58 protein-coding genes (2 of these 58 cut by a window edge) are annotated in these 56269 nt (G+C 70.9%); 33 read left to right on the forward strand and 25 right to left on the reverse strand.

What is annotated here, in order from left to right; genetic code table 11:
- The 4 genes in view from ABZ434_RS08290 to ABZ434_RS08305 are tightly spaced (at most 43 nt apart) and all read right to left on the reverse strand, a layout consistent with a single transcriptional unit that may run on beyond the window.
- Positions 1-1484, reverse strand: the 5' portion of a protein-coding gene (locus ABZ434_RS08290) for a beta-N-acetylhexosaminidase (protein ID WP_359133043.1). The gene continues 109 nt to the left of window position 1, outside the view; only the first 1484 of its 1593 coding nucleotides appear in the window; it begins with the start codon at positions 1482-1484; the stop codon falls past the left edge of the window.
- A gap of 30 nt (positions 1485-1514) precedes the next feature.
- Positions 1515-2354 carry a carbohydrate ABC transporter permease gene (locus tag ABZ434_RS08295; protein ID WP_359133045.1) on the reverse strand — a complete coding sequence of 280 codons (840 nt, stop codon included), beginning with the start codon at positions 2352-2354 and terminating at the stop codon, positions 1515-1517.
- The gene (locus ABZ434_RS08300) at positions 2351-3337 is read right to left on the reverse strand and encodes a sugar ABC transporter permease (protein ID WP_359133047.1); all 987 of its coding nucleotides are present in this window, start codon (positions 3335-3337) and stop codon (positions 2351-2353) included. Before ABZ434_RS08300 ends, ABZ434_RS08295 begins: the two co-directional genes overlap by 4 nt.
- Positions 3338-3380: 43 nt before the next feature.
- Positions 3381-4649: an extracellular solute-binding protein gene (locus tag ABZ434_RS08305; protein ID WP_359133049.1), complete on the reverse strand. Its 1269-nt coding sequence runs from the start codon at positions 4647-4649 to the stop codon at positions 3381-3383.
- Positions 4650-4907: 258 nt separating this feature from the next.
- On the opposite strand from ABZ434_RS08305, the gene ABZ434_RS08310 reads away from it, so the two are divergent.
- From ABZ434_RS08310 to ABZ434_RS08355, 10 genes are all read left to right on the forward strand, one after another.
- Positions 4908-5744, forward strand: a complete 837-nt coding sequence (locus tag ABZ434_RS08310) for a GntR family transcriptional regulator (protein ID WP_359133051.1) — start codon at positions 4908-4910, stop codon at positions 5742-5744.
- A 147-nt stretch (positions 5745-5891) separates the two neighbouring features.
- Positions 5892-7061, forward strand: a complete 1170-nt coding sequence (locus tag ABZ434_RS08315; protein ID WP_359133053.1) for a lactonase family protein — start codon at positions 5892-5894, stop codon at positions 7059-7061.
- A gap of 85 nt (positions 7062-7146) precedes the next feature.
- A complete protein-coding gene (locus ABZ434_RS08320) occupies positions 7147-7386 on the forward strand; it encodes a hypothetical protein (protein WP_148022282.1) in 240 nt (79 codons plus the stop codon).
- A complete protein-coding gene (locus tag ABZ434_RS08325) occupies positions 7383-7760 on the forward strand; it encodes a helix-turn-helix domain-containing protein (RefSeq protein WP_359133055.1) in 378 nt (125 codons plus the stop codon). The genes ABZ434_RS08320 and ABZ434_RS08325 overlap by 4 nt, the downstream gene beginning before the upstream one ends.
- 176 nt (positions 7761-7936) lie before the next feature.
- Positions 7937-8446, forward strand: coding sequence for a 2-oxo-4-hydroxy-4-carboxy-5-ureidoimidazoline decarboxylase (gene uraD / locus ABZ434_RS08330; protein WP_359133057.1), 510 nt, complete (start codon positions 7937-7939; stop codon positions 8444-8446).
- Positions 8447-8475: 29 nt separating this feature from the next.
- Positions 8476-8868 (forward strand): hydroxyisourate hydrolase, encoded by a 393-nt coding sequence (gene uraH, locus ABZ434_RS08335; RefSeq protein ID WP_306083632.1) that lies wholly within the window; start codon positions 8476-8478, stop codon positions 8866-8868.
- A 7-nt stretch (positions 8869-8875) separates the two neighbouring features.
- The gene (pucL, locus tag ABZ434_RS08340) at positions 8876-9799 is read left to right on the forward strand and encodes a factor-independent urate hydroxylase (protein WP_359133059.1); all 924 of its coding nucleotides are present in this window, start codon (positions 8876-8878) and stop codon (positions 9797-9799) included.
- 68 nt (positions 9800-9867) lie between these two features.
- Positions 9868-11265 carry a nucleobase:cation symporter-2 family protein gene (locus tag ABZ434_RS08345; RefSeq protein WP_359133061.1) on the forward strand — a complete coding sequence of 466 codons (1398 nt, stop codon included), beginning with the start codon at positions 9868-9870 and terminating at the stop codon, positions 11263-11265.
- Between the two features lie 42 nt (positions 11266-11307).
- Positions 11308-12702, forward strand: coding sequence for an 8-oxoguanine deaminase (locus ABZ434_RS08350; protein WP_359133063.1), 1395 nt, complete (start codon positions 11308-11310; stop codon positions 12700-12702).
- 281 nt (positions 12703-12983) lie between these two features.
- A complete protein-coding gene (locus ABZ434_RS08355; RefSeq protein WP_359133066.1) occupies positions 12984-14420 on the forward strand; it encodes a nucleobase:cation symporter-2 family protein in 1437 nt (478 codons plus the stop codon).
- An 83-nt stretch (positions 14421-14503) separates the two neighbouring features.
- Here the strand turns inward: ABZ434_RS08355 and ABZ434_RS08360 are convergent, their stop codons facing one another.
- The 3 genes from ABZ434_RS08360 to ABZ434_RS08370 form a co-directional block, all read right to left on the reverse strand.
- Positions 14504-15367, reverse strand: coding sequence for a chitosanase (locus tag ABZ434_RS08360; RefSeq protein ID WP_359133068.1), 864 nt, complete (start codon positions 15365-15367; stop codon positions 14504-14506).
- A gap of 169 nt (positions 15368-15536) precedes the next feature.
- Positions 15537-15848 (reverse strand): SH3 domain-containing protein, encoded by a 312-nt coding sequence (locus ABZ434_RS08365; protein WP_359133070.1) that lies wholly within the window; start codon positions 15846-15848, stop codon positions 15537-15539.
- Positions 15849-16036: 188 nt separating this feature from the next.
- Positions 16037-16885: a chitosanase gene (locus ABZ434_RS08370; RefSeq protein WP_359133071.1), complete on the reverse strand. Its 849-nt coding sequence runs from the start codon at positions 16883-16885 to the stop codon at positions 16037-16039.
- A 60-nt stretch (positions 16886-16945) separates the two neighbouring features.
- Here ABZ434_RS08370 and ABZ434_RS08375 point away from each other — a divergent pair, with 60 nt between their 5' ends.
- Positions 16946-17629 carry an alpha/beta hydrolase gene (locus tag ABZ434_RS08375; protein ID WP_359133073.1) on the forward strand — a complete coding sequence of 228 codons (684 nt, stop codon included), beginning with the start codon at positions 16946-16948 and terminating at the stop codon, positions 17627-17629.
- A 30-nt stretch (positions 17630-17659) separates the two neighbouring features.
- Here ABZ434_RS08375 and ABZ434_RS08380 read toward each other — a convergent pair whose 3' ends face one another.
- Positions 17660-18265 (reverse strand): TIGR03086 family metal-binding protein, encoded by a 606-nt coding sequence (locus ABZ434_RS08380; protein WP_359133074.1) that lies wholly within the window; start codon positions 18263-18265, stop codon positions 17660-17662.
- 198 nt (positions 18266-18463) lie between these two features.
- On the opposite strand from ABZ434_RS08380, the gene ABZ434_RS08385 reads away from it, so the two are divergent.
- The gene (locus ABZ434_RS08385) at positions 18464-19459 is read left to right on the forward strand and encodes a fibronectin type III domain-containing protein (RefSeq protein ID WP_359133076.1); all 996 of its coding nucleotides are present in this window, start codon (positions 18464-18466) and stop codon (positions 19457-19459) included.
- A 135-nt stretch (positions 19460-19594) separates the two neighbouring features.
- Here the strand turns inward: ABZ434_RS08385 and ABZ434_RS08390 are convergent, their stop codons facing one another.
- A complete protein-coding gene (locus ABZ434_RS08390; RefSeq protein WP_359133077.1) occupies positions 19595-20242 on the reverse strand; it encodes a hypothetical protein in 648 nt (215 codons plus the stop codon).
- A gap of 286 nt (positions 20243-20528) precedes the next feature.
- On the opposite strand from ABZ434_RS08390, the gene ABZ434_RS08395 reads away from it, so the two are divergent.
- Positions 20529-21254, forward strand: a complete 726-nt coding sequence (locus tag ABZ434_RS08395) for a DUF4232 domain-containing protein (RefSeq protein ID WP_359133079.1) — start codon at positions 20529-20531, stop codon at positions 21252-21254.
- An 86-nt stretch (positions 21255-21340) separates the two neighbouring features.
- Here the strand turns inward: ABZ434_RS08395 and aceB are convergent, their stop codons facing one another.
- Together aceB and ABZ434_RS08405 are read right to left on the reverse strand one after the other, a co-directional pair.
- Positions 21341-22960: a malate synthase A gene (gene aceB / locus ABZ434_RS08400; RefSeq protein WP_359133081.1), complete on the reverse strand. Its 1620-nt coding sequence runs from the start codon at positions 22958-22960 to the stop codon at positions 21341-21343.
- A gap of 234 nt (positions 22961-23194) precedes the next feature.
- Complete coding sequence (locus ABZ434_RS08405) at positions 23195-23833, reverse strand: nucleotidyltransferase family protein (protein WP_359133082.1); 639 nt, start codon at positions 23831-23833, stop codon at positions 23195-23197.
- A 206-nt stretch (positions 23834-24039) separates the two neighbouring features.
- Between ABZ434_RS08405 and ABZ434_RS08410 the strand changes: the two genes are divergently transcribed.
- A complete protein-coding gene (locus ABZ434_RS08410) occupies positions 24040-24354 on the forward strand; it encodes a DUF5955 family protein (protein ID WP_359133084.1) in 315 nt (104 codons plus the stop codon).
- A gap of 17 nt (positions 24355-24371) precedes the next feature.
- Here ABZ434_RS08410 and ABZ434_RS08415 read toward each other — a convergent pair whose 3' ends face one another.
- Together ABZ434_RS08415 and ABZ434_RS08420 are read right to left on the reverse strand one after the other, a co-directional pair.
- Complete coding sequence (locus ABZ434_RS08415; protein WP_359133085.1) at positions 24372-25010, reverse strand: response regulator transcription factor; 639 nt, start codon at positions 25008-25010, stop codon at positions 24372-24374.
- Positions 25007-26215: a sensor histidine kinase gene (locus ABZ434_RS08420; protein ID WP_359133086.1), complete on the reverse strand. Its 1209-nt coding sequence runs from the start codon at positions 26213-26215 to the stop codon at positions 25007-25009. Before ABZ434_RS08420 ends, ABZ434_RS08415 begins: the two co-directional genes overlap by 4 nt.
- 110 nt (positions 26216-26325) lie before the next feature.
- Here ABZ434_RS08420 and ABZ434_RS08425 point away from each other — a divergent pair, with 110 nt between their 5' ends.
- Entirely contained in the window at positions 26326-27420 is a 1095-nt protein-coding gene (locus ABZ434_RS08425) for an ABC transporter permease (RefSeq protein WP_359133087.1), read from the forward strand.
- On the forward strand, positions 27417-28097 hold the full coding sequence (locus tag ABZ434_RS08430; RefSeq protein WP_359133089.1) for an ABC transporter ATP-binding protein: 681 nt from the start codon (positions 27417-27419) through the stop codon (positions 28095-28097). The genes ABZ434_RS08425 and ABZ434_RS08430 overlap by 4 nt, the downstream gene beginning before the upstream one ends.
- Before the next feature lie 70 nt (positions 28098-28167).
- On the opposite strand, the gene ABZ434_RS08435 is transcribed toward ABZ434_RS08430, so the two are convergent.
- Positions 28168-28968: an IclR family transcriptional regulator gene (locus tag ABZ434_RS08435; RefSeq protein ID WP_359133091.1), complete on the reverse strand. Its 801-nt coding sequence runs from the start codon at positions 28966-28968 to the stop codon at positions 28168-28170.
- Between the two features lie 326 nt (positions 28969-29294).
- Here ABZ434_RS08435 and allB point away from each other — a divergent pair, with 326 nt between their 5' ends.
- From allB to ABZ434_RS08450, 3 genes are all read left to right on the forward strand, one after another.
- Positions 29295-30638, forward strand: a complete 1344-nt coding sequence (allB, locus tag ABZ434_RS08440; protein ID WP_359133092.1) for an allantoinase AllB — start codon at positions 29295-29297, stop codon at positions 30636-30638.
- A 2-nt stretch (positions 30639-30640) separates the two neighbouring features.
- Complete coding sequence (alc, locus tag ABZ434_RS08445; protein ID WP_359133093.1) at positions 30641-31756, forward strand: allantoicase; 1116 nt, start codon at positions 30641-30643, stop codon at positions 31754-31756.
- Positions 31757-31848: 92 nt separating this feature from the next.
- The gene (locus ABZ434_RS08450) at positions 31849-32175 is read left to right on the forward strand and encodes a putative quinol monooxygenase (protein WP_359133094.1); all 327 of its coding nucleotides are present in this window, start codon (positions 31849-31851) and stop codon (positions 32173-32175) included.
- A 251-nt stretch (positions 32176-32426) separates the two neighbouring features.
- Here the strand turns inward: ABZ434_RS08450 and ABZ434_RS08455 are convergent, their stop codons facing one another.
- Together ABZ434_RS08455 and ABZ434_RS08460 are read right to left on the reverse strand one after the other, a co-directional pair.
- Complete coding sequence (locus ABZ434_RS08455) at positions 32427-33173, reverse strand: SDR family oxidoreductase (protein WP_359133096.1); 747 nt, start codon at positions 33171-33173, stop codon at positions 32427-32429.
- 216 nt (positions 33174-33389) lie between these two features.
- Entirely contained in the window at positions 33390-34034 is a 645-nt protein-coding gene (locus tag ABZ434_RS08460) for a TetR/AcrR family transcriptional regulator (RefSeq protein ID WP_359133098.1), read from the reverse strand.
- Positions 34035-34184: 150 nt separating this feature from the next.
- Between ABZ434_RS08460 and ABZ434_RS08465 the strand changes: the two genes are divergently transcribed.
- Positions 34185-35204, forward strand: coding sequence for a DMT family transporter (locus ABZ434_RS08465; protein ID WP_359133270.1), 1020 nt, complete (start codon positions 34185-34187; stop codon positions 35202-35204).
- Here the strand turns inward: ABZ434_RS08465 and ABZ434_RS08470 are convergent.
- A complete protein-coding gene (locus ABZ434_RS08470; RefSeq protein WP_359133100.1) occupies positions 35126-35329 on the reverse strand; it encodes a hypothetical protein in 204 nt (67 codons plus the stop codon). The genes ABZ434_RS08465 and ABZ434_RS08470 overlap by 79 nt on opposite strands.
- A 147-nt stretch (positions 35330-35476) precedes the next feature.
- Here ABZ434_RS08470 and ABZ434_RS08475 point away from each other — a divergent pair, with 147 nt between their 5' ends.
- The 4 genes from ABZ434_RS08475 (at position 35477) to ABZ434_RS08490 (ending at position 39167) form a co-directional block, all read left to right on the forward strand.
- The gene (locus ABZ434_RS08475; protein WP_359133101.1) at positions 35477-36694 is read left to right on the forward strand and encodes a histidine kinase; all 1218 of its coding nucleotides are present in this window, start codon (positions 35477-35479) and stop codon (positions 36692-36694) included.
- A complete protein-coding gene (locus tag ABZ434_RS08480; protein WP_359133102.1) occupies positions 36691-37410 on the forward strand; it encodes a response regulator transcription factor in 720 nt (239 codons plus the stop codon). Before ABZ434_RS08475 ends, ABZ434_RS08480 begins: the two co-directional genes overlap by 4 nt.
- A gap of 129 nt (positions 37411-37539) precedes the next feature.
- A complete protein-coding gene (locus tag ABZ434_RS08485) occupies positions 37540-37959 on the forward strand; it encodes a PaaI family thioesterase (protein WP_359133103.1) in 420 nt (139 codons plus the stop codon).
- Positions 37960-37970: 11 nt separating this feature from the next.
- Positions 37971-39167: a cytochrome P450 gene (locus ABZ434_RS08490; RefSeq protein ID WP_359133104.1), complete on the forward strand. Its 1197-nt coding sequence runs from the start codon at positions 37971-37973 to the stop codon at positions 39165-39167.
- A gap of 21 nt (positions 39168-39188) precedes the next feature.
- Here ABZ434_RS08490 and ABZ434_RS08495 read toward each other — a convergent pair whose 3' ends face one another.
- Positions 39189-40193, reverse strand: a complete 1005-nt coding sequence (locus ABZ434_RS08495; protein ID WP_359133105.1) for a Gfo/Idh/MocA family oxidoreductase — start codon at positions 40191-40193, stop codon at positions 39189-39191.
- 174 nt (positions 40194-40367) lie between these two features.
- On the opposite strand from ABZ434_RS08495, the gene ABZ434_RS08500 reads away from it, so the two are divergent.
- The 6 genes from ABZ434_RS08500 to ABZ434_RS08525 all read left to right on the forward strand — a co-directional run bounded on the left by ABZ434_RS08500 (position 40368) and on the right by ABZ434_RS08525 (position 46223).
- Positions 40368-41126 (forward strand): GntR family transcriptional regulator, encoded by a 759-nt coding sequence (locus tag ABZ434_RS08500; RefSeq protein ID WP_359133106.1) that lies wholly within the window; start codon positions 40368-40370, stop codon positions 41124-41126.
- A 260-nt stretch (positions 41127-41386) separates the two neighbouring features.
- Entirely contained in the window at positions 41387-42370 is a 984-nt protein-coding gene (locus ABZ434_RS08505; protein ID WP_359133107.1) for a sugar ABC transporter substrate-binding protein, read from the forward strand.
- The gene (locus tag ABZ434_RS08510; RefSeq protein WP_359133108.1) at positions 42367-43416 is read left to right on the forward strand and encodes an ABC transporter permease; all 1050 of its coding nucleotides are present in this window, start codon (positions 42367-42369) and stop codon (positions 43414-43416) included. Before ABZ434_RS08505 ends, ABZ434_RS08510 begins: the two co-directional genes overlap by 4 nt.
- Positions 43413-44279: an ATP-binding cassette domain-containing protein gene (locus tag ABZ434_RS08515; RefSeq protein WP_359133109.1), complete on the forward strand. Its 867-nt coding sequence runs from the start codon at positions 43413-43415 to the stop codon at positions 44277-44279. Before ABZ434_RS08510 ends, ABZ434_RS08515 begins: the two co-directional genes overlap by 4 nt.
- Before the next feature lie 175 nt (positions 44280-44454).
- Entirely contained in the window at positions 44455-45618 is a 1164-nt protein-coding gene (locus ABZ434_RS08520) for an ROK family glucokinase (protein WP_359133111.1), read from the forward strand.
- Positions 45619-45632: 14 nt separating this feature from the next.
- Positions 45633-46223, forward strand: coding sequence for a hypothetical protein (locus ABZ434_RS08525; protein ID WP_359133112.1), 591 nt, complete (start codon positions 45633-45635; stop codon positions 46221-46223).
- A gap of 40 nt (positions 46224-46263) precedes the next feature.
- Here ABZ434_RS08525 and ABZ434_RS08530 read toward each other — a convergent pair whose 3' ends face one another.
- Both ABZ434_RS08530 and ABZ434_RS08535 read right to left on the reverse strand, forming a co-directional pair.
- Entirely contained in the window at positions 46264-47523 is a 1260-nt protein-coding gene (locus ABZ434_RS08530) for an arginine deiminase (RefSeq protein WP_359133113.1), read from the reverse strand.
- Positions 47524-47567: 44 nt separating this feature from the next.
- Positions 47568-49028 (reverse strand): basic amino acid/polyamine antiporter, encoded by a 1461-nt coding sequence (locus ABZ434_RS08535; protein WP_359133114.1) that lies wholly within the window; start codon positions 49026-49028, stop codon positions 47568-47570.
- Positions 49029-49824: 796 nt separating this feature from the next.
- Here ABZ434_RS08535 and ABZ434_RS08540 point away from each other — a divergent pair.
- The gene (locus tag ABZ434_RS08540; RefSeq protein ID WP_359133116.1) at positions 49825-50658 is read left to right on the forward strand and encodes a PIG-L family deacetylase; all 834 of its coding nucleotides are present in this window, start codon (positions 49825-49827) and stop codon (positions 50656-50658) included.
- Between the two features lie 257 nt (positions 50659-50915).
- Here the strand turns inward: ABZ434_RS08540 and ABZ434_RS08545 are convergent, their stop codons facing one another.
- The 3 genes from ABZ434_RS08545 to ABZ434_RS08555 all read right to left on the reverse strand — a co-directional run bounded on the left by ABZ434_RS08545 (position 50916) and on the right by ABZ434_RS08555 (position 52927).
- Positions 50916-51731, reverse strand: coding sequence for an SAM-dependent methyltransferase (locus ABZ434_RS08545; protein WP_359133117.1), 816 nt, complete (start codon positions 51729-51731; stop codon positions 50916-50918).
- Positions 51732-51812: 81 nt separating this feature from the next.
- Entirely contained in the window at positions 51813-52064 is a 252-nt protein-coding gene (locus ABZ434_RS08550; protein ID WP_359133119.1) for a DUF397 domain-containing protein, read from the reverse strand.
- Positions 52061-52927: a helix-turn-helix transcriptional regulator gene (locus ABZ434_RS08555; protein WP_359133121.1), complete on the reverse strand. Its 867-nt coding sequence runs from the start codon at positions 52925-52927 to the stop codon at positions 52061-52063. Before ABZ434_RS08555 ends, ABZ434_RS08550 begins: the two co-directional genes overlap by 4 nt.
- A 371-nt stretch (positions 52928-53298) precedes the next feature.
- On the opposite strand from ABZ434_RS08555, the gene ABZ434_RS08560 reads away from it, so the two are divergent.
- Positions 53299-53703, forward strand: coding sequence for an ATP-binding protein (locus ABZ434_RS08560; protein ID WP_359133122.1), 405 nt, complete (start codon positions 53299-53301; stop codon positions 53701-53703).
- A 155-nt stretch (positions 53704-53858) separates the two neighbouring features.
- Complete coding sequence (locus ABZ434_RS08565) at positions 53859-54239, forward strand: hypothetical protein (RefSeq protein ID WP_359133123.1); 381 nt, start codon at positions 53859-53861, stop codon at positions 54237-54239.
- Between the two features lie 118 nt (positions 54240-54357).
- On the opposite strand, the gene ABZ434_RS08570 is transcribed toward ABZ434_RS08565, so the two are convergent.
- Positions 54358-55584: a metallophosphoesterase gene (locus ABZ434_RS08570; RefSeq protein WP_359133124.1), complete on the reverse strand. Its 1227-nt coding sequence runs from the start codon at positions 55582-55584 to the stop codon at positions 54358-54360.
- Positions 55585-55798: 214 nt separating this feature from the next.
- On the reverse strand, positions 55799-56269 hold the final stretch of the coding sequence (locus ABZ434_RS08575; protein ID WP_359133125.1) for an FUSC family protein. Its footprint extends 669 nt past the window's final position; the window shows 471 of its 1140 coding nt (coding positions 670-1140); the start codon falls outside the window, past its right edge — the gene reads right to left on this strand; it ends in the stop codon at positions 55799-55801.

Raw genomic sequence — 56269 nt, forward strand, 5'->3', positions numbered from 1 at the left:
GACAGGAAGCCGGGCCAGTCGCTGCGTCCGCCCGACCAGGCACGGTCCGCGAGGGCGCAGAGCCGGGGGTACGACAGGTACTCGATCCGCTCGGGTGTGCTGGCGTACTCGGTCCACAGCTGGGCCTGGGTGCCCAGCACCTGGGCCGCGTCCGCCGCCTCCCATCCGTCCGGCACCGGCCGGTTGCCGTGCACCGCCCGCAGACCGACCGGCGGGCCCGGCTGCGTGGCCGGTTCGCCGGGGTCCGTGGACTGGGCGTAGTCGAGGTACGTCGTACGGTGGTGCGCGGTGACCACCTGATGGCCGCGGCGGGCGGCGGCCAGGGCGTGGGCCGGGTCGCGCCAGGTCATCACCGTGAATTCGAGGGGGAGTTCGGTGCCCGTCTCGGCCCAGCCGACCGGGCGCCTGCCCGCCTCGGCCAGGAACGAACCGATCCGGCCCATGAACCAGCCGTGCAGCGCCCGGGCGTCGGGCAGCCCCTCGGCGGCGGCCCGCGCCAGAGCAGCCGGGCTCGTCTCCCACTCGGTGGTCGGGCACTCCTCGCCGCCGATGTGGATGTACGGGGACGGGAAGACGTCCATGACCTCCTCCAGCACCGTGCGGCAGAAGTCGAAGACCTCCTCGTGGACGCCGAACACCGTGTCGCAGACGCCCCAGCGGGTCCACACGTCCAGCCGCCGCGCGGGGTCGTTGCCCAGCTCGGGGTGGGCGGCGAGCGCCGCGCGCACATGGCCGGGCATCTCGATCTCCGGCACCACACGCACCCCGCGCGCCGCCGCGTAACGGACCAGGTCCCGCAGCTCCTGGCGGGTGTACGCCCCCGAGTGCGGAATCCCGTCGTAGCTGTCGTCGCCGCGCCCCGGCGGGCCGGACATCGACTGCCGGCGGTGGCCCCCGATCCCGGTGAGTCGCGGGTAGGCGGGTACCGGCATCCGCCACCCCTGGTCGTCGGTGAGGTGGAGATGGAGGGTGTTGAGCTTGTGCAGCGCCATCAGGTCCACGTACCGGCGCAGGTAGGACACCGGCTGGAAGTGCCGCGCGACGTCGAGCATCGTGCCGCGCCACGGATACGCCGGGACGTCACTGATCTCGACACACGGCAGCATCCACGGCGCCTCGCGCTGCGCCGTGTCCGAAAGGGCCTCGGCGGGCAGCAGTTGACGGATCGTCTGTACGCCCCTGAGCAGGCCCGGAAGGCGCGCGGCTCGCAGCAGCAGGGCGTCGGGGCCGATCGTGAGCCCGTAACCCTCCTCGCCGAGGCCGCCCAGCTGCGGGTCGAGAGCCAGCACGACGCGGCCGGTGGCGGAGGGCGCGAGGGGCAGGCCGGTCGCCGGGGCGAGCAGCGTGCGCAGCAGGTCGGCCGCCCCCTCCGCGCCGGGGTAGGCCCGTACCGAGGTGTCCTGGTCGAGGGTGAAGCGGCCGGGGCGGGCCGAGATCTTGCGGGGGCGGGGCACGAGCGAGAGTTCGGGGCGTGATGCGGGCATGGAAGGCCTCCGGATTCGGATCTCGGGCGATCAGCCTTTGACGGCGCCGGCCGCGAAGCCGGAGGTGACGTGGCGCTGGAGCAGCAGGAACACGATCAGCGCGGGCAGGGCGAAGAGGGTCGAGGCGGCCATGGTGGCGCCCCAGTCGGTGCCGAAGGTGTTCTGGAAGGAGGAGAGCCAGACCGGCAGCGTGCGGCTGTCCTGGTGCTTGATGATCAGGAAGTTGGCGTAGGCGAACTCGTTCCAGGCGGTGATGAAGCCGAACAGCGAGGTCGCCATCAGCCCCGGCGCGAGCAGCGGCAGCGCCACCTTCCTGAAGGCCCCGGTCCGGGTGCATCCGTCCACCTGGGCGGCCTCCTCCAGCTCCGGCGGGATCGTCCCGATGAAGCCCCTCAGCACGATGATCGAGAACGGCAGCGTGACCATGAAGTAGACGAGGGTGAGCGTGGGCAGCCGGTCCAGCATGTCCGTGTCACGGGAGATGATGTAGACCGGGATGATCAGCGACTCCCAGGGCGCCATCTGGGCGATGAAGACCATGAGCATGAACTGGCGCCGGCCCTTCCACCGCAGCCGTGCCACCGCGTACGCCGACCCGATGGCGACGATCAGCGCCAGCAGGACCGAACTCGCCGTCACCAGAATGCTGTTGCGCCAGAAGACCTCGAAGCCGTCGGCCTGCACCGCCGTTCGGAAGTGGTCGAGCGTCCATGTGTGCGGGACGAGCTGCGGGCGACTGGACTGGATGTCCTTGGACGGCTTGAACGCGGTGGAGATCATCCAGTAGACGGGGAACAGGCAGATCAGGACGGTCAGTGCGGCGGCGGCGTTCAGCGGGATCCGGCGGACCCGCGGGTGTGTCCGGCTCATGGGGTTTCGCCCTCCTGGCGGAGCATCTGGCGGAAGTAGAGGACGAGCACCCCGGACATCAGGACCACGGTCACCATCGAGGCGGCGGAGCCGAGGTCGTAGCGCTGGCCGGCGAGCGCGGTCTGCACGGCGTACACGGGGAGGATCGTGGTGGCGTCCCCCGGACCGCCGCGGGTCATGACCCAGATCTGGACGAACGCCTTGAACGTCCAGATCACCTCCAGCGAGAAGACCAGCAGGAAGATGGGCCGGAGCATCGGGAGGGTGACCGAGCGGAAGATCCGGGACCCGGAGGCCCCGTCCAGCCGCGCCGACTCGTACAGCTCGGCCGGGACCGTGGTCAGCGCGGAGTAGATGGTGATCGCCGCGAACGGCACCGACTGCCAGACGATCAGCAGGACCAGGATGCAGAAGGCGGCGGTGCCGTGCGCGAACCACGGGTAGCGGTCGAAGGAGGAGAAGCCCGCCGCGGTCAGGACATGGTTGACGATGCCGAACTCGGAGTGGAACAGCCACTGGAAGACCGTGGTGGCCGCGATCACCGGCATGGCCCATGCCAGCACCAGGGAACTGAGCACCACCGTGCGGCCGAACCGGCCCAGCCGCTCCGTCATCAGCGCGACCAGGGTGGCGATCACCATGATCAGGACCACGTTGACCGCCATGAAGAGGAAGGTGCGCCTGACCACCTCCCAGAACCGGGGGTCGGACAGCAGGGTGCGGTAGTTCCGCAGCCCCACGAACTGCGCGTCGCCCATGATGAGCTGGCGCAGCCGGAAGTCCTGCAGCGAGATCAGCACGGCCCGCAGCAGCGGGTAGAGCAGCAGGTAGAGCATGCCGCCCACCGCCGGTGCGATCAGGGCGTACGGCCACAGGCCGCGTGGTTCCCCGGACCGCCGCCGGCGTGGCGGCGGTCCTGAGGTGCCGGCGGTTCTCCGGCGCAGCGGGCTGGGGGGCGCGGTCCGTTCCCGGATGACCGACACGGTTCGCCTCCTCTCATGGGTCGGGGCGGCAGTCAGCGGTGGGTCAGGAAGCGGTGTTCATGGCGCGGGTGATGTCCTCGGACGCCTTGGCGGCTTCCTTCGCCCGGTCACCGCCGGTCAGCACGGCGGCCATGTAGTCCTTGATCGGGTTCTCCGCCTCGACCGCCGCCCAGCCGGGCGTGTTGGGCGTGGCGTGCCCGTTCGCCGCGCCGGCCGCCATGGCCGCCGCACCCGGGTCGCCGGCGACGGCGGAGGCGAGCGTGGTGCGGTTCGGCACGTAGCTCATGGCCACGGCGAGCTTCTTCTGCCAGGCGTCGCCCGTGAGTTCCTTGACGAAGGTGAGCGCCGCCTCCTGCTTGCCGGACGCCGTGGGGATCACCAGATCGGAACCGCCCGTGAAGACGGCGCCGGGGGTGTCCGCGCTCTTGCCCGGGATCGGGAAGAAGCCGAGCTTCCCCTTCAGGTCCGGATTCTTCTCGATGACGACATTGGCGCCGCCCGGGGTGGAGATGACCTGGGCGATCTTCCCCTGTGCCATCACGTCGGCCTGCGGCGGGTCGTCCTCGTCGGAGTCCTTGGGACCCTTGCCGAGTCCCTGGAGCTTGCCGTAGAACTCCATCCCGCGCAGCGCCTCGGGGGTGTCCAGGGCGCCCTTCCACTTCCCGCCGGACTCGGTCGCGAGGTCACCGCCCTCGTCCCAGACGAAGCCGGCCAGGGCGTACCACATCTGCCCCGGCAGGTAGATGCCCTGTGTCCCGGCCTTGTTGAGTTTTCCGGTGGCGGCGAGCCACTGGTCGCGCGTCTTTATCGCGGACGCGTCGATCCCCGCCTTCTCGAACAGGTCGGTGCGGTAGATGACGACGCGGTTGGCCGCGTAGTACGGAATGCCGTACTGCTTGCCCTCGTAGGCGCCCGGCTCGGCGAGCCCCTTGAGCCAGTCCTTGCCGTTCAGCTCGTCGACCTTGTCGCTGAGGTCGAGCAGCCCGCCGCTCTGGGCGAACTGCGCGACCTGGGTGTTGCCGCTCTCGATCACGTCCGGGGCGTCGTTGCTGGCCAGCGCGGCGGTGATCTTCTCGCCGATGCCGTCCCACTCCTGGATCTGGACGCGGACCTTGATCGTGGGGTGTGCGGCCTCGAAGCCCTTCACGAACTCCTTCTGGAACTGCGCCGACACGCTGTCGCGCATCAGCCACACGTCGATGCTCGTCGGTCCGTCACCGGAGGAGCCGGTGGAGTCGGACGAGGAACTGCAGGCACTGAGAACGGCGGCCATCACGAGCGCGGACCCACCGGCAAGCAAGCGGTACTTCACGGTTCACCTCTGGGAGACAGGACCTGACCACCTGACCAGTGAAGTCCACTGGACAGCTCACCTCTTGATGGTGGATGAAGGTGGCATAGACCAATGAGGTCGTCAACCCCCCTGGTAGCAAAGGGATTTAGTGATCTCTGTGGAAAGTGGGCCCGATGTCCTCCGCTGGACCGGCTACACTTTCCTTGACCAGTAGCGCAGTTGGCCTAACTGGTCACTCAACTGGTAAGAAAGCGCAGTGTCAGAAGGGGGCAGCGCATGGACGCCGACGCATCGGGGGCGGTGCTCAAACGGGAAAGGGCCCGAGACGCCGTACTGGAGCTGATCGAGTCGCGCCGCCCGGGAGACGCCATCCCGTCGGAGCGCGCCCTCTGCGCCACCCTCGGCGTCTCCCGGCCCACCCTGCGCGCCGCGATCGACGAACTGGTGGCCTCCGGCCTGTTGGTGCGCGAGCACGGCCGCGGCATGTTCGTCGCGCCCGAGAAGATCACCCAGGAGCTCGTCTCGGCCGACCTGGCTCTGACGGTCCCGCAGGCGGCCGGGGCCTGGTCGAGCCGGCTGCTGGAGTTCACGACCCTTCAGGCCGGTGCCCGGGTCGGCCGCAAACTGCGCATGTCGCCCGCGGCGGACATCGTGTACGTGGCCCGGCTGCGGCTCGTGGACGGCGCTCCGATGGCGATCGAGCACCTGCACATCAGGGCCGAGCTGGTGCCGGGCCTGTCGGCCCAGGAGTTGGAGAACGGCGACCTCTACGAGCACCTGCGCGAGCGGCACGACGTGCACGTCCACGAAGCGGTGCAGGCGATCGAGCCGACCGTGGTGACCCGGGCGGAGGCCCGGCTCCTGGACGTGCCCGAGCTCTCCCCGGCTCTCCTCTTCGAGCGGCTCACCTCGGACACCACCGGCTGCCCCGTGGAGTACGTGCACTCGCTCTACCGCGGCGACCGCTACCGGATCGTCTCCCGCCTGGCCCTCGGTCCGGCCGCCGTGGCGCCGGTGGAGGGCGGGCACCACCCGGGGATCCCGCCGGGTGACTTCGCGCAGGGAGACCCGATCACCTCGTCCACCCGTGGTGACATCCAGTCCGGCGACTGAGCCGGCGGCCACCCGCCCGCGCGGTCGGCCCACAGCCCCGCTGCTGTTGCGCCCTGCGCAATGGCCGGTGCGTCTCTTGCGCGGACCCGTGGGGAAGGCCACTGTGACTGACACATCCGACGCCACCGACCCCACGAGGTGCCTCGCATGACATCGCCCACCAGTCGCCGCACCGTCCTCGGAGCACTCCTGGCGGGCGGCGCCCTCGCCGCCGCCCCCACCCTTCCCCGAAACGCGATCCGCCCCGGCCCACCGTCGCGCCCGACGAGGCCAGGGGCGCGCCGGACCGGGACGCTCTTCCTGGGCACGTACACCTCGGCCACCCCGGGCGGCACCGGCATCGGTATCGCCTCGTACGACGCGGCGACGGGTGGCATCACCTCCCGTACCGTCGTCACCGGCGTCGAGAACCCGTCGTACCTCGCGCTGCACCCCACCGGCAGCACGCTCTACGCCGTCGACGAGCAGGAGAACGGCGGCGTCACGGCCGTCGCCCTCACCGGCGGCACCTTCCGGGTGCTGGGGACGCGGGCCACCGGCGGCGCCGGCCCCTGCCACGTCTCGGTCCACCCGGGCGGGCGGTGGCTGCTCAGCGCCAACTACACCTCCGGCAGCGTCGCGGTGCACCCTCTGGCCGCCGACGGATCGGTGGGGGAGCGCACCGACCTGGTCACCCACGACACGCCCGCCCCCGGTCCCGGCCAGGACGGACCCCACGCCCACCAGGTCGTCACCGCCCCCGACGGCCGCCATATCCTCGCCGTCGACCTGGGCAACGACACGGTGTACACCTACCGGCTCGACGAGGACCACGGCACCCTGGAGCAGCTCTCGTACGCCGCACTGCGCCCCGGCGCCGGTCCGCGCCACCTCACGTTCCACCCGGGCGGCCGCCACGCCTACCTGGCGTGCGAGCTCGACAACACGGTCGTGGTCTGCGGCTACGACCCCGCGACCGGCACCCTGACCCCGGGCGCCCCGCAGCCCACGGGTACGGGCGAGGGCACCAGTTACCCCGCCCAGCTCCTGGTCACCGGAGACGGTCGCTTCGCCTACCTGGCCAACCGGGGCCACAACAGCCTCACCCGGTACGCCGTGGAGGGCGGCGGGGCCACGCTGCGGCTGCTGGACACCGTGCCGGTGGGCGGTGACTTCCCCCGGCACACCGCATTCTCCCCGGACGGCTCCCTCCTCTTCGCCGCCAACCAGCGGTCCGGGACGGTCACGGTCTTCCGGGTCGACGCGGACAGCGGTGCCCTGAGCCCTGTCGGGCGCCCGTTCCCCGCCCCGGCGGCGGTCTGTGTGCTGCCGGTGTAGCGGGTGCGCGGGTTAGGGTCGTGCCCGAGCCGCGGGTCGCCCCGGACGCGGTGCGACACATGTGGGAGGCACAGTGCGCTTGAGAGTGGAGTTCACCACCGAGCCGTTCGATCTCGACGAGGCACCGGCCCACGCGGTCGTGGCCCGCGAGGTCATCCAGTCGGCCGAGCTGGACGCGGTGGACGTCGGCCCCTTCGGCAACACGGCGGAGGGCGGCGCCGACGAGGTGCTCACCGCGGTGGACTCCCTGCTGCGCCAGGCCCTGGCATCCGGTGCCACCCGGGTCTCGCTCCAGGTCAACGTCATCGGGGAGGACCCGAAGTGACCGGCCCTGCGGACCACCCCCTCGTCCTCGCCGTCAAGCCGCTCGTCGACGCCATGGGGGCCGAGCTGCTCGGACCCGAGCAGGCGCAGGCCGACGACGTCGTCCTGGCCTGGGAGGGCGAGGACGTCATAGCCGTCCGGCTACCCCAGCTCTCCGACTCGCTGGACCACATCCTGGCCGCGATGGAGCGCCGGCACGGCAAGCCGCTCGCCGAACTGGACCGCAGGACCAAGCAGGAGGTCGTACGGACCCTGGAGGCACGGGGTGCCTTCTCGGTGCGGCACGGCGTCGAGACCGTGGCGGGGGCCCTGGGCGTCTCCCGCTTCACCGTCTACAACTACCTGAACAGGGAAAACGGCTCCAAGGCCGAGTAGTTGGGCACGCGGGTAGATGTAAACGGCACATGAACGTGGAAGCCGTCGTCCGGATCGCCGGGCGACGGCTTTTTACATGAACGGAATTTCAACAAAGTGTTGACGTGGTGTTGTGGAGGGCGTTAGCTATCCGCAGCCCGACCAACGCACAGCGAAAAACAGCCACGGAGGCTCCCGTGACTTCGAGCTCCACGCCGGGCCTCGCCCGGTTCAACACCCTGGCGGACGACGAGGCGGCCACCGTGCTGCACGAGATCTGCGCCAGTGCGGCCTGGGGAAGAGCGATCCTCTCCCGCCGTCCGTACGCCACCGCAGAAGCCCTGTTCTCCGCGAGCGACACCGCCACGGCGGCGCTCGGCGTGCAGGACCTGGCCGACGCCATGGCCGGTCACCCGCCGATCGGCCGCCCGAAACCCGGGGACCCGACCTCCTCCCGCGAACAGCGGGGGATGGCCGGCGCCACCGAGGAGCTCAAGGCCGAGATGCTCGCACTCAACCTGGCCTACCAGGAGCGGTTCGGGCATGTCTTCCTGATCTGCGCCACCGGAGCCACCGGTGAGCAGATGCGCGACGCGGTGAAGTCCCGGACCGGGAACACGCCCGAGCAGGAACGCGCCATCGTGCGCACCGAACTGGGCAAGATCAACCGCATCCGCCTCACCCGTCTCGTCACGGAAGGCTCGTAAGAGCTCGTAGCAGAAGGAGAGTGAAGGTCTTGAGCACCTTCGCCACCGCATCGGTGTCCACCCACATCCTGGACACCAGCATCGGCCGCCCCGCCGCAGCCGTCACCATCACGCTCGCCGCCCGCTCGGGCAGCGACGCGCAGTGGGTGGCGCTCGGTGGATCCGCGACCGATGCGGACGGGCGCTGCAAGGACCTGCCGGCCCTGCCGGAAGGCACCACCCACGTACGGCTCGACTTCGAGACCGAGTCGTACTTCACCGCCAAGAAGCAAGCCGAGGCGCAGCAGGACGCCCCCCGCGTAAGGGACAGCGGCGCGTTCTTCCCGGAGGTGGCGATCACGTTCGCCGTCACCCCGGGCGAGCACTATCACGTACCGCTGCTGCTCAACCCGTTCGGCTACTCCGTATACCGAGGGAGCTAGCAGACACATGCCCACGATTCTCGGCCAGAACCAGTACGGCAAAGCAGAGAACCGCGTCGTCAAGATCACGCGGGACGGCGACACCCACCACATCAAGGACCTGAACGTCTCGGTCGCCCTCTCCGGCGACATGGACGACGTCCACTACTCCGGCTCCAACGCGAACGTCCTGCCCACGGACACCACCAAGAACACCGTGTTCGCGTTCGCCAAGGAGCACGGCATCGAGTCCGCCGAGCAGTTCGGCATCCACCTCGCCCGTCACTTCGTGACGTCGCAGGAGCCGATCAAGGTCGCCCGCATCCGCATCCAGGAGTACTCCTGGGAGCGCATCGCGACCTCGGACAACAGCTCCAGGTTCATCGGATCGGACGAGGTCAACCACTCCTTCGCCCGCAAGGGCCAGGAACTGCGCACCACGCAGATCACCTACGACGGCGAGAAGTGGGAGATCATCTCCGGCCTCAAGGACCTCACGGTCATGAACTCCACCAACTCGGAGTTCTGGGGCTACGTCAAGGACAAGTACACGACGCTCAAGGAGGCGTACGACCGCATCCTGTGCACCGACGTCGCCGCCGCCTGGCGCTACAACTGGACCAGCGACGACGACCGGATGCCCAACTGGGAGAAGTCGTACGAGCAGGCCAAGAAGCACATCCTGCAGGCCTTCGCGGAGACGTACTCGCTCTCGCTCCAGCAGACCCTGTACCAGATGGGTTCGCGCGTCATCAACAGCCGCAGCGAGATCGACGAGATCCGCTTCTCGCTGCCGAACAACCACCACTTCCTGGTGGACCTGGAGCCGTTCGGCCTCAAGAACGACAACGAGGTCTACTTCGCGGCCGACCGTCCGTACGGGCTCATCGAGGCCACCGTGCTGCGGGACGGAGTCGAGCCGCAGATCCCGGTCGACATGACCAACCTCTGACGCGGTGCCGCGCCGGTCCCCGTCCGTCCACAGCGGACGGGGACCCGGGCGGCCCGGAGGGAACCCCCATGGCACAGCCTGCACTTGGGCCCGCAGAAGCAGAAGGCCCATGTTCCACCCCGCTGGAGAGCCCGGTCCACCCCGTGGACGAGAAGCCTGCCCCGTCGCGGCTCGTCCCCGCCGCGCTCCAGCACATCGCCGCCATGTACGCGGGCGTCGTCACACCACCGCTCATCATCGGACAGGCGGTCGGCCTCGACCAGGCCGGCATGACCCGGCTGATCGCGGCGAGCCTCCTGATCGCCGGCTGCGCCACCCTCCTCCAGACACTCGGCATCGGCGGCTTCGCCGGCAACCGGCTGCCGTTCGTCAACGCCGCCTCATCGGCGGGCATCGCACCGATGCTCGCCATCGCGGAGAACAGCGCACCCGGACACCAACTCCCCGCGATCTACGGGGCGGTGCTCGTCGCCGGGGTGTTCTGCCTGGCCGTCGGCCCGTTCTTCGGCAGACTGCTTCGCTTCTTCCCGCCGCTCGTCACCGGCGTCGTCATCACCCTCATCGGGGTCACGCTGATGCCGGTCCCGGTCTCCTGGGCCCAGGGCGGTGACAAGGAAGCGGCCGACTTCGGCGCCATGAAGTACCTCGCCCTGGCCGCCTTCACCCTCATCGTCATCCTGATCGTCCAGCGGTTCGGGCGTGGCTTCCTCAGGCAGGTCGCCCTGCTCATCGGGCTGCTCGTCGGCACACTGGCCGCCGTACCGTTCGGGCTCGCCGACTTCTCCGCGATCGGGTCCGCTCCGGTCGCCGCCCTGCCCGCTCCCTTCGCCTTCGGCGCCCCCGAGTTCCAGCCCGCCGCGATCCTCTCCCTCTGCATCGTGATGCTCGTCCTGATGACCGAGTCATCCGCCGGCATGCTCGCGCTCGGCGAGATCTGCGACCGGCGCACCGACGGCAGGACCATCACCCGCGGACTGCGCACCGACGGCATCGCCACTCTCGTCGGACCGGTCTTCGGCGGGTTCCCCACCAGCGCCTTCGCGCAGAACGTCGGCGTGGTCTCGCTGACGAAGGTGCGCAGCCGGTACGTCGTCGCGGCCGCCGGCGGCGCGCTGCTGGTCCTCGGCGTCTTCCCCGTCCTCGGCGCGGTCGTCTCGCTCGTGCCCATGCCCGTGCTCGGCGGTGCCGGCATCGTCCTGTTCGGCTCGATCGCGGTCAGCGGTATCCGTACGCTCTCCGAGGCCGGACTCGACGACAGCTCCAACATCATCCTGGTCGCCGTGGCGCTCGGCGCGGGCATCATCCCGCTCGCCGCGCCCGGCTTCTACGCGGGGTTCCCGTCCTGGGCGCAGACCGTCCTGGGCTCCGGCATCAGCGCCGGAGCGCTCGTCGCGGTCCTGCTCAACCTGTTCTTCCACCATCTCGGCACCCACGGCCGCACGGCCGTGGCACTCAAATCCTCCTAGGGTCCTGCCGTGCCCACAACGCTGAAGAGAGAAGGAAGCACCATGGCAGCACCGGCAGCCGACCGAGTGGAACGCATCGTCATCGAGAACTGCTCGATCGCGACCGTCGACGCCGACGACACCGAGTACGCCTCGGGTCATGTCGTCGTCGCGGGCAACCGCATCGAGTCCGTCGGCGCCGGCCGGGCACCGCAGGGCCTGGAAGACGTGGTGCGCCGGATCGACGGAACCGGGCACCTGGTCACGCCCGGTCTGGTCAACACGCACCATCACTTCTACCAGTGGATCACCCGCGGCCTGGCCACCGACCACAACCTCTTCGAGTGGCTGGTCGCGCTGTATCCGACCTGGGCGCGCATCGACGAGCCGATGGCCCGCACCGCCGCGCAGGGGTCGCTCGCCATGATGGCCCGCGGCGGTGTCACCACGGCCATGGATCACCATTACGTCTACCCCAAGGGCTCCGGCGACCTGTCGGGCGCGATCATCGGCGCCGCACGAGACATGGGCGTACGGTTCACCCTCGCCCGCGGGTCCATGGACCGCAGCGAGAAGGACGGCGGGCTGCCGCCGGACTTCGCCGTGGAGACCCTGGACGGCGCGCTGGCCGCCACCGAGGCGACCATCGACGCACACCACGACACCTCCTTCGACGCGATGACGCAGATCGCCGTCGCACCCTGCTCCCCGTTCTCCGTTTCCACCGAACTGATGCGACAGGGGGCCGAGTTGGCGCGCCGTCGCGGAGTCCGGCTGCATACCCACGGCTCGGAGACCGTGGAGGAGGAGAAGTTCTGCCACGAGCTGTTCGGTATGGGCCCCACCGACTACTTCGAGTCGACCGGCTGGCTCGGCGACGACGTGTGGATGGCGCACTGCGTCCACATGAACGACTCCGACATCGCCGCCTTCGCCCGCACCGGCACCGGTGTCGCACACTGCCCGTCCTCCAACGCCCGCCTCGCCGCGGGCATCGCGCGGGTCCCGGACATGCTGGCCGCGGGCGTCCCGGTCGGCCTCGGCGTCGACGGCACCGCGTCCAACGAGTCCGGCGAACTCCACACCGAACTGCGCAACGCCCTCCTCATCAACCGCCTCGGCCCGCACCGCGAACGCGCCCTGAACGCCCGTCAGGCCCTGCGCCTGGGTACGTACGGCGGAGCCCAGGTCCTCGGCCGCGCGGACCAGATCGGCTCCCTGGAGCCCGGCAAGCTCGCCGACCTCGTGCTGTGGAAGCTGGACACCCTCGCCCACGCCTCCATCGCGGACCCGGTGACCGCCCTGGTCTTCGGCGCCGCCGCCCCCGTCACCCTCTCGCTCGTCGACGGCAAGCCGGTCGTCGAGTCGAACCACCTGATCACCGTGGACGAGGACGCCATCGCCCGCGCCACCCGCGACGAGGCACGCCGCCTCGCGCAGATCGCCGCCGGGGCCTGACGGCTTCCCGGCCAGGCACCCCCCGATACAGGCCGGCCGAGGGGGACGGCCCTCGGCCGGCCGCCGTGGACCCGAGCGGGGCCCACGGCAACCGGTACGGGGAGTACGCACCCAGAGGTACGTACTCCCCGTACCGGTGAACCGAGCTGCCCGCACCAGCTGCACGACCTGCCCCACCTGCATCAACGCACCACACGGGACGCGGTCCGGTGGACCGGTCCCGGCACCACCTCCCTGACACCCACGTCGCCGCAGACGTGTACCCGACCGGAGGAACCGCCGTGGCAGCTACGCCCAGGTTTCGCAACGACGCACATGCAGCCCCCGAACCGCAGTCGCCTCTCGTCGACCGGAAGCATCCGGTCGACGAGACCCTCCCCCCACTGAAGATGTTCACCAGCGGCCTCCAGCACGTGGCCGCGATGTACGCGGGCGTGGTGGCCCCGCCCATGATCGTGGGTCCCGCCGTGGGCCTCACCGCGAAGGAGACCGCCTTCCTGATGGGGGCGAGCCTGTTCACCGCGGGCATAGCCACCCTGCTCCAGACGCTCGGCTTCTGGCGAATAGGCGCCCGGCTGCCGTTCGTCAACGGCGTCTCGTTCGCCGGAGTGACGCCGATGGTGGCGATCGGCAAGGACCGCGGACACGACGGCATCGCCGTGATCTTCGGCGCGATCATCGTCGCCAGCCTCCTCGGCTTCGTCCTCGCCCCCTATTTCTGCAAACTGGTCCGCTTCTTCCCGCCCGTGGTCACCGGCACGGTCATCACCCTGATCGGTGTCTCCCTGCTGCCGGTCGCCTTCAACTGGTCCCAGGGCGGAAACGCAACCGCCGACGACTACGGCTCCACCACCAACATCACGATGGCGGCGGTCACCCTGGTGATCGTCCTGGCCCTGAGGAAGCTGTTGCGCGGCTTCCTCCAGCAGATCGCGATCCTGCTCGGACTCGTCATCGGCACGATCATTGCGATCCCCGTCGGCATCGCGGACTTCGGTGCGATCAAGGACGCGGATGTCGTGGGCTTCCCCACCCCGTTCCACTTCGGGGCACCGCAGTTCGAGATCGCGGCGATCGTCTCGATGTGCATCGTGATGCTGGTCTGCATGACGGAGTCGACCGCGGACATGCTGGCCCTCGGAAAGATCGTCGGCCGGCCGGCCGACGAACGGACCATCGAGGGGGGTCTGCGGGCCGACACCCTGGGCAGCGCCGTCAGCCCGCTGTTCAACGGCTTCATGTGCAGCGCCTTCGCCCAGAACATCGGCCTGGTCGCCATGACGAAGGTCCGCAGCCGGTTCGTCGTCGCAGCAGGCGGCGGCATCCTCATCCTGCTCGGCCTGTGCCCGGTGGCCGCCTCGGTCATCGCGCTGGTACCGCTGCCGGTGCTGGGCGGCGCGGGCATCGTGCTCTTCGGCTCGGTCGCTGCGAGCGGTATCCAGACGCTGGCCACCGCCGCGCTGGACAAGGGCGAGAACGCGCTGATCGTAGCGGCCGCCGTGGGGATAGGGCTGATCCCGATCGCGGCGCCGGAGTTCTACCACGCCTTCCCCGAGGATCTGCTCGTCGTCCTCGACTCGGGGATCTCCACCGGTTGCGTCGTGGCGATCGTCCTCAACCTGGCCTTCAACCACCTGGGCCGCAAACCGGACGCCCGGCCCGAGACGGAGACGCAGGACCAGGAGCCGGCCAACACGGCCCCGGTGGCCGTGCACTGACCGCTCATCACGGCGCTGTGGCGCGTACGGATCCGCCCGCGAGGACGGCCGTACGCGCCACAGCCATGAGCGGGCCGGATGCGTCAGCCGATGTGGAAGCTGTCGCCGTACACCTTCCAGTCGAGCGGCGGATCCAGATTCAGATTGCCTTCGTCCAGGAAGACCCGCTGAGCGGTGTCCACCCGGCTGGTGTCCGAGTGGGCCTCCTCCTGCTTCATGGCCCAGACCCGTGCGTCGAGGAAGGCGTTGAGGTAGGTGACCTCGTCGCCGCCCTGGGCCGGCGGCTTCGCCGTCGCGAGCGCGCGCTCGCGGATGGAGCCGAAGCTCGTGGCGTCGCCGCCGTCGCCGTGCATCACGATGGCGTCGTAGTACGCGAACTGGCCGAGCGTGCCCAGCCCGTCGTCCTTGCCCCGGCCGACCGCCGGGTCGAAGTACACCCGGTCGCGCTCGTCGTTCTGTGCCTGCTGGAACGCCGGATCACCTGCGGCGCTCTCCCAGGCCTCGCTGAAGCCGGGGTCGAGCCCGTCGTGCGAGTCGGTGCCGTCCACGTCACGCAGGGCCGGCAGATACTCCGCGAGGACGTTGTCCGGCTCCCGCTCGGTGTACAGCTCGACCAGGTCGAGCATGTCGCCCGTGCCGGAGCAGAAGCCGATGATGCCCGCCGTGTAGCCGCGGCCGTCACCGATGTCCTCGATGTATCCGTACTGGCCCTTCCAGTCCAGTGAGGAGTTCTCCGCGCTGGAGACCAACTGCATGGCGATGTCCTTCTTCGCGGGATCGTCGAGCCCGTTCGCGGCTGCCTCCTGGTGGTGAACCGCCGTGGGGGCGGGCTCGGTGCCGGCGAAGGCCGTGGCGGGAATCGCCGTGAGGGTCAGACCGAGCGCGACGAGTGCGACGCGCAGGGATCGGTTGGTGCGACGTGCGGTGCGCTTGTGGGGAGCGTGCACCAGTCCTCCAAGGGAGTTCGTCGTTCCTGTTCTGTTAGGAAGCTTTCCTATCAGAGTTGAACGGCGGTCGTACACCCCTGCGACGCGAACGAGTTGGGCGCTGCCCGAGCATGCGGAAGCCCAGTGCCGGGCGCCTGGGCGCCTGGCGCTGGGCCGGTGGGTGCCGGGATCAGCAGTTCAGATAGGCCACGTGGATCCAGACGCCCGTAGGTCCGCCCCACAGGTCACCCATCACCCAATTGCCCTGCTGGCCGCGGTAGTCGAGGTTCTGCCCCTGGTTCACCTGACCCAGTACCGGGTAGTCCGTCCCCGGCCCGCCGCGGAAGTTCACTCCGTTGTCGTTGACCGTGCAGACGACGGTCGGTGCCGCCTCGGCACGGTGCGCGGCAGGAGTGCTCGGGGAAGCCTGGGCCGCGGGGGAGACGGCCAGGCCGAGACCGGCGGTCAGCATGGCCGCGGCCAGCAGGATCTTCTTCATCATGTCGGAGGCTCCTCAGTGTTCCGGCCCACGCCGCGTGGACCGTCCGCCCGCCTCAACGGGCGGGCCGGGCCCTGGGACACGGGTGGGGGGATCCTGTCCCGGAGGAGTGAAAGTGCAGGTCATATACGGTGAGCACCGGCGCACACGGGTCGCTCGTCCAACGCTTCGCGCGCCCGTCGATCATGGGTTTACGGAGCGTCCGCCTCCTTGATCAGATAGCTGTCGCCGTACACCGTCCACCGCAGCGGCGTCTGAAGGCCGAACTTCCTCTCGCGCAAGAACACCCGCTGGGCCGTCTCGACCCGGCTGGTGTCGGTGTGCGAGGGCTCCTTGCGGATGGCCGCGACCCGGGCGTCGAGGAAGTCGTCGAGGTACGCGCCCTCGTCGCCGCCCTGGGCGGGGGACCGGTCCTCGGCGAGAGCCTGGCGTCGCATCGTGCGGAACCCGACGTCGCCGTCGCTGTCACCGGCTCCGTGCATCACGTAGGCGTCGTAGTAGATGAACTGGCCCAGCGCGCCCAGCCCGTCCTTCTTCGCCTGACTGACCGCGGGGTCGAAGTACGTGCGGTCCCGCTCGGTGTCCTGGGCCGAGCGGAATGCCGCGTCGCCCGCTGCCGCGGCCCATGCCTCGGTGAACGGGCGGCCGAGTCCCGTGTGCGCGTCGGTCCCCTCCACCGCACGCAGGGCGGGCAGGAAACGCTCCAGCTGGTTTCCCGGCCGGGCCTTCGCGTACCGCTCGACCACGCTCAGCATGTCGCCTGTGCCGGAGCAGAAGCCGATGATGCCCCCCGTGTAGCCGCGGCCGTCCCCGATGTCCTGGATGTATCCGTACTGGCCCTTCCAGTCCAGTGAGGAGTTCTCCGCGCTGGAGACCAGTTGCATGGCGATGTCCTTCTTCGCCGGATCGTCCAGCCCGGCACCGGAAGCCCCCCTGCCCGAGGCGCCGCCCGGATCCGCTCCCGCGCACCCGGACAGGGCGGCGACGGCAAGGGCGAGAGCGATGAGGGAGGCGACGGTGGAACGCGCGGTGAGCTTCACCTTTCCAGCCTGCCAGGCCGCGGGAACGATCTTCGCTCATTCGGCTGTAGCGTCGGGGGTATGGATGATCAGTCTGTTGTGGATGTCGGCGACGTACGTCTGGCGTACGGGACCTGGGGCGATCCGTTCGGCTCCCCCGTCGTGCTGCTGCACGGCCTCGGCGATCGTGCCGCGAGCTGGGAGGCGGCCGCGAGCCTGCTCGGTCAGGAGTGGCGGGTGTACGCCCTCGATCTGCGGGGGCACGGCGAGAGCGACTGGCCCGACGAGTACGACTTCGAGCTGATGCGGGACGACGTCCTCGGCTTCCTGGACGCGTGCGAGCTCGACCGCGTCGGCCTGGTCGGCCACGGCATGGGCGGTGTCGTCGCCCATCTGCTCGCCCAGGAGCACGCCGACCGGGTGGAGCGGCTCGTGCTGGTGGAGACCCCGCCGCCGTTCCCCGGCGCGGAGGGCCCCGCCGTACCGCCCGAGGGGCCGGTCGACTACGACGAGGCCGTCCTCGCGGCCGTACGCACACAGGTGGCCGACCCCGATCCGGCCTGGGCGGAGGGGCTCGGTGAGATCGTCGCCCCGACGCTGATCCTCGCCGGCGGCCCGGCCAGCACCATGCCGCAGGCGCGGCTCCAGGACATGGCCTCCCTGATCCCCGACTGCCACCTCATCACGATCGGCGGCGGTCACCGGCTGCACGAGGTCCACGCCGACCAGGTCGCGCAGCAGATCACGGAGTTCTTCACCAGCTGACGGGGGCCCGCAGGGGAGCGGCAGGCGGGCTCAGCCCTCCGGCCGCCAGTCCGGGCGCCGGCCGCTGCGGGCGACCGCCCGGTCCAGCAGGGGCGCGTCGTCCGGAACCGGGACGGGCGGCCCGAACGGCGAGGTGGGCGGCGGGTTGTCGCCCACGTCGGCCAGCAGCGCCATCGAGGTCCGCAGATGCGCCTCTTCGGCTCGATAGGGCTGCCCGGTCGACCGTGCGAGGTCCCATCCGTGCAGCACCAGCTCGTTGAGCGCGACCATGCCGGCCACTTCTCCCGGCAGGTCCACACTGCCCGCCCGGGTCATGCCCTGCCAGGCTTCGGGCGAGCGCCAGGCGGCCACCATCTCGTCGAGTGCCAGGGGCAGCGTGCTGCGCCACCCGTCCGCCAGTACCCCCGACCCCACCGAGGGCGCCGTATCGGTCGTCGCTCCCAGTTCCTTGCGCGCGGCGTCGCGGAACGCCACGGCCAGTCCCTCGACGTGCGCGAGCATCGCACCCACCGTGACGTCGGGACACGGGGTCGGCCCGGTCAGCCGGGTGTCGTCGATGCCGTCGAGCATCCCGGCGATCTGCCGGGCCGCGGGTCCGAGGTCGAGGAGGGGCGCTGAGTTCGTCTGCGTATCCATGACTGTGCAGACTGCCCGAGCGCCCGGGAATCATCGCTCGGCGCGCCCCGTGTCTTCCGGCAGAGTCCACGGCGCGACGGAGGGCTTCGCGTGGCGGCCTGCCCGCGGTGCACACCGGCACATTGCGGAAGGTTCCGCTCCACCCCCTTGTCGGCGGCCCCCACGCCATGCGATACAGGTCTGGACCATTGCCGTCGGATGGAAGGCATCACCGTGCAACGCCCCCACGCAACCGCCGAGTTGGCCTGCTCCGCCGCCCTGCTCCTCGCCACGCTCACCGCCTGCGGCTCGGAGGCCGAGGCGGACACCCGGAAACCGACCGCGCCGCACGGGGTGACCGCCCAGGCGAGCACCGCCACGTCCGCGCACGTCATGTGGGAGCCGGCCACCGACGACACCGCAGTCACCGGGTACGAGGTGTACCGCCAGGGCAAGAAGGTCAGATCCGTCCCGGCCGCCAAGGTGATGACCGACATCGACGGGCTGACTGCCTCGACCCCGTACACCTTCACCGTCCGAGCCCGGGACGCCGCCGGAAACCTCTCCGCGCCCAGCGCCGCAGCGGCGGTCACCACCCCCGCGCCCACCCCCGCGGACCACGAGGCCCCGACGCGGCCGGGGAAACTGCGCGGCAAGGCCGACGGCAGCCGGGCCGCGGCCCTGTCCTGGGGCGGCTCCACGGATGATGTCGGCGTCACCGCGTACGACATCTATCAGGAGGGCTCCCGCATCCACAGCGTGCCCGGCACGGAGACCACGGCCCGGCTGACCGGACTGCGCCCCGGCACCGTCTACACCTTCACCGTCCGCGCCCGCGACGCGGCCGACACCTCGTCACCCGACAGCAACACCTTCGACCTCACCACCGCGACCGCCCCCGGAGCCCCCGCCGGTACCGCCCCCACGGACCTGCGGATCACGAGCAGTGCCCAGGGCAAGGAGTACGCCGTCGACCTGGACTGGAAGCAGCCGGACACCGGCGGGAAGATACCCGCCTACCAGCTCTACCTCGACGGCCGGCTGACCACCACGATCGTCTGGGGCGGCGAACCACCCGCGGGCCGCGCGAGCTACCGGCTCACCGTCACCGACCCGCGCGGCACCCGCTACTCGATGAAGATCCGCGCCAAACTCCCGGACGGCAAGTGGGGCGACTTCTCGGCGGCGCGCACGGTCGTGCTCGGGGGCACCTGAGCAGACAGCACCGGTCCCGCGGCCGTCAGGCGGATACACGTACCGATTCCACACGGGCCGGCCGGCTCGCGGAGTCCCGGTGGACTCCGTCGGCCGGTCACACGCGGAAGGGCACCCGCGCCCGCCCGTACACCGTCACAGGATGATGCGGTCCCGCACCCATCGCAGGCACTCCTCGTCCGCGTCCGGCAGCTCCTCGTCCGCCGGCCAGGGGTGCACGGCCAGGACCAGGTGGGTCAGATAGCCGTAGGGGCCGCCGTCCTCGCGCGGGGAGAGCACGACGCCGTGCTCGCCCCTGCGCCATACCCGGCACCGCAGGTGGGGCCCCATGCCGAGCCAGTCGTTGGAGCGCAGCGTGCGCAGGGGCGGCCCGAGTTCGGCGGTGATGACGTCCGCCGCCCGGTCGAGCACGGCCTCGCACTCCGCTTCGGCCGGCTGTTCGAGAAGGGTCCAGCCCGGCAGCCCGGCCCACTTTTCGACGAGCTCGACGAGTGCGTCGTGACCATATTCGTCGGGATCCGGGGGGTTGACGGGATACGCCTCGCCGAACGTCAGGATCAGCGTGCTCTCCGGGTCGCCCAGCGGTTCGCCCTCGTACCACAGGACGTGATGGTTCCTGGTGACGACCGCGTCCTGGACGAGAAAGGTGACCGCCCAGCCGAGCTCCTCCTCGCTGTACTCGTCGAACTCCTCCTCGGGGACGGCCGGCAGGCTGGGCATGGCCAGCAACTCCCGTACCGCATCGGCCGAGAGCGGTGCGTGGGCGAGTGAATGCACGGGCATGAGGCGTGGGGCTCCCTGGGTCGATGCGTGACGGGTGCCGGTTTCCGAGGGCCGACGCCGGGATGATTTCACGACGGGCGGGCGCGTCATGGGGGCGGGCGGCGCCCGCACACCGAGCACGGCCGTGCTCGGCGAGGCCGTCGTCATGCCACGGTACGCAGTCCGTACGAGGGCCGTAACAAAGCCGGATCGAGGGTGCCCCGGCGGCTCCTCCCTGGTCAGAATCGCTGGTATCGCACGCACACAGGCCGGCCCCGGGCCGGTCACGGGGGAAGAGGAACTCACCATGAACGCGAAGGAAGTCAGAACCGGTTCGGTACGTCAGGTCCTGCGCGGCACCCTCCTGGGGGTGGCTGTGGCCGCGGCCCTGCTGGCGACCACCGCCTGCCAGCCCTCCGGGGGTGACGACAAGGCGGCGTCCCCGTCGGACTCCGCCCCGGCGGCGACCACGTCGAAGAGCGTCGGACCCTCGGGTGATTCCGGCACCGGGACCAGCAGCGGGCCGGCCGAGGAGACCGGGGACAGCGGTGAGACCGGCGGCGGCAACGGCACCGACCACCCGGACTGCAGGTCCACCGGCCTCACCACCGCGGTCGAGCTCCAGGACCCGCCGGGGGAGACCCCCCGCCACTTCCTGCTGACCGTCACCAACGGCAGCACGTCGCCGTGTGTCCTCAACGACTCACCGCAGGTTCGGCTCGGAGCCGGTAACAGCGCTCCGATCGTCGAGGTGCTGGAGGAGCCGGACACCGAGCCCCTCGTCGTCGCGGGAGGCGGCAAGGCCTATGCCGGCCTGTACGTCTTCGGCAACGACGAGGGGGGCGAGGCGGAATACGACCAGTCCACCGTGTTCACCGCCACGCTGATCGCCGGTGAGGGCACCGAACTGACCGGCACTCTCCTCTTCGACCTGCCCGACGGCCTTCGCTCCGTCTCCTACGACGACGCCGCCCGGGTGAACGGCTGGGCCGGAACCGAGGGCCTGGCCATGCGCCCGGTCAACCAGCTCTGACCGCTGCGTACGCCGGCGCGGACCGCCCGAACCACCGCCCCCGGCGCCGTCGCAGGCACCGGGGGCGGAGGCGTACGCAAGCCGCGTCAGCGCAGCTGCTCGTACGCCGGGAGCGTCAGGAAGTCCGCGTAGTCCTGGTCCAGGGAGACCTGGAGGAGGAGGTCGTGGGCCTGCTGCCACTTGCCGGCCGTGAAGGCCTCGTCGCCGATCTCGGTGCGGATCGCGGTCAGTTCCTCGGCCGCGACCTTGCGGGCCAGCTCCGCCGTGGCGTGCTCGCCGTTCTCGAAGACCACGTCCGCGTTGATCCACTGCCAGATCTGCGAGCGTGAGATCTCGGCCGTGGCCGCGTCCTCCATCAGGTTGAAGATGGCGACCGCGCCCATGCCGCGCAGCCACGCCTCGATGTAGCGGATGCCGACCGCGACGGCATTGCGCAGACCGTCGTACGTGGGCTTGGCGTGCAGGGTGTCGATGGCGATGAGGTCGCCGGCGGCCACCGTGACGTCCTCGCGCAGGCGCTCCTTCTGGTTCGGCTTCTCGCCGAGGACCGCGTCGAAGGAGGCCATGGCGATCGGGACCAGGTCGGGGTGGGCGACCCAGGAGCCGTCGAAGCCGTCGTGCGCCTCACGGTCCTTGTCGGCCTTGACCTTCTCGAAGGCGACCTTGTTGACCTCGGCGTCCCGGCGTGACGGGATGAAGGCGGCCATGCCGCCGATGGCGTGGGCGCCGCGCTTGTGGCAGGTGCGGACGAGGAGTTCGGTGTACGCCCGCATGAACGGGGCGGTCATCGTCACCGCGTTGCGGTCCGGGAGGACGAACTTCGAGCCGCCGTCGCGGAAGTTCTTGACGATGGAGAAGAGGTAGTCCCAGCGGCCCGCGTTCAGCCCGGAGGCGTGGTCGCGGAGCTCGTAGAGGATCTCCTCCATCTCGTACGCGGCGGTGATCGTCTCGATCAGGACCGTGGCGCGGACCGTGCCCTGCGGGATGCCGAGCTCGTCCTGGGCGAAGACGAAGATGTCGTTCCAGAGGCGGGCCTCCAGGTACGACTCCGTCTTGGGGAGGTAGAAGTAGGGGCCCTTGCCCAGGTCGATCAGGCGCTGCGCGTTGTGGAAGAAGTAGAGGCCGAAGTCGACCAGGGCGCCGGGCACCGGGGTGCCGTCGAGCTGGAGGTGGCGCTCGTCCAGGTGCCAGCCGCGGGGGCGGGTGACGACGGTCGCGAGCTCGTCGGCCGGCTTCAGGGCGTACGACTTGCCGGACTTCGGGTCGGTGAAGTCGATGGCGCGGTTGTAGGCGTCCATCAGGTTGAGCTGGCCGGTGACGACGTTCTCCCACGTGGGGGCGGACGCGTCCTCGAAGTCGGCGAGCCAGACCTTCGCGCCCGAGTTCAGGGCGTTGATCGTCATCTTGCGGTCGGTCGGACCGGTGATCTCCACCCGGCGGTCGTTCAGCGCTGCCGGCGCCGGTGCGACCTTCCAGGAGTCGTCCGCGCGGATCGCGGCGGTCTCCGGCAGGAAGTCCAGCGTGGAGGTGCGGGCGATCTCCGTGCGGCGCTCACCGCGGCGGGCGAGCAGCTCGTTACGCCGGGGCGTGAACCGGCGGTGCAGCTCGGCCACGAACGCGAGGGCCGCGGGGGTGAGGACCTCGTCCTGCCGGGGCAGGGGCTCGGCATCGACGATGGCCAGCGAGGACGGCGCTGGTGCGGACATGAGCTGTCACTCCTTCAGCGGGCGGTGCGGGCGACGTTTCACGGCCGCCGGGTCGCCTGAAATGGCACGGCGTGCCAGGGCTCCGGGATACGGCCGTGGTCGCCGTCTGCGGTGCAGAGGGCTTCTGACCAGTGGATAGTAGTTTCCTCATGGTGGAAGTTCAATGGTTTGTTGATGTCGAGATTCTCCGGGTCGACAGAAGAGGGAGGGTGCTGGCGCAGAGTGCCAGAGTGTTCACTCAAGGTGCGAGAGGTCCTCCGCCGTGTCGATGTCGTAGGCCTCAGCCACATCGGAACATTCGACGAGCGTGATCGCGTCGCGATGCGCCCGCAGATACGCCCGGGCCCCCTGATCGCCCACCGCGCCCGCCGCGATGTCCGTCCACAGACCGGCCCCGAAGAGCACCGGATGGCCGCGCTCCCCGTCGTACGAGGCCGCCGCCAGGCTCGTACGCGAGCGGTACGCCGCCCGCACCCTGGCGACGGCTTCGGCGCCGATGCCGGGCTGGTCGACCAGGAGTACGACGACCGCGTCCACGTGCGTGCTGCTGTCGGCGAGAGCGGTGAGCCCGGCACGCAGCGAGGACCCCATGCCTTCGGTCCACTCCGGGTTGACGCTCACGGTGCAGCCGGACAGTTCGGCGCGCGCCCGTACCTCGTCGGCGGCCGCACCGAGCACCACATGGACCGGGCCGCATCCGCCCTCCCGGAGGGTGCCCACGGCATGGTCGGCGAGCAGGCGGCCGCGGTGCTCCAGCAGGGCCTTCGGGCGGCCGCCCAGCCTGCGTCCGCCGCCCGCCGCGAGGAGCAGCCCGGCGACGACGGGGGCGGCGGACGGGGAGGGGGAGGAGGGGGTGTGCGGTGTGCTTGTCATGCCGCCTGGATACACCGGACGGGCCGTTCCCGCACGGACCGGACCGGTCTGCCGGACCGCGTCAATGTGCGGGACACTCCGACTTCCGTCCGCGGAGTGGCGCCCGGCACCTGTCATGGCGTTAACTTGCCCGCATCCCCGGACACTTGACCACGGTTCGGGGCCTGGTCGAAACACCGGCACAAAGATGTGCGAGGGGGAGTGCTTTGTTGAAGAGCGTGGGGCAGGCGCGGGTGACCAGCAGCGGTGAGGACCCGAGAGTGACGGAGCTGCGTACGGCCGTCTCCCGGCTCCGACGGGAGCTGGCCGGGCATCCCGCGGAGTTCCCGGACCGCGCGATCGCCGAGGACGAGCTCGCCGCGCTGGACGCGATGGCGGCCGGTGGCGCGCCCGAGATTCCCCGGCTGCGCCGGTCGCTGCTGCTGATCGCGGGGGCGGTCGGCTCGGTCAGCGCGCTGGCGTCGGCACTCAGGGAGGTAAGGATCGCGGTCGATCTGTTCGGCGAGCCACCGCGGCGCTGAAGCCGTCAGGAGGGGCCTCAGCGGCGGATGAGCCTGCGGGCTGTCGCAGCCGCGACCGCCGCGGTGCGCGAGTCCACGCCCAGCTTGGCGTAGATGTGCACCAGATGGGACTTCACCGTCGCCTGGCTGAGAAACAGCTTCTTGCTGATCTGCAGGTTCGACAGTCCCTCGCCGACCAGCTGCAGGACCTCCAGCTCGCGCTTGGTGAGTGCCTGGGCCGGCATCCGCATGCGGTCCATCAGCCGGTGCGCGACAGCCGGTGCCAGGGCTGAGCGGCCGGCCGCCGCCGTACGGACCGCGGCGGCCAGCTCCTCCGGCGGGGCGTCCTTGAGCAGATAGCCCGCCGCGCCCGCCTCCACCGCAGCCAGGATGTCGGCGTCGCTGTCGTACGTCGTCAGGATCAGCACCCGGGGTGCGTCGGGCGCCGCGGTGATCGCCGCGGTCGCCGCCGATCCGTGCAGACCCGCACCGAACTGCAGGTCCATCAGGACCACGTCGAACCCGCCGGTCGCGGCCAGGGCCACCGCCCGTTCGGCGGTGGCGGCCTCGGCGACGACGCGGAAGTCCGGCTCGGTGTCCAGGACGGCCCGCAGTCCCGCCCGTACCACCGGGTGGTCGTCGGCGAGCAGCAGCCGGATCGGAGCGGTCACGGTCATGCGGCGTCCTGTCCGGTCCGGGCGTCGGGGAGGGGCAGCGGCAGGGTCAGGGCGACGGCCGTGCCCTGGCCGGGCGCCGATTCGACGCTCAGGGTGCCGCCGAGCGAACGGGCCCGGGAGCGCATGGCCGGCAGCCCGAAGCCACCCGTCGCGGAGCCCTTGCGCGCTGCGGAGTCGTCGGCGAAGCCGTGGCCGTCGTCGACCACGTCCAGCGCGACCGAGGTGTCCATGAAACTCAGGGTGATCTCCGCCCGTCGCGCGGAGGCGTGCTGCACCGTGTTGGCCAGCGCGGACTGGGCGGTGCGCAGCAGCGCCACCTCGTAGGGAGTGGGCAGCTCCACCGGGGTGCCGCTCACGGCGAACTGCACCGTCAGCGCGGGCGTGGTGGTGCGGGCCGAGAGCCGCTCCAGGGCGGCCGTCAGCGACCCGTTCTCCAGATCGGGCGGGGTCAGGGCGCGTACGAACCGACGGGCCTCGGCGAGATTGTCCTGGGCGGCCTCGCGCGCCCGGCGGACATGGGCCGCGGCGGGGGCGTCCTCGGGAAGGGTGCGCTCGGCGGCGCGCAGCAGCAGTTGGATGCTGGACAGGCCCTGCGCGAGGGTGTCGTGGATCTCGCGGGCCAGCCGTTCGCGTTCGGCCAGGGTCCCGGCCGTCCGCTCCGCCTCGGCCAGTTCCGCGCGGGTGGAGACGAGCTCCTCGATGAGCTCGCGGCGCCGCTCGCTCTCGCGGAAAAGTGCGTCGTAGCCGAGGACGGTGGCGACCGCGACCGCCGCACCGAGCAGCGGGCCGATGAACGTGCCGGGCGTGACCGCCTCGCCGTGCAGCAGGAAACTGGTGATGGCGGCCGCCGCCGTGACCACCACGGCGGGCAGGCTCCAGCGGATGGGCAGCAGGTGCAGCTGGAGGAAGTAGAGCGGGAACGCCAGCCACAGCGCGTCCGGCGACAGGGCCAGCAGCACCAGCCAGAGCGCTCCCAGGACCGCGAGCCACAGCGCCCCCGCCCGGGTGCGCGGCTGGACGGACGGGGCGAGCGCCCCCGCCGCATACGCCGCGGCCATGACGCCCGCGACCACGACGACGGCCCCGGCACGTGGGGCGTCGTCGCTCACGGCCTGCACCGCGGCGAGCGCCAGCAGCCCCAGCAGCAGGGCGTGCAGACACAGCCGCAGCGCGGCGGCGACCGGGGGCTGGACTCGCGTTTCCATGATTCGTCCAGCGTAGACGCGGGGTGTGCGGTGCCGGTCAATCGAAAGGTTGATGTCGGGACCGGCCCGCGGGCGATGTTTCCGCGGCCGGGAAATCCGAGGCTGGAGTCATGTTCGTCGCATGGAGAGATCTTCGGTTCGCCAAGGGCCGGTTCGCGCTCATGGGCACGGTCGTGGTGCTGATCACGCTGCTCGTGGGTCTGCTGTCCGGCCTCACGGCCGGACTGGCCCGGGAGAACACCTCGGCCGTCACGGGGCTGAACGCCGACCACCTCGCGTTCGCCGCCCCGCCCGACGGCAGGTCGGTGTCCTTCACCGACTCGACCGTCCGGGAGTCCGCCTGGCACAGCTGGGCGAAGCAGCCCGGGGTCACCACGGCGCAGCCGCTCGGCATTCGCACGCTGAACGCCGCCGCTACGGGGGCGGGGGAGCGGACGGCGGCCGTCTCGGCATTCGGTGTCGAGCCGGGGGGCGGCCTGGCGCCACCGGGCGCCCCGGTCGGACCGGGCAGGGTCGTGCTCTCCGAGCAGGCCGCCGAGGACCTGGCGGCCGGCGCCGGCGACCGGCTGCGGATCGGCGGCGACGAGGTCACCGTCACGGCGGTCGCCGACGACGCCTCGTACAGCCATACGCCGGTCGTGTGGGCCGCGCTCGCCGACTGGCAGCGGTTCGGGGCGGACGGCGCCGGCGATGAGGAGCACGCCACCGTGGTCGCGCTGACCACCACCGACGGAGTTGATCTGGCCGCCGGCGACCGGGCGGCGGGCACCAGCACGCTCACGCGCGACGGCGCCCTCACCGCCATCGGCTCCTACCAGGCGGAGAACGGCTCACTCCAGCTGATGCGCGGCTTCCTCTTCGCCATCTCCGCCCTGGTCATCGGCGCCTTCTTCACCGTGTGGACGATCCAGCGCAGCGGCGATGTCGCCGTTCTCAAGGCACTGGGTGCCTCCACGCCGTATCTGCTGCGGGACGCACTCGGACAGGCTGTGGTGATGCTCGCGATCGGCACGGGAGTGGGCACCGCGCTGGCCTCCGGCATCGGTGCGCTGGTCGGCGGAGGGGCCGTGCCCTTCGTCCTGGAGGCGTCGACCGTCCTCGTTCCGGCCGCCGTCATGATCGCCCTCGGCGCGGTCGGAGCGGCCCTGTCCATCCGGCGGATCACCGCCGTAGACCCGCTCACCGCACTGGGGAGTGCCCGATGACCCTCACGCTCACCGACGTCACGCTCACCTACCCCGACGGCGACGGGCGGCTCACCGCCCTGGACCGCGTCGCGCTCGACGTGCCGGCCGGCACGCTCACCGCCGTCGTCGGCCCCTCCGGCTCGGGCAAGTCGAGCCTGCTCGCCGTGGCGGCCACCCTGGTCAATCCCGACGAGGGCGCCGTCGTCGTCGCCGGTACGGATACGGCAGGGCTCGGCCGCGCGGACAAAGCGGCGCTGCGCCGCGAACGGATCGGCATCGTCTTCCAGCAGCCCAACCTGCTGCCCTCGCTGACCGCCGCCGAACAGCTCCAGGTCATGACGCACCTGTCGGGCGGTGCGGCGCGAACCGCCCGCACCCGTGCGCTGGAACTCCTCGACGCGGTCCATCTCGCCGACAAGGCGGATCGCCGGCCGCACCAGCTCTCGGGCGGGCAGCGCCAGCGGATCAACATCGCGCGGGCCCTGATGAACGACCCGGCGGTCCTGCTCGTCGACGAGCCGACCAGCGCCCTGGACCACGAACGGGGGGCGGCGGTGCTCGATCTCCTCGTCTCGCTGACCCGGCAGCGGTCCACGGCGACCGTCATGGTCACCCACGACCGGACCCATCTGGACCGGATGGACCGGACCGTCACGATGCAGGACGGCAGGCTGACCGCCCCGGCACTGATCTGAGCGGGAGGAGCGGACACGGCAGAGGGGTGGTCCGGAGCGTGAAGGCTCCGGACCACCCCTCCTTTGCGTCTCAGGCCGACGGACCGCTGCTGGCCAGGGCCTCGGACAGTTCCTTCGCGGCCTGCTGGAGAATCGGCACGATGCGCTCGGTGGCCGCCTCGGTCACCCGGCCCGCCGGGCCGGAGATCGAGATCGCCGCGGAGGTGGGGGAGTTGGGGACCGAGACGGCCAGGCAGCGGACCCCTATCTCCTGCTCGTTGTCGTCCACCGCGTAACCCACCCTGCGGACCTGCTCCAAGGCCTCCAGGAAGCCGTCCGGGGTGGTGATCGTCTTCTCGGTGGCGGCCGGCATCCCGGTGCGCGCGAGCAGCGCCCGCACCTCGTCCGCCGGGGTGTGCGCCAGCAGCGCCTTGCCGACGCCGGTGGAGTGCGGCAGCACCCGGCGGCCCACCTCGGTGAACATGCGCATCGAGTGCTTGGACGGCACCTGCGCCACGTACACGATCTCGTCGCCGTCCAGGAGCGCCATGTTGGCCGTCTCGCCGGTCTCCTCGACCAACTGGGCCAGATACGGGCGGGCCCAGGTGCCGAGCAGCCGCGCGGCGGACTCGCCGAGCCGGATCAGGCGCGGGCCCAGCGCGTAACGCCGGTTGGGCTGCTGGCGTACGTAGCCGCACACCACGAGCGTGCGCATCAGCCGGTGAATGGTGGGCAGCGGGAGACCGCTGCTCGCGGAGAGCTCGCTCAGGCCGACCTCGCCCCCCGCGTCGGCCATCCGCTCCAGCAGATCGAAGGCGCGCTCAAGGGACTGCACACCACCGCTGGAACCGGCGGACTTGGAGTCGGAAGTGCTGGCGTGGGACGGCGGCACGTCAACGGTCCTTTCGAAGCGGAAGAGCAAGGCAGCAGCCTACCGGGCACTTCCCGATCGGCCCACTGTCGCAGGCACACCGTCCGGGCCGGTCAGGGCTCGTTCCTCCGGGTGTTCCGGGCCTGTCCGGCGGTCCGCACGGCGCCGCGTATAGCCCATTCTACATTCCGCACTCCGAAATATGACTTTTACTTTGTGGAAATCTCCAATCGGCGCCACGCGTGGTCGACCGGGCGGTCCGAGGGGAGGATGGGGTCTTGACGGGTCGCATTCCCGAGTGAAGACTCCTTCAACAGTTCGTTGAATTCACGAAGTGGGGAGCACGGGTGTCCGGTACGGACGTGAAGCTGGTACTGCGCTCGACGCGCGTCGTCACACCCGGGGGCACACGGCCCGCCGCGGTCCACGTCGCCGGCGGGACGATCGACGCCGTCCTGCCCTACGACGCCGGTACGCCGGCGGGCGCCAGGGTGGAGGACTTCGGCGACGACGTCCTGCTGCCCGGACTCGTGGACACGCACGTCCACGTGAACGACCCCGGCCGCACCGAGTGGGAGGGGTTCTACACCGCGACCCGCGCCGCCGCGGCCGGCGGCATCACCACGCTGCTCGACATGCCGCTCAACTCGCTCCCGCCGACCACCACCGTCGAGCATCTGCGCGTCAAGCAGCAGGTGGCGGCCCCCAAGGTGCACATCGACACCGGCTTCTGGGGCGGCGCGATCCCCTCGAACGTCAAGGACCTGCGCCCGCTGCACGAGGCCGGGGTCTTTGGCTTCAAGTGCTTCCTCTCGCCGTCAGGCGTCGAGGAGTTCCCCGAACTCGACCAGGAGCAGCTCGCCCGGTCGATGGCCGAGATCGCGGGCTTCGGCGGCCTCCTGATCGTGCACGCCGAGGACCCGCACCACCTGGCGGCCGCCCCGCAGCGCAGCGGCCCCGCCTATGCCGACTTCCTCGCGTCCCGGCCGCGCGACGCCGAGAACACCGCGATCGAGGGGCTCATCGCCCACGCGAAGCGGCTGAACGCACGCATCCATATCCTGCACCTCTCCTCCAGCGACGCACTGCCGCTGATCGCCGCCGCCAAGCACGAGGGCGTCCGCGTCACCGTCGAGTCCTGTCCCCACTTCCTCACCCTCACCGCCGAGGAAGTTCCCGACGGGGCCACCGAGTTCAAGTGCTGCCCGCCCATCCGCGAGGCCGCCAACCAGGACGCGCTGTGGCAGGGGCTCGCCGACGGGACGATCGACTGCATCGTCTCCGACCACTCGCCCTGCACCACGGACCTCAAGACTCCGGACTTCGCCTCCGCCTGGGGCGGCATCTCCTCCCTCCAGCTCGGCCTTCCGGCCATCTGGACCGAAGCCCGCCGGCGCGGCCACTCGCTCGACGACGTCGCCCGCTGGATGTCGGCCGCCCCCGCCCGACTGGCCGGGCTGACCGCCAAGGGCGCGATCGAGGCCGGCCGCGACGCCGACTTCGCCGTCCTGGCACCCGACGCCACCTTCACCGTGGACCCGGCCGAGCTCTTCCACCGCAACCAGGTCACCGCGTACGCCGGACGGACCCTGCACGGCGTCGTGCGGTCGACCTGGCTGCGCGGCGTACGCATCGCCACCGAAGGCACCCTCGCCGAGCCCACCGGCCGCCTCCAGACAAGGAACAACTGACGATGACGGCGACAACGCACTTCACCGGCGACGCGAACCCGTACGGCGGCGGTGACCCGTACGCCGACTACCGCACCGCCGACTTCCCCTTCGCCCACCACGTCGACCTCGCCGACCGGCGGCTCGGCGCAGGCGTGATCGCCGCCAACGACGAGTTCTTCGCGGAGCGCGAGAACCTGCTGAAGCCGGAGCCCGCCCACTTCGACCCCGAGCACTTCGGGCACAAGGGCAAGATCATGGACGGCTGGGAGACCCGCCGCCGCCGTGGCGCGAGCGCCGCACAGCCCCACCCGGTGGACGAGGACCACGACTGGGCGCTCGTCCGCCTCGGTGTCCCCGGCGTGGTGCGCGGCATCGTCGTCGACACCGCCCACTTCCGCGGCAACTACCCGCAGGCCGTCTCCGTCGAGGCCGTCGCGCTGCCGGGCTCACCGTCGCCCGAGGATCTCCTCGCGCCCGAAGTGAAGTGGACAACGCTCGTCCCCCGTACGGCCGTCGGCGGTCACGCCGCCAACGGATTCGCCGTCGACGTCCCGCGGCGCTTCACCCACCTGCGGGTCAACCAGCACCCCGACGGCGGCATAGCCCGGCTCCGGGTGTACGGCGAAGTCGCCCCGGACCCGGCCTGGCTGGCGGCGCTCGGCACCTTCGACCTGGTCGCGCTGGAGAACGGCGGCCGGGTCCAGGACGCGTCCGACCGCTTCTACTCCCCGGCGACGAACACGATTCAGCCCGGCCGCTCCCGCAAGATGGACGACGGCTGGGAGACCCGGCGCCGGCGCGACAAGGGCAATGACTGGATCCACTACCACCTCGTCGAGGAGGCGGAGATCCGTGCCGTCGAGATCGACACCGCCTACCTGAAGGGCAACTCGGCAGGCTGGGCGAGCCTCTCGGCCCGCGAAACGGCCGATGGCGCATGGATCGAGATCCTGCCCAGGACCCGGCTGCAGCCCGACACCAGCCACCGCTTCGTCCTGCCGGAGGCCGTACGGGCCGTCGAGGTCCGCATCGACATCTTCCCGGACGGCGGCATCTCACGGCTGCGCCTCTTCGGTTCGCTGACCGGACCGGGCGCCGCGCGGCTGGCCGCCCGCCATGACGAGCTGGGCGGCTGACCGAACCCTGCCGGAGACTGTCCGTATTCGGGCGATACCGTAGGGATACGGGGGCCTGCCCTGGTTCCCGCGCATCCCCCACAGGAGTCGCCATGATCTTCATCGCCGTCAGGTTCACCGTGCGCACCGCCGAGCGCGACAACTGGCTGCCGGCCGTCGAGGAGTTCACCCTCGCCACCCGGCAGGAGCCCGGCAACGTGTTCTTCGACTGGTCCTACAGCGTCGAGAACCCGGACCAGTTCGTGCTGCTGGAGGCGTTCGCCTCCCCCGAGGCCGGGGCGGCCCACGTGCAGTCGGCGCACTTCGCCGCGGCGATGGACACGATGGCGGACCTGGTGGCGGAGGTGCCCGAGATCATCAACGTCGAGGTGCCGGGCGAGGGATGGTCCCGCATGGCCGAGGTGCAGCCGCGATCGTAGGGGCGGTGCGCCGCCCCTACGATCGGAACTCCTCGGGCGCGGCCGCGTCGCACCAGGGTCGAACGCTACGGACCCGGCCGGCGGGGCGCCGCCGCGCAGCCGGGTGATGCGGGCGTCCACCTGGTCGCGGTCGTATCCGCGTCGGGCGATACGGAATCCGAACTACTCGTGCAGCGGACGGTCGTCCTCTTCACCCGACACGGACACGAGCGCCTCCTCAGGGTGGGACCGACGTCCTCACCCTGTCACGCTCAGGCCGCGTGACCACCGTCGACGACCATTTCCGAACCGGTGATGTACGCCGCCTCGTCACTGGCCAAGTACGCGATCAGCGCGGCCACTTCAGCGGTCGTACCGAAGCGGTCCAGCGCGTTGGCGGCACGCTGCCCGGCGGCGAACGGGCCGTCGGCGGGGTTCATCTCGGTGTCGACCGCACCGGCCTGGACCAGATTGACCGTGATGCCGCGCGGGCCGAGCTCGCGGGCGAGCGGCTTGGTCAGTCCGGACAGTGCCGACTTGCTCATGGCGTAGAGCGTGGCGCCGGGACCGCCCGCGTACCGGCTCAGGGCCGTACCGACGGAGATGATGCGGCCCCCCTGCTCCAGGACACCGGCCGCGGCCCGGCAGGCCAGGAAGACCGCCCGTACGTTGACGGCGAGCACCCGGTCGACATCGGCGTCGGTGAGTCCGCCGATCGGTCCGAGGACGCCGATGCCCGCGTTGTTGACCAGGATGTCGAGCCGGCCGAAGACCTCCGCCGCCCGGTGCACCGCCGCGGGGACGGCCTCCGGGTCGGCCGCGTCCGCGCGGAGGGCGACGGCGCGACGCCCGCCCGCCTCGATCTTCCGTACGACCTCGTGGGCGGCCTCCTCGTCCCGTACGTACGTCAGCGCCACATCGGCGCCGTCCCGGGCGAGCCGCAGGGCGGTCGCGGCGCCGATGCCGCGGCTTCCGCCGGTGACGAGCGCGGTGCGGTTCGTGCTGAGGGTGCTGTTCATGAGGGGTTCCTGTTCCTTGGCGGTCGTGCTGACAGGAACAAGCAAAGTTCTTCCGCGCTCCGGATACCGGCGGGAAATGGACGCCCACTCCGGCACGGGGGCCGCCACGGCATCTCCGACGGGGCCGCCCGCATCCAGGAGTGCACGGACGCCGCGGTCGCGATCCGGCGCCGGCCCACGGGACCGGCACGGAGGACGGTCCGGAAGAGGGAGGTGCTACAGCTCGGCCGGCAGCGACGAGGCGTCCACGGCCACCGCCCGCAAGCGCCCCAGGATCGCGCGCTTCGCCCGCGTGTAGCTCTCGGAGGTGTCACGGAGCACGGAGTCGCCGTTGGCCAGTTCCAGGAAGGCGATGATCTCGAAGGCGAGCTGGGCGACATCGCAGTCGGCACGGATCTCGCCGAGTGTCCGTGCCTCCTCGATCCGCCGCTGCACGAATCCGGTCCAGCCCGCCTGCGCGGTCACGATCGCGTCGTGCACCGCGCCCTGCCGGGCGTCGAATTCGGCGATGGCCGCGTAGAAGAAGCACCCTCCGGGGAAGACGCGCCCCTGCGAGTACGCGATCCAGCACTCGCACATCCGCAGGATCCGCCCGAGGCCGGCGGGCGTGGCGCGCGTCGGCTGCACGACGTGTTCGTCGTAGACCGCGACGGCAGTCCGTACGGTCGCCAGCTGGAGCTCCTCCTTGGAACCGAACAGGGCGAACACACCGCTCTTGCTCAGCCTGAGGTCGCCGGCCAGCCGGCCGAGGGACAGGCCGTCGAGGCCCTCCACCGACGCGGCCTCGGCCGCCCGGGCGAGGACCAGCTGCCGGGTGCGGTTGCCCCGCTCGACCCTTCCGTCCTGACGTACTCCCGCCATCTGGCGACTCCGTACTCCGTGAGGTGCGGGCGGCTGCGTACGCACCGGTCCCGGGGCTCGCCATTGTAGGAGGGCGCCGGTAGCGTGACCGTTCCGCGTGCGAGCCAGTGAGGTCTCCACAACATCCCTGTGGAGAACCAGGAGATCCGGGTGTCCTCCGTCGCCGTGCCCGTCCTCGCCCCGCCGCGCCGTGCGTGGCTGACCGATCTGCCCGTCCTGCTCGTCGCGGTGGTGTGGGGCTCCAGTTATCTGGCGGCCAAGGGCATCACCACCGCGCAGACCGTCGTCGCCGTCCTCGTGCTGCGGTTCGCCGTCGTGCTGCCTGTCCTCGTCGTCGTCGGCCGGTCCCGGCTGCGGGCGCTGACCGCGGCCCAATGGCGGGGCGCGGGGCTGCTGGGCCTCGTGCTCAGCGGGATCTTCCTGGTGGAGACGTACGGGATCGTGCACACCTCGGCCACCAACGCCGGGCTCATCATCAGTCTCACCATGATCTTCACCCCGCTCGCCGAGGCGTTCGTGACCCGGACCCGGCCGACCGGGACCTTCCTCGCGGCCGCCGGACTCTCGGTCGCAGGCGTGGTGCTCCTGACCCAGGGCGGAGGATTCACCAGCCCCTCGGCGGGAGACCTGCTGATGCTGGTCGCCGCGCTCGCCCGCACCCTCCACGTCCTCCTGATGGCGCGTATCAAGTCCGTACGGTCGGCGGACTCGCTCTCGCTCACGACGGTCCAGCTCGGCAGCGCCGTCGCGGTCTTCGCCCTGCTGGCCGCGGCACCCGGCACCGGGAAGTCACCGTGGTCGGTCGCCGCGGGTTTCGGCGTCCGCGAGTGGGGCGGGCTGCTCTTCCTGTCGGTCTTCTGCACGCTCTTCGCGTTCTTCGTGCAGATGTGGTCCGTACGCCGCACCTCGCCGTCCCGGGTCAGTCTGCTGCTCGGTACGGAACCGCTCTGGGCCGCCGCCGTCGGCATCGCGATCGGCGGTGAACGCCTGGGGGTCCCCGGGGTCGCGGGCGCGGTGCTGGTACTGGCCGGAACGGCGTGGGGGCGGCGCAGCGCGGACACTGCCACGTCCGACGGCGGAACTCCTCCCGCTCACTCCTTGATCGAGTCCGAGGCGATCATGACGGCGGCACCCGTCACCACCAGCACGATGCAGACGAACAACGAGTAGTCGCCGATGAACGGCAGCCGCCGCACCACGCTGAAGAACCTGAACCAGTCGAGCCATTCGTGGAGCAGCCCGGCGGCACCCTGGACGAAGACCAGGAAGCCGACCGTCTCGCAGAGCTTCTTCATGGAGAACGAGCCTGCCGGGCCGCCCACGGGTGCCGCGTCGGCCGGTGGTCTGCGCCGCCGGTCCGAAAGTCTCGGCTTCCGCGACTTCGGTCGCTCCGTGGCCCGGAACACCCGGAGGCCCGGCCCGGGCTGCGTAGCTTTGTCGATATGACGCCTACCGAATACCCCTGGCTGCTGCCCTCGGCGATGGCCGATCCCGAGCTGCCGGGCGACCGGGGCAGCCGGACGCGCCGCACCGTGCGGGACTGGATCGTCGACATCACGGCCTTCCTGTGTGCGGCAGGCATCGGCCTGGCGGCCGTCGCCACGATCGAGGCCGACGAGACCACTCCCCACGTCTTCGTCCTCATCGACTCGCTCGTCGGCGCCGCGGCCTGCTGCGCGTTGTGGGCCCGGCGCCGGTGGCCCGTCGGCCTCGCGGTCGTCCTGACGCTCCTGTCCGTCGTCGAGCCGGTCGCGGCGGGGGCCTGGCTGGTGGCGCTCTTCAGCGTGGCCGTCCACCGGCCGTTCCGCCCCGTGGCCCTCATCGGCGCGGGAGCCCTGCTCGTCGCCCCCGTACAGCCCTATCTGCGCCCGGACCCGAGCACCTCGTTCGTCGCGTCCACCATCATCGGGGTGCTGCTGGTCCTGCTCGTGCTCAGCTGGGGCATGGTCGTACGGTCCCGGCGCCAGCTCGTCGTCACGCTGCGCGAGCGCGCCCGGCGGGCCGAGACCGAGGCCGGGCTCCGGGCCGAGCAGGCGCAGCGGCTGGCCCGCGAGGACATCGCCCGCGAGATGCACGACGTCCTCGCCCACCGGCTGACCCTGCTCAGCGTCCACGCCGGAGCCCTCGAGTTCCGCCCCGACGCACCTCCGGCCGAGGTCGCCCGCGCCGCCGGCGTCATCCGGGACAGTGCGCACGAGGCGCTCCAGGACCTCCGCGAGATCATCGGCGTGCTGCGCAGCCCGCGCGACGGAGACGGCAACCGGCCCCAGCCCACCCTCGCCACCCTCGACGCCCTCGTCGCCGAATCCCGGCTGGCGGGCACGAAGGTCACCCTCGACAACCGCATCGCCGATCCGGCCACCGCCCCCGCCGCCACCGGCCGCACCGTCTACCGCATCGCCCAGGAGGGCCTGACCAACGCCCGCAAGCACGCGCCCGGTGCCGAGGTCACCGTCACGGTCGCCGGCGGGCCGGGCCGGGGGATCACCGTGGAGGTGCGCAACCCGGCCCCCACCGAACCCTTCGAGCAGGTACCGGGATCCGGCCAGGGGCTCATCGGCCTGACCGAGCGGGCCACACTCGCCGGGGGGCGCCTCGACCACGGCCCCGGACCGGACGGCGGGTTCCGGGTGAGGGCCTGGCTACCGTGGTCCTCATGACCACGCCGCCGCCCGCCTCCCCGCCCCCTCCCGTCCGGCTGCTCGTCGTCGACGACGACCCCCTCGTACGGGCGGGGCTCACCCTCATGCTCGGCGGCGCCGAGGACATCGACATCGTGGGGGAGGGGGCCGACGGCAGCGAGGTGGCCGAACTCGTCGACCGGCTCCGGCCGGAGGTCGTCCTGATGGACATCCGGATGCCGGTCATGGACGGGCTGACCGCGACCGAGGCGCTGCGCGGCCGCCCGGAAGCCCCCGAGATCATCGTCCTGACGACGTTCCACGCGGATGAGCAGGTGCTCCGCGCCATCCGGGCCGGAGCCGCGGGCTTCGTCCTCAAGGACACCCCGCCCGCGCAGATCGTCGACGCCGTGCGGCGCGTGGCGGCCGGCGACCCCGTCCTGTCGCCCGCGGTCACCCGGCAGCTGATGGCCCGTGCGACGGGGAGCGGACAGGAGGAGCGGGCCGGCCGCGCCGAACGGGCACGCCGGCGGATCGCGTTGCTGGCCGACCGGGAGCGCGAGGTGGCCGTGGCCGTCGGGCACGGCCGCTCGAACGCGGAGATCGCCGCCGCCCTCTATCTGAGCGTGGCCACGGTGAAGACGCAGGTGTCACGCATTCTCGCCAAATTCGACCTCAACAACCGTGTCCAGATCGCGCTGCTGGTGCACGACGCGGGCCTCCTCGACGACGAGGGCGACAACGGCCTGTCCTGAACCCGCCGGACCCCGGGAGCCGGACCGGCTGCCTGACATGCTGACCGGCGGGGTGCGACGGCTCCCCGCGCGCCGGTGACACGGTTTCCTTTTCGAGAGAGATTCACCGTGAGACAGAAGGGACCCGCCATGACCGGACTCGACCTTCAGATGGCACAGAAGGTACTCGACAGCCAGCCGTTCAGCGTCCTCGTCGGTGCACGGATCACCGCCTTCGGTGACGGCGCGGCCACGCTGGAGATCGACAGCCGTGAGGAACTGCGGCAGCAGAACGGATTCCTGCACGGCGGAGTGCTCGCCTACGCCGCCGACAACGCCCTCACCTTCGCCGCCGGAACGACGCTCGGCCCGGCTGTGCTGACCGGAGGCTTCTCCATCCAGTACCTCCGCCCCGCCACCGGCCGTTCGCTCGTCGCCCGGGCCGAGGTCGTCCACACCGGCCGCCGGCAGGCCGTGGCGCGTTGCGATCTGTCCGTCGTGGGGGAGGACGGCACCGAAACCCTCTGTGCCGTCGCCCAGGGCACCGTACTGAGCGCCGCCTCGTCCTGAAGGAGCCGCACATGACCACCGAAGCCATATTCGACCTCGGGGCGCTCGGCGAGCGGTTCACCCGCGACCCGTTTCCCGTGTACGCGGACTTACGAGCCCGTGGGCCCGTGCACCGGGTCCGGATCCCGGAGGGATCCGTCGCCTGGCTCGTCGTCGGGTACGAGGAGGGCCGGGCGGCGCTCGCGGACCAGAGGTTCTCCAAGCAGTGGCGCAACGCCTCGCCCGCTCTGGGCGTCAGCCAGGTCTCCGCCGGAACCTCCATGCTCAGCTCGGACGCACCCGCCCACACTCGCCTGCGTAAACTCGTGACCCGCGAGTTCACCGCCCGCCGGATGCAGCAACTCGTCCCACGGGTCCAGCAGATGACGGACGTACTGCTCGACACCATGCTGGCGCGCCCGGACCGCGGGACCGATCTCGTCGAGTCCCTCGCCTTCCCGCTGCCCATGTCCGTCATCTGCGAACTGCTCGGCGTGCCGTTCCTGGACCGACAGGCCTTTCGTGAGTGGTCCAACACCGCGGTGTCGTCCCTCGACGCCGAGATGCGCCGGACCGCGACCGTGGAGATGTCCGGTTTCCTCGCCGCGATGCTCGACGACAAGCGGGACCAGCCCGGCGACGACCTGATGAGCGCGCTGATCCACACGGCCGACGAGGAGGGCGACCGGCTCTCGGCCGGCGAACTGATGGGCATGGCCTGGCTGCTGCTCGTCGCCGGCCACGAGACCACGGTCAACCTGATCTCGAACGGGGTGCTGGCTCTGCTCACCCACCCTGACCAACTTGCCGCACTGCGCGCCGACTTCGGTCTCATCGACAACGCGGTGGAGGAGATGCTCCGCTGGGCGGGCCCGGTCGAGACGCCCACCTACCGATTCACCACCGAAGCGATCGACATCGGAGGAACGGTGATCCCGGGCGGCGGCGAGCTCGTCCTGGTCGCCATGTCCGACGCCAACAGGGACCCGGACCGCTACCCGGACGCCGACCGCTTCGACATCACCCGGGACGCCCGCGGGCACCTGGCCTTCGGCCACGGCATCCACTTCTGCCTGGGCGCACCGCTGGCCCGCATCGAGGCGGCGGTGGCCATCCGCTCGCTGCTGGAGCGCTGCCCGGAGCTGAGGCTGGACGTGGAGCCCGACGAGCTCGTCTGGCGTACGGGGATGCTCATCCGGGGACCGGAGGGGCTGCCGGTCAGCTGGTGAGCGGCAGGTGGCCGGCCCGGGTCAGGCGCTGGGGATCTCCGTGAGCTCCACCGGGCGCCGCTCCCGCCGCGAGACCTCGCACGCCTCGGCGATCCGCAGGGCACGCAGCGCCTCCCGGCCGTCGCACGGATTGGCCGCCTCACCCCGCACCAGCCGGACGAAGGCGTCGAGTTCCGCCTCGTACGCGGGGCCGAAGCGCTCCAGGAACCCCGGCCAGGGGTCGGCCGGGGCGCCGGGGCCGTCCGGTTCGGCGGAGGTGAGCGGGGTGCGGTGGCCGAGGCCGACCGTGATCTGGTCGACCTCGCCCGCGAGCTCCATCCGCACGTCGTACCCGGCGCCGTTGCAGCGGGTCGATGTCGCGGTGACCAGGGTGCCGTCGTCGAGCGTCAGCAGCGCCGCCGCCGTGTCCACGTCTCCGGCCGCGCGGAACATCGCGGGCCCGGCGTCCGACCCGGTGGCGTACACCCGCGTCACCTCGCGGCCCGTCACCCAGCGCACCATGTCGAAGTCATGGATCAGACAGTCCCGGAACAGCCCGCCGGAGAGCGGCAGATACGCGGCGGGCGGCGGAGCGGGATCGGAGGTCGCCGTCCGCACGGTGTGCAGCCGGCCGAGGGCCCCGCCGCGGACCGCGGCGCGAGCAGCCGCGTACCCGGCGTCGAACCGGCGCATGAAGCCGAGCTGGAGGACGCTGTGCGCACGTTCGGCGTCGCGCAGCGCCCTGAGGGTGCCCGCGAGGTCGACCGCGACGGGCTTCTCGCAGAAGGCGGGCAGCCCGGCGCGGACCGCGTGGCCGATCAGCTCGGCGTGGGCGGCTGTGGCGGAGGCGATCACCACGGCGTCCACACCGGCGTCGAACACCTCCGTGACCGTGGCCACGGCGCGCGCACCGGTGCGGCCGGCTACGGCGGCCGCGCGGGCCGGGTCGGCGTCCGCCACCACCAGCGCCTCCACGGCGGGATGGCGGGCGAGAACGCCTGCGTGGAAGGAGCCGATCCGGCCGGTGCCCAGGAGTCCGATGCGCATGGTTCCAACGTGCCGTCCGGACGTAGCGGTGTCAATCGAATGTCCTGACAAATCAGGGGCGCTTTCGGCGGGTTGGGCGGGCGCGGCACCGGCCGGTCGCGGAGCGTCACGCTGTCCGGACAACAGGACGACCGGAGTACCGGAGACGGAGGCCTGCGGGATACGCTCCCCGACGTGCCGAAATCCACCGCCGACGCCATCGCCCTCGACCTGGGTGTGGACCGCTCCAGCCCCGTCCCGCTCTACTACCAGCTCGCCCAGCAGCTGGAGGCGGCGATCGCGGACGGCCGGCTCGCCGCCGGCGGACTCCTCGGCAACGAGATCGAGCTCGCCGCCCGGCTCGGGCTGTCCCGTCCCACCGTGCGCCAGGCCATCCAGTCGCTCGTCGACAAGGGCCTGCTGGTCCGCCGCCGCGGCGTCGGCACCCAGGTGCTGCACTCCAAGGTCCGGCGCCCCCTCGAACTGAGCAGCCTGTACGACGACCTGGAGTCCGCCGGCCGGCACCCCTCGACCCTCGTCCTGACCAACGACCTCCGCCCCGCCACGGCAGCCGTCGCCGAGGCGCTGGGTGTGCCGGAGGGGGACCGGGTGCAGTACGTCGAGCGCCTGCGCGGGGCGGACGGCGAGCCCCTCGCCCTCCTGCGCAACCACCTGCCCGCCGGACTCCTCGACCTCTCCGGCGAACGGCCGGCCACCACCGGCCTCTACCGGATGATGCGCGGAGCGGGCATCACCCTGCACAGCGCCCGCCAGACGGTCGGCGCCCGCCTCGCCGCCGCCGAGGAGGCCGGCCCGCTCGGCGAGAGTGAGGGCGCCGCCCTGCTCACGATGGAGCGCACCACCTTCGACGACACCGGCAGAGCGGTGGAGTTCGCCTCCCACCTCTACCGCGCCTCGCGCTACGCCTTCGATTTCCAGCTCCTCGTACGGTGACACGGGGCCCCGGCTCTCGTACGGTGTCACAGGCTTCTCGGCTACTCGTACGGTGACGACGGCCGCACCCGGCCGCCCCGGCCCCGTACACGCCCCTGCCCGACACACGCGCCGCGCCCCTGCCGGGCAGGTGCGGTCCGGGCTCGGGGATACTTGCCCAGCCGGGCCGGGACCGCATGGCCCCGGCTCCACCAGCAGCACAGTGAGCAGCACAAGAAGGGCACGGCGTCGTGGCAAGGGTTCGGACAGGGGTACGTGCGATGGGCGCCGTGCTTGCGGCGGTGCTCGGGGCTTCCCTCATGGGATGCAGCAGCACCGGCGGCAAGCGGGCGGAGGAGCGTGCGGCCCAGGCCGCGGCCGAGGGCCGGTCCGCGGTGAACACGCCCCGCTGGACCTTCGCCATGGTCACCCACTCGGGTGACGGCGACACCTTCTGGGACATCGTCCAGAAGGGCGCCAAGATGGCGGCCGGCAAGGACAACATCAACTTCCTGTACTCGCACAACGACGAGGGGCAGCAGCAGGCCCAGCTCGTCCAGGCCGCCATCGACAAGAAGGTCGACGGGCTGATCGTCACGCTCGCCAAGCCCGACGCCATGAAGGCGGTCGTCGCCAAGGCCACCAAGGCCGGCATCCCGGTGATCACGGTGAACTCGGGCTCCGCGGAGTCCAAGAGTTACGGCGCGCTCACGCACATCGGCCAGGACGAGTCGATCGCGGGTGAGGCCGTCGGCGACGAGCTCAACGCGCGCGGCCGCAAGAAGGCCCTGTGCATCCTGCACGAGCAGGGCAACGTCGGTCACGAGCAGCGCTGCGCCGGGGCGAAGAAGACCTTCGACGGCCAGCTGCAGAACCTGTACGTCGAGGGCACCAACATGCCGGACGTCCAGGCCTCCATCGAGGCGAAGCTCCAGGCCGACAAGGACATCGACGCGGTCGTCACCCTCGGCGCGCCGTTCGCGGACGCCGCCGTCAAGGCGAAGAAGACCGCAGGCAGCAAGGCCGAGATCGACACCTTCGACCTGAACGCCAAGGTCGCCGCCGAGCTCCAGGCCAAGACCCTCGGCTTCGCCGTCGACCAGCAGCCCTACCTCCAGGGGTACGAGGCCGTCGACCTGCTCTGGCTCTACCGCTACAACCGCAACGTGCTCGGCGGCGGTCTCCCGGTCCTCACCGGCCCGCAGATCATCACCTCCGACGACGCCTCCCAGCTGGCCGAGTACGCGGACCGGGGAACCCGATGACCGCGGGGCCCGGTACCTCCTCGGCCGTGCCGGACGAGCGACTGCTGCGCACGTCACCGCTGCGCAAGCTGCTCGGCCGCCCGGAGCTCGGCTCGGTCGTCGGCGCGCTGGCCGTCTTCCTCTTCTTCGCGATCGTCGCCGACAGCTTCCTGCGCGCCACCAGCTTCGGCACGGTGCTGTACGCGGCCTCCACCATCGGCATCATGGCGGCCCCGGTGGCGCTGCTGATGATCGGCGGGGAGTTCGACCTCTCCGCGGGCGTGATGGTCACCAGTTCCGCGCTGATCTCATCGATGTTCAGCTACCAGATGACGGCCAACGTCTGGGTCGGCGTCCTCGTCTCCCTGCTCGTGACGCTCGCCATCGGCGCGTTCAACGGCTTCATGCTGACGCGGACCAAACTCCCGAGCTTCATCATCACGCTCGGCACGTTCCTGATGCTGACCGGCCTCAACCTGGGATTCACCAAGCTGATCAGCGGGACCGTCTCGACGAAGACCATCGGCAACATGGAGGGCTTCGACTCGGCCCGCACGGTCTTCGCGTCCTACTGGACCGTCGGCGGCGTCGAGCTGAAGGTGACCATCCTGTGGTGGGCCGTCCTCGTCGCGGCCGCCACCTGGATCCTGATCCGCACCCGCTTCGGCAACTGGATCTTCGCCGTCGGCGGCGAGGCCGACGCGGCCCGCGCGGTCGGCGTCCCGGTGATCCGTACCAAGATCGGTCTCTACCTCGGGGTGGCCTTCGCGGCCTGGGTCTCCGGACAGCACCTGCTGTTCAGCTATGACGTGGTGCAGTCCGGCGAGGGCGTCGGCAACGAGCTGATCTACATCATCGCGGCCGTCATCGGCGGCTGTCTGATCACCGGCGGATACGGCTCCGCGATCGGCTCGGCGGTCGGTGCCTTCATCTTCGGCATGACCAGCAAGGGCATCGTGTACGCGGAGTGGAACCCGGACTGGTTCAAGTTCTTCCTCGGAGCCATGCTGCTCCTGGCCACCCTGCTCAACGCATGGGTACGCAAGCGCGCGGAGGCGACGAAATGACGGCCCCCAAGGAATCGAGCGGGCCCGCGGACTCCGGCCGGCGGCCGCTGGTCGAGCTGGACCACGTCAGCAAGTTCTACGGCAACATCAAGGCGCTCCAGGACGTCTCGCTGGAAGTGCACGCGGGCGAGATCTCCTGTGTCCTCGGTGACAACGGAGCGGGCAAGTCCACCCTGATCAAGATCATCGCGGGGCTGCACCGGCACGACGCGGGGACCTTCCTGATCGACGGCGAGGAGACCACCCTCGCCAACCCGCGCGACGCCCTGGACCGGGGCATCGCCACGGTCTACCAGGACCTCGCCGTCGTCCCCCTGATGCCGGTCTGGCGCAACTTCTTCCTCGGCTCCGAGCCGACGAAGGGCACCGGGCCCTTCAAGAGCCTCGATGTCCGGCTGATGCGGGAGACGACCCGCTCCGCTCTGCTGCGGATGGGCATCGACCTGCGCGACGTCGACCAGCCCATCGGCACGCTGTCCGGCGGCGAGCGCCAGTGCGTCGCCATCGCCCGGGCCGTCCACTTCGGTGCCAAGGTCCTCGTCCTGGACGAGCCGACCGCGGCGCTCGGCGTCAAGCAGTCCGGGGTGGTGCTCAAGTACGTCGCCGCTGCCCGGGACGCGGGACTCGGCGTGGTCCTCATCACGCACAACCCGCACCACGCCTACCTCGTCGGCGACCGCTTCGTGCTGCTCAAGCGGGGCACCATGGCGGGCAGCCACACGAAGGAGAGCGTCACCCTGGACGAGCTGACGCGCCAGATGGCGGGCGGCAGCGAGCTGGAGGAGCTCAGCCACGAGCTGGAGCGGACCCCGAATCCCGGCCCGCTGGACGGCCGCCCGGCACGGGACGACACCTCCGAGTGACCTCGTCCACAGCTGTACCCGAGCGCCCGACGGGCCCGGACTCCGGGCCGGCCGGGCGCTCGGTGGCAGGGCGGTTGCCGTACGGACCGGGGCCGGGAATGGCAGAATCGACATCGGTGGGCACCGTCCACCGCCGGAAGCGCCACGAACCGGCCCCCCAGACCCCGCAGGGACGATGAGCACGTACCGCGACCTCACACACCGCGGCTCCGCCCGCGCCACCGTCCTGCGGACCGTCGGCACCAGGGAGCGGCGCTCGCACCTCACCGCGCCCCGGGTGCCCACCGTCGGCATCGACATCGGGGGGACGAAGGTGATGGCCGGCGTCGTCGACGCCGACGGCAACATCCTGGAGACCCTGCGCACCGAGACGCCCGACAAGTCCAAGAGCCCCAAGGTCGTCGAGGACACCATCGTCGAGCTGGTCCTGGACCTCTCCGACCGCCACGACGTGCACGCGGTGGGCATCGGCGCGGCCGGCTGGGTCGACGCGGACCGCTCCAAGGTGCTGTTCGCCCCGCACCTCGCCTGGCGCGACGAACCCCTGCGCGACGCGATCGCCTCCCGGCTCGTCGTCCCGGTCATGGTGGACAACGACGCCAACACCGCGGCCTGGGCCGAATGGCGCTTCGGCGCGGGGCGCGGCGAGGACCACCTCGTCATGATCACGCTCGGTACCGGCATCGGCGGCGCGATCCTGGAGGACGGTCAGGTCAAGCGCGGCAAGTACGGTGTCGCCGGTGAGTTCGGCCACATGCAGGTCGTGCCCGGCGGCCACCGCTGCCCCTGCGGCAACCGCGGCTGCTGGGAGCAGTACAGCTCCGGCAACGCACTCGTGCGGGAGGCCAAGGAACTGGCCGCTGCCGACTCCCCGGTCGCCCACGGAATCATCGAGCGGGTCAAGGGCAACATCCCCGACATCACCGGACCGCTCATCACCGAACTGGCCCGCGAGGGCGATGCGATGTGCATCGAGCTCCTCCAGGACATCGGCCAGTGGCTCGGCGTCGGCATCGCCAATCTGGCCGCCGCACTCGACCCCTCCTGCTTCGTCATCGGAGGCGGCGTCAGCGCCGCCGACGACCTGCTGATCGGACCGGCCAGGGACGCCTTCAAACGGCAGCTCACGGGCCGCGGCTACCGCCCCGAGGCGAGGATCGCGAAGGCGCAGCTCGGCCCCGAGGCGGGTATGGTCGGCGCGGCCGACCTCGCCAGGCTGGTGGCCCGCCGCTTCCGGCGTACCAACCGCCGACGCGTCGAGCGGTACGAGCGCTACGCCCAGATCTACGACCAGGCCGCCAGCACCATCCGTAACACGCGCAACACCCGCACTTCCTAGGGATCCCCACACCCATGACCGCAGCCGAGCACCCCGTCGTGCCGCGCCAGGCCCCGCCGCCCGGTGAGGGACCGACGCCCGAGGAGCGGCGCCGGACGATCCGCAGGCGCCTGATCACGGCGACCATCATCGTGCTGCTCATCGGCATCCCGGCCGGCTATCTGCTGATCTCCGCGGGCCAGAGCCGCCGCTCGGGCCAGGACAAGGCGGCCGAGGCGGCGGCGCAGGGGCTCCGGGAGGGCTGGCCGTCCCGGATGCTCCGCCGGATCTTCGAGGTACCCATCCCGCGGGATGCCGTCGAGGTCCAGTACTACGAGACGAACAACTGGAAGGCCAGCCGGATGTACGTGCAGTTCCGCACGACGTCCAACGGCCTCGACCGGTTCCTGACCCAGGTGGGCACGGGCCGGGCCGCCCTGCAGACCGACCAGGTCACCGTCGGCGAGCGGGACACGAAGATCGCGGGCTGGTACTTCGGCGACGGCGTCTCGTGGGCGGGGACCACACACCGCAACAAGGACCCGCGCCCCACGCAGGACATCACCGTCGACATGACGGACCCGATGGCGCCGGTCGTGTACGTCGTCTCCGCGGCGACCCCCTGACCGGGAGCCGGCGGCCCCCGCAAGGGCCCGCCGGGCGTGCTCAGAAGTCGACGGGCTCGCGGATCAGCGGGCAGGTCATGCAGTGGCCGCCACCGCGCCCGCGGCCGAGTTCGGCGCCGACGATCGTGATGACCTCGACCCCCGCCCTGCGCAGCAGCGCGTTGGTCTGGGTATTGCGGTCGTAGGTGAAGACGACGCCGGGCCGCAGGGCGACGGCGTTGTTGCCGCTGTCCCACTGCTGTCGCTCGGAGGCGTACACGTCGCCGCCCGTCTCGACCACCCGCAGCCGTGGCAGGCCGAGTCCCTTCGCCACGACGTCGACGAACGGCGTCGACCCCTCATCGGTGATCTCCACTCCCGGAGCCTTGTCGCCGGGGCGCAGCGAGAAGGTGTGCACGGCGTCCATGATCTTGGGGTAGAGGGTGACGATATCGCGGTCGGCGAAGGTGAAGACCGTGTCGAGATGCATCGCGGAGCGGAGTCGGGGCATCCCGGCGACGATGACCTGCCGGGCCGCGCCGTTCCTGAACAGGGAGGCGGCGACCTGGGTGATGGCCTGGCGCGAGGTCCGTTCGCTCATGCCCATGAGCACGACGCCGTTGCCGACGGGCATGATGTCACCGCCCTCGAACGTGGCCTGGCCCCAGTCCTGTTCGGGGTCGCCCCACCACACCGTGCTGTCCTTGAAGTCGGGGTGGAAGGTGTAGACCGCCTTCATCAGCAGCGTCTCACCGTGCCGCGCGGTCCAGTAGAGCGGGTTCAGCGTCACGCCGCCGTAGAGCCAGCAGGTGGTGTCCCGCGTGTACAGGGTGTTGGGGAGCGGGGGCATGAGGTACTCCCGCGCCCCGGTCGCCTCGCGGGCGAGGGCCACGTAGCCGGAGCGGAACCCGGCCGGGAGGTCGGCCGTAGACAGACCGCCGATGAGGTACTCGGCGAGCTGCCGGGAGTCGAGGGTGTCCAGGAAGGCGCGCGTGTCGTCGACGAGCCCGAGGCCGACCTCGTTCGCGACGATCTTGCGGTTCAGGAGCCAGCTCCTGGCCTCGGGGATGTCCATGGTCCGGGCGAGCAGATCGTGCAGCTCGACGACGTCTACCCCGTGGCCGGTCAGCTGGTCGACGAAGTCCGCGTGATCGCGCTGGGCGTTCTCCACCCACATGACGTCGTCGAAGAGGAGGTCGTCGGAGTTGGTCGGGGTGAGCCGGCGGTGGGCGAGGCCCGGCGAGCACACCAGGACCTTGCGGAGCCTGCCGACCTCGGAGTGAACGCCGAGGGCCGCCTCGGCAGTGGTGTCGGAACTCATCGCAGTGCGCCTTTCGATCGGGTACGGCACGGGTCGGGCAGGGGTCACAGTTCGATCCAGCCCACCGCCAGGGCGATCACGCCCAGCACGGCACCGGCGACCGAGACGGCGCAGATGAGGGCTTCGCGGGGTGAGAACAGCCGCCGTTCCTGTTCTCGCCGTGCCTTGATGAACAGGAACGTCGCGGGGGCGTAGAGGATGAAGGAGACGAGGACGAACTTCAGCCCGGCGGCGTACAGCAGGAACGCCGTGTACAGCGTGGCGACGACGGCGATCACGAGTTCCGGCCGGGTGCTCCGGCCGGAGGTCTCCGCACGGCTCGGTCCGAAGCAGATCTTCACGGCGAACCCGGCGGCGAGCAGGAACGGGATCAGGCTCAGAGCGCTGGTCAGGTCGAGCGCGAAGTTGAAGGCGTCGTCGGAGAACATCGTGACGACCAGGACGACCTGGCTCAGGAGCGTCGTCATGAGCAGTGCGGGGACCGGCACGTCCTCCGAGGTGGCGCGGCCCAGGAACCGGGGCATGTCCTTGTCCTTGGCGGCGACGAAGAGGACCTCCGCGGCCATCAGCGTCCAGGCGAGGTAGGCGCCGAGCACGGAGATGATCAGACCGACGCTGACGAAGGCCTTGCCCCAGGTGCCGACGGCGTGTTCCAGCACACCGGCCATGGACGGCTGGCGCAGCTCGGCGATCTCGGCCATCGGCATGATGCCGTACGAGACGATGGTGACGGAGGCGAAGACGGCGAAGACGCTGAGGAAGCCGAGGATCGTGGCCCGGCCGACGTCCTCCCGCCGTTCGGCGTGCCGGGAGTAGACGCTGGCGCCCTCGACGCCGAGGAAGACGAAGACCGTGGCCAGCATCGTCCCGCGGACCTGGTCGAACAGCGAGCCCGCGTAGTCGGCCCCGCCCCAGTTGTCCACGAAGACACCGGTGTCGAGGTAGAACAGCGCGAGGACGACGAACACCAGGATCGGCACGACCTTGGCCACGGTGACGATCCTGTTGATCGCCGCCGCCTCCTTGACGCCGCGCCGGATCAGCAGGAAGAAGGCCCACAGCCCGACCGAGGAGAGGACGACGGCGAGGAACGTGTCGCCGTCACCGAGCGCGGGCCAGATCGCGCCGATCGTCGACATGATCAGCACCCAGTACGTGACGTTGCCGACGCAGGCGCTCGCCCAGTAGCCGAACGCCGAGAAGAACCCGAGGTACTCGCCGAACCCGGCCTTGGCGTACGCGTACACACCGGCGTCCAGGTCGGGCCGCCGCACGGCGAGGGCCTGGAAGACGAAGGCGAGCATCAGCATGCCCGTCCCCGCGATCGCCCAGGCGATCAGCGCCCCGGCCACCCCGGTCTCCTGCGCGAACCGGCGCGGCAGCGAGAAGACCCCTGCCCCGACCATCGAGCCGACCACCATCGCGGTCAGCGTCACCAGGGTCAGCTTGGCCGCCGACCGGTCACCGGGGGCCGCGGTCGCGGTGCCGGTCTCTGCGTTGCTCATGACTTTCCTCGTCTGTGCGACGGAACGCGTGGCCGTGCGCGGAGTGCGTACACCGGCATGTGCGGGACGACCGGCAGACGGTCACCGGCTCGTTGGCGTGTCGGGCGGGGTTCGTGCGCGACCGCCCGGCGTGGGGGCGCCCCGGACGGCGCCCATGGACGTGCCGCAGGAGTTTTGAGGACGAACGCCGAGGTCACCGTGGAGCTGTCGGCGCAGAGCCGGGACGGCTTCGTCGCTGACCGCCCGCGCTTGTCGAACTCGACCCCGGAGCACATGTGACGGCAGGAGCGGGGCGATGCGACGGTCGGGACGGCGGGGATGTCGCGGACGGAGGCGCAGGTGGATACCGGGGCTCACGCGCCGGCCGCCGTTGCGCCCTCGCCTGCTCGTCGTGCGGCATCCCCACCCCGTTCAGGAACCACGGTGAACTCCATTGCCCGGCTCATCCATCGAACAAAATATAGTGCAATGCAGTACATAACGGGCTTATGGGTGGGTGTCGCGTGTACACAGAACCGATCAGTTCCCCGGCAGGCCGGCGCATGAGGTGCACGGCACCGCGCCGCCGTGACGTTTCCACCCGACGGGGCGCACGGCCTCACGGCGGCGGCGGAGCCGCCCGCTCGGCCACGAGTGCTCGGTCGAGGTTCCAGCCGTACCGGCGTACGTCCGCAAGCCATTCGCCGAGCAGGGAACAGCCGGACCGGCCCGCACGGTTGCACCGACCGAGGGGCCGGCGCCGCACAGGCTCGCCGCGCACTCGTACCGAGACGCGTTTATGCAGGAGGACTCTTCCATGACCGACCGGCCGTTGACCCTGATGGCAGTGCACGCCCACCCCGACGACGAGGCCACCGGAACCGGAGGGGTTCTCGCGCGCTACGCGGCGGAAGGAATCCGCACCGTCCTCGTGACCTGTACCGACGGCGGTTGCGGTGACGGGCCGGGGGGTGTCAAGCCAGGCGATCCCGGGCATGATCCGGCGGCCGTCGCGGAGATGCGCCGTAAAGAACTCGAGGCGAGCTGTGACGTCCTGAAGATCAGCGAGCTGGAGATGCTGGACTATGCCGACTCCGGGATGATGGGCTGGCCGAGCAACGACGCCCCCGGCTCCTTCTGGCAGACCCCGGTCGAGGAAGGCGCTGCCCGGCTGGCCGATCTCATGCGGCAGTACCGGCCCGACGTCGTCGTCACCTACGACGAGAACGGCTTCTACGGGCACCCCGACCACATCCAGGCCAACCGCATCACGACGGCGGCGCTGGAGCTGACCGGGCTGACACCGAAGGTGTACTGGACGACGATGCCCCGCTCGATGATGCAGCGCTTCGGGGAGACCATGCGCGAGTTCCAGGAGGACATGCCGGAGCCGGACCCTGCCGAGGCCGCCGCGCTGGCCGAGATCGGCCTTCCCGACGACGAGATCACCACGTGGGTGGACACCACCGCCTTCAGCGGTCAGAAGTTCGATGCGCTGGCCGCGCACGCCAGTCAGGGCGAGAACATCTTCTTCCTCAAGATGGGCAAGGAGAGGTTCGGCGAGTTGATGGGCGTGGAGACCTTCGTGCGGGTCAAGGACGCCACCGGTGCGGCCCTGCCGGAGAACGACCTCTTCGCCGGACTGCGCTGATCCTTTCCGATCCGGCGCATACGCAGGCCGTAAGGGCCCCGACTCTGCGGAGTCGGGGCCCTTACGGCCAAGGGCTGTCCCGCAATTCCTGGCGGACGCACGACGACAGCCACGGCACCTCTCCCCGTAGCCTGCGGCACGGGGGACCCCCTCCGTTGTCGAAACGCCCGAATACGGCCAGTATGCGGGCGCCTCTCCGCCTTTCGATGCCGCATCTGACGCCGCGCGCTGATCCACCAGGACGTGCGGGACAGCCCTCAGCGTTTGATGCCTACACCTGCCAGCAGGCTGATCTGGGCGTCCTCGATCTCCGGCTCGCCCGAGGCGGGTTCCGCCCGCCAGCGATGGCAGCAGCAGATGCCGGGCGCGATCAGGTCCAGCCCGTCGAAGAAGCGGCTGACGTCGCTGTGCGAACGGAACTTCACCGGCGTCCCGGAGTTGGTGTAGACCTCCGCGACCTGGTTCCAGGTGGCGGGGTCGAAATCGGGCGTGCAGTGGTTCATGGCGAGCGCGCTGCCCACCGGCAGCGGGTCGAGCAGCCGGCGGACGATGCTGTACGGGTCGTGCGGGTCGGTGATGAAGTGCATCAGCGCGTTGAGGGAGAGGGCGATGGGCTGGTCGAAGTCCAGGATCCCCGCGTCCTCCACGGCGCTCATGAGCGCATCCGGGTCTGTGGCGTTCGCCTCGATGTAGGCCGTACGCCCCTGCGTCGTACTGCGCATGAGGCGTTCGGCGTACTTGAGGACGAGGGGGTCGTTGTCGGCGTACACGACGCGGGCCTCGGGCACCACGGACTGGGCGATCTGGTGCAGGTTGGGCTCGGTAGGGATGCCCGTGCCGATGTCGAGCCACTGGCGGATGCCGTGCTCCTGTGCCAGCACCCGGGTGGCCCGCTGCATGAACGCCCGGTTCTCGCGGGCGGTCAGGTAGATCCCCGGGTGTGCCTCGGCGGCGACCAGGGCCGCTTCCTTGTCGATCTCGAAGTGGTCCTTGCCGCCGAGCAAGTAGTCGTACATCCGGGCCGAATGCGGCCTGCTCGTGTCGAGATCCCGGCCCGCCTGCCTGGTGGTCATGTTCTGCCCTTCGTCTGTATGCCTGTAGGCCCGGAAGCCGGATACGGGACCGGTGTCCTCGTGCTTGTGTGCGTCGCCGTCTCACCCGGCGGCCAGGTGATCGGCCAGCCCCTCCTTGACCCCGCGGACGAAGGCGGCGATCTCCTCCGGCGTGTAGATCAGCGCCGGACCGGCCGGGTCGGTCGACTGCCGGACGGCCACGCGGCCGTCGTTGAGCTGTTTCGTCTCGACGCACTGACCGCCGTTCGGCCCGCTCCAGGGGCGCTCCCAGCCCTGCTCCCCGAGTTCGCCGGCCGGCATGCCGTTGTAGATGGTCCCGTCGGTGATCGTCATGAGTACTCCTTGCGCATGCGGTTCAAGAGCGCCCTGCTGTCCTCGGACGACGTCTGCAGCGCCATACGTGAGTGCGCCTCGAGGTGGGAGACGACGTCCGCCCGCTGGTCGAAGTAGACCGCGGCGGACAGGAGTTCGCTGTAGACGATGTCCGGCAACTCGCGCTCCTCGAACCGGAAGTACGTGAAGGGGGCGCACGCTCCCATGTGCGCACCCGCCGTGAAGGGCACGATGTCGAGGCTGACGTGCGCGAGCTCGGAGATGTCCAGGAGCCGTTCGAGCTGTTCCCGCATCACCTGCGGGCTCCCCACCGTCCGGTGCAGGACGGCTTCCTCCATGACCACCCACAACGTGGGGGCGTCCTCCTGCTCCAACAGACTCTGGCGGCGCAGCCGCAGCTCCACCCGGCGTGCGAGCTCCTCCTCGCTGCCGTTGGGCAGGCCGCCGCGCAGCACCGCGCGCGCGTAACCGGGGGTCTGCAGGAGGCCGGTGACGTACTGGGGTTCATAGGTGCGGATGGTCTTGGCGCCGGACTCCAGGCTGACGTAGGCGGTGAACCAGCCGGGGACGGCGTCACGGTAGGAATGCCACCAGCCGGGCTCGTTTGCCTGCTCGGCCAGGTCGACGAACTCGTCGACCTCCTGACGGTCCGCGCCGAAGGTCTGGAGGAGCTTCTCGACATAGAGGGGCTTCAGCGCGACCTCGGCCTTCTCCAGCCGTCGGATCGTCAGGGGTGTGACACGCAGCGCCTTGGCCGCGTCCTCCAGCGAGGCGCCGGCGCCGATCCGCATCTCCTGCAGCCGACGGCCGAGGATCATGCGCAGGACTGTCGGCGCGCTGGTGCCGGTGCGGGCTTCACTCACGCCCAACCTCCTGAGGGTCCATCAACAGCGCCATTCTGACATTGACTTGATATTGAGGCCAGGGTGATACGTGTGCGGCTGAAATTATCAGGGAGTCGGTTGCAGCGTGAGTCCGATCACGCGCATAGTGGTTGTGTGAGCGGTCAAGTCACAGTTCTCGCGCAGGATCCGGCCCGCAGGGGGCGGGTCGTGCCGATGGCGTCGTCGGCACCCCACCGCCGGGCGCTCTCCCCGGCCTGCGCCTCTCACCGCTCGAGCGGCACCCCGCATCCCCTCACCGCGCCCGGCCCCCCGGTAGGCGCTGGAAGGCGACATCCGTGACTCTGTCCACGCCCTCAGCCCCGGCCCCGCGCCCCGCCTTAGCCGGGACCGTGCCGCGTCGGGAGTACTGGTTCGGCCTGCCCGCCCTGCGCACCAGTGCGAGGGCCGCCCGTGACACCGTGCGCTCCCGGCTCCGTGACTGGAAGCTGCCCGGCGACACCTGCTGCGACGCGGTACTGCTGGTCTCCGAGCTGACCACCAATGCCGTCCTGCACACCGGCAGCGGTCATGTCCTGTGCGGCCTCACGCTGGCCGGCGACGAGCGGCGCCTGCGCATCGAGCTCCACGACGAGGGCAGCACTCCGGTCCGCCGCCCCGAGCACCACGCCGGCCCGGACGAGGAGGGCGGGCGAGGACTGCTCCTCGTCCAGCAACTCGCGGACAGCTGGGGCTCGGCACGCTCGACGCGGGGCGAAGGCAAGGTGGTCTGGGCCGAGTTGACGGCCCACTCCTGATGCCGACGGCATCGCACGACACCGAACGCGACACCGCGCACGACGCCGAACCCCACACCCGGCACGGTGCCTGTCCCAGCAGCGACTGCACGTTCCTCGCCGCGTCCCCTTCGCGCGGCGAGGCCCCCTCCTCGATCCCCCTACAGAAGGCGCCCATGACCCCCCACGGTGAAACCACGTCGCCCGTCGTGTTGTACGTCTGCGCCGACCGGGCCCGCGGCGCGCCCGGGGAAGCCACTCAGCGCGCGCGGAGGGAAGGCCAGGCGTTCGCCCGCGAGTGCGGACTGACGATCGCCGAGGTCGTCACCGACACCTACGGTGAGCCCGACCCGGCTCAGCGCAGGGGCTGGCGGCGGGTGAGGCAGCTGGCGCAGACGGGCCACGTCACCGCGGTACTCGTCCGCTGGCCCAGTGCCATCGCCCCGGAGTCCGCGCGCGAACTCCGGCATCGCGAGGCAGCATGGCTCGGCGACCAGGGAGTCCGCGTCCGCTACACCTGGGCGCCGCTGTCGGCGAGGGGCGTCGAGGCCCGGTGATCCCGCCGGGCGATGTCCGGACCTGGCATGCGTCGCCGACCGGCAGGCCGACGCCCCACGCTGTGTGCGCCCCGGGAGGACTGCCGCCCGGGCGCACGGTCGCAGCCCGGACCTCGCCTCACAGGGGCTGTGCGGGAGGGCGCTGCGGGGAGCGCAGTACGAGCAGGGTGATCTCGCTGGGGGCGAAGACGCGGAACGGCGGGCCCCAGAAGCCGGTGCCGCGGCTGGTGTAGAGGAGCGTGCGCGCGCCGTGACTGCTGAGGCCGGCGAGGGCGGGCTGGTCGAGGCGGACGAGGTGGTGGAAGGGCCAGATCTGGCCACCATGGGTGTGGCCCGAGAGCTGGAGGTCGACGCCTCCCTCTGCGGCCCGGTCGACGAATTTGGGCTGATGGGCCAGGAGCAGGACGGGCAGGTCGGGGTCGGCGCCATCGAGGGCTCCGGCGAGGTGCGCACCGTGGCCGGCCAGACCGGACGACTCGGCGGTGACGTCATCCACACCGGCGACCACAAGGGTGTCGCCACCGCGTTCGAGCAGCAGATGACGGTTGCGCAGCGGCTCCCACCCCAGCTCGCCCATCAGGTCGACCCAGCCCTGGGCCTCGCTGTAGTACTCGTGGTTTCCGGTGACGTAGACCCGGGCCCGGGTGGCTCGCACGGTGCCGAGCGGAGCGGCCTGGGCGCGGCGGCGTTCGGCCGTACCGTCCGCGATGTCACCGGTGTGGCAGACCAGGTCGGCCTCCAGGCTGTTGACCGTCTCGCAGACCTTCTCCGACCAGCGGACGCGGTCGAGGGGCCCGTAGTGCGTGTCGGTGATGAGGGCGACCCGGGTGCCGTCCAGTCCGGCTCCCAGACGCGGGAGTTGTACGTCGAGCCGTCGCACGCGTGGTACCCGGCGGGCCTCGGCGTACCCCCAGGCGAGCAGTACGGCGGCTACGCCGAGGACCGCCCAACTGACGATACGGGCCCGGTCCCGGCCGTCGCCCACGTCGGCCACGGTCAGCGCGAGGCGCAGCACGATGCCGAGCAGGACGGACCAGGTGAACAACACCCAGCCGACCCCGAGGAGGGTGTCTCCGACGATCGCCGCCCCGTCCTGCTGCCGGCGGCCGTGACCGCGCACCATCGCGAGTGGCATGACGACCAGACCGAGGACGAACAGGGCGGTGCCGCCCAGCGCCACGGCGAGGGGCCAGTGCTGACCGGCGTGCAGCAGCACCCAGCAGGGAACGGCCCACAGCAGGACAGGGGCGATCATGGGGAGGTAGCGCATCAGGCGGCGCAGTCGATCCTGCTGGGCCGCATGATCCGCACCGTCCGCGGATCGGGTTTCGCTGGTGTCGGTCACGCTTCCCCTCCTCAGGTGTCCGGACTGCCGGCGCGCACTGTACCTGGTCGTGCTGCCGGCCCGCGTCGGAGCTTCGGTGAATCCGTACACCTCACCGGAGGGCCGTGCATCGGACACAGGCCGAGATCCCGCGGGGCAGCACGCCTTTCGGGCGTCTGCCGCTGCACGGCTTCCGGGACCTTCGGCCCGGACGCGGAACCGGGGCCGTTTCCCCTCATGCAGGGGGAGCCAGTTCCAGCAGCAGTTGCCTCGTCTCCAACAGAAGCTCGCCACCGACGGCTGCTGCTGTCCCCTCCTGCTGCCGGAAGCTGTCGGTGAGGGTGCGGTGCGCGGACCACGCCCTGTCGAACGCCTTGCTGCGGCGCTCGGTAGGCGGCGAAGGGGCCGGCGTCTCGTCCTCCTCGGCGCAGACGCGTGCGGCCTGCTCCAGTACTGCGGACAGCTCGACGAGGAAGCGCGGGTGCGGCGGGGGAAGGCTCCTGTCGTCGTCGCCGATGCCGTTCAGGGTGCGTGCGACGGCGAGGATGCGGGTGCAGACCCGGCCCCACCGGACGTCCTCCGCGTAGGGCGGTGGCGGGGGACCCGTCCGCCGCAGCCGCCCGCCCGGGTTCCAGCGCTCGCCTTCCGTGGCCCAGTACCTGGCATCGGCCACGCCCTGGAGGGACAGTGCGAGACGGGACGCCTC

The organism is Streptomyces sp. NPDC005761 (assembly GCF_040630635.1).
GTDB lineage: Bacteria > Actinomycetota > Actinomycetes > Streptomycetales > Streptomycetaceae > Streptomyces.

Coding starts and splice junctions, on each gene's coding strand:
- ABZ434_RS08295 (WP_359133045.1), bottom strand. CDS start 2,354: ATGAGCCGGACACACCCGCGGGTCCGCCGGATCCCGCTGAACGCCGCC.
- ABZ434_RS08310 (WP_359133051.1), top strand. CDS start 4,908: ATGGACGCCGACGCATCGGGGGCGGTGCTCAAACGGGAAAGGGCCCGA.
- ABZ434_RS08315 (WP_359133053.1), top strand. CDS start 5,892: ATGACATCGCCCACCAGTCGCCGCACCGTCCTCGGAGCACTCCTGGCG.
- pucL (WP_359133059.1), top strand. CDS start 8,876: ATGCCCACGATTCTCGGCCAGAACCAGTACGGCAAAGCAGAGAACCGC.
- ABZ434_RS08345 (WP_359133061.1), top strand. CDS start 9,868: ATGGCACAGCCTGCACTTGGGCCCGCAGAAGCAGAAGGCCCATGTTCC.
- ABZ434_RS08350 (WP_359133063.1), top strand. CDS start 11,308: ATGGCAGCACCGGCAGCCGACCGAGTGGAACGCATCGTCATCGAGAAC.
- ABZ434_RS08365 (WP_359133070.1), bottom strand. CDS start 15,848: ATGATGAAGAAGATCCTGCTGGCCGCGGCCATGCTGACCGCCGGTCTC.
- ABZ434_RS08375 (WP_359133073.1), top strand. CDS start 16,946: ATGGATGATCAGTCTGTTGTGGATGTCGGCGACGTACGTCTGGCGTAC.
- ABZ434_RS08380 (WP_359133074.1), bottom strand. CDS start 18,265: ATGGATACGCAGACGAACTCAGCGCCCCTCCTCGACCTCGGACCCGCG.
- ABZ434_RS08385 (WP_359133076.1), top strand. CDS start 18,464: ATGGAAGGCATCACCGTGCAACGCCCCCACGCAACCGCCGAGTTGGCC.
- ABZ434_RS08390 (WP_359133077.1), bottom strand. CDS start 20,242: ATGCCCGTGCATTCACTCGCCCACGCACCGCTCTCGGCCGATGCGGTA.
- ABZ434_RS08395 (WP_359133079.1), top strand. CDS start 20,529: ATGAACGCGAAGGAAGTCAGAACCGGTTCGGTACGTCAGGTCCTGCGC.
- aceB (WP_359133081.1), bottom strand. CDS start 22,960: ATGTCCGCACCAGCGCCGTCCTCGCTGGCCATCGTCGATGCCGAGCCC.
- ABZ434_RS08405 (WP_359133082.1), bottom strand. CDS start 23,833: ATGACAAGCACACCGCACACCCCCTCCTCCCCCTCCCCGTCCGCCGCC.
- ABZ434_RS08415 (WP_359133085.1), bottom strand. CDS start 25,010: ATGACCGTGACCGCTCCGATCCGGCTGCTGCTCGCCGACGACCACCCG.
- ABZ434_RS08420 (WP_359133086.1), bottom strand. CDS start 26,215: ATGGAAACGCGAGTCCAGCCCCCGGTCGCCGCCGCGCTGCGGCTGTGT.
- ABZ434_RS08425 (WP_359133087.1), top strand. CDS start 26,326: ATGTTCGTCGCATGGAGAGATCTTCGGTTCGCCAAGGGCCGGTTCGCG.
- ABZ434_RS08430 (WP_359133089.1), top strand. CDS start 27,417: ATGACCCTCACGCTCACCGACGTCACGCTCACCTACCCCGACGGCGAC.
- alc (WP_359133093.1), top strand. CDS start 30,641: ATGACGGCGACAACGCACTTCACCGGCGACGCGAACCCGTACGGCGGC.
- ABZ434_RS08450 (WP_359133094.1), top strand. CDS start 31,849: ATGATCTTCATCGCCGTCAGGTTCACCGTGCGCACCGCCGAGCGCGAC.
- ABZ434_RS08455 (WP_359133096.1), bottom strand. CDS start 33,173: ATGAACAGCACCCTCAGCACGAACCGCACCGCGCTCGTCACCGGCGGA.
- ABZ434_RS08460 (WP_359133098.1), bottom strand. CDS start 34,034: ATGGCGGGAGTACGTCAGGACGGAAGGGTCGAGCGGGGCAACCGCACC.
- ABZ434_RS08470 (WP_359133100.1), bottom strand. CDS start 35,329: ATGAAGAAGCTCTGCGAGACGGTCGGCTTCCTGGTCTTCGTCCAGGGT.
- ABZ434_RS08475 (WP_359133101.1), top strand. CDS start 35,477: ATGACGCCTACCGAATACCCCTGGCTGCTGCCCTCGGCGATGGCCGAT.
- ABZ434_RS08480 (WP_359133102.1), top strand. CDS start 36,691: ATGACCACGCCGCCGCCCGCCTCCCCGCCCCCTCCCGTCCGGCTGCTC.
- ABZ434_RS08485 (WP_359133103.1), top strand. CDS start 37,540: ATGACCGGACTCGACCTTCAGATGGCACAGAAGGTACTCGACAGCCAG.
- ABZ434_RS08490 (WP_359133104.1), top strand. CDS start 37,971: ATGACCACCGAAGCCATATTCGACCTCGGGGCGCTCGGCGAGCGGTTC.
- ABZ434_RS08495 (WP_359133105.1), bottom strand. CDS start 40,193: ATGCGCATCGGACTCCTGGGCACCGGCCGGATCGGCTCCTTCCACGCA.
- ABZ434_RS08505 (WP_359133107.1), top strand. CDS start 41,387: ATGGGCGCCGTGCTTGCGGCGGTGCTCGGGGCTTCCCTCATGGGATGC.
- ABZ434_RS08510 (WP_359133108.1), top strand. CDS start 42,367: ATGACCGCGGGGCCCGGTACCTCCTCGGCCGTGCCGGACGAGCGACTG.
- ABZ434_RS08515 (WP_359133109.1), top strand. CDS start 43,413: ATGACGGCCCCCAAGGAATCGAGCGGGCCCGCGGACTCCGGCCGGCGG.
- ABZ434_RS08520 (WP_359133111.1), top strand. CDS start 44,455: ATGAGCACGTACCGCGACCTCACACACCGCGGCTCCGCCCGCGCCACC.
- ABZ434_RS08525 (WP_359133112.1), top strand. CDS start 45,633: ATGACCGCAGCCGAGCACCCCGTCGTGCCGCGCCAGGCCCCGCCGCCC.
- ABZ434_RS08530 (WP_359133113.1), bottom strand. CDS start 47,523: ATGAGTTCCGACACCACTGCCGAGGCGGCCCTCGGCGTTCACTCCGAG.
- ABZ434_RS08535 (WP_359133114.1), bottom strand. CDS start 49,028: ATGAGCAACGCAGAGACCGGCACCGCGACCGCGGCCCCCGGTGACCGG.
- ABZ434_RS08540 (WP_359133116.1), top strand. CDS start 49,825: ATGACCGACCGGCCGTTGACCCTGATGGCAGTGCACGCCCACCCCGAC.
- ABZ434_RS08545 (WP_359133117.1), bottom strand. CDS start 51,731: ATGACCACCAGGCAGGCGGGCCGGGATCTCGACACGAGCAGGCCGCAT.
- ABZ434_RS08550 (WP_359133119.1), bottom strand. CDS start 52,064: ATGACGATCACCGACGGGACCATCTACAACGGCATGCCGGCCGGCGAA.
- ABZ434_RS08565 (WP_359133123.1), top strand. CDS start 53,859: ATGACCCCCCACGGTGAAACCACGTCGCCCGTCGTGTTGTACGTCTGC.